The sequence below is a fragment of the Enterococcus columbae DSM 7374 = ATCC 51263 genome, from assembly GCF_000406925.1.
In the GTDB taxonomy this organism is placed as follows: Bacteria; Bacillota; Bacilli; order Lactobacillales; family Enterococcaceae; genus Enterococcus_E; species Enterococcus_E columbae.
Map to the genome: position 1 here is coordinate 1 of NZ_KE136350.1, position 57,671 is coordinate 57,671.

Sequence of the window (57,671 nt, forward strand, 5' to 3'; positions counted from 1 at the left end):
CTTCTCATGCGAAAAGTAATATTATGCGGTATTAGCACCTGTTTCCAAGTGTTATCCCCCGCTGATGGGCAGGTTACCCACGTGTTACTCACCCGTTCGCCACTCACTTTCTTTCGGTGTAGCAAGCTACGGTGAAAGAAAGTGCGTTCGACTTGCATGTATTAGGCACGCCGCCAGCGTTCGTCCTGAGCCAGGATCAAACTCTCATAAAAAAGTTGATACAATCATCTTGATTGTTAAGCTCAAAAAATTGATTTGCTAGCTATTGCTTGCATGTTGTTTTTGCTTCTATATAATAGAAGCGCCTTACACATATTGGTTTGCTTTTTTGTTCAGTTTTCAAAGGCCTACTTTGTTTTGACAACTTCTAAAGTTTAACACTTTAATTAAGATTTGTCAACAAGTTTTTTAAATTATTTTTTGCTGTTTTTCAATTAAACAGCGACCATCTCAATATATCATCTTGAAGTTTTTTTGTCAACAAGTTTTTTTATATTTTTTAGAGATGTTTTTCTGAAAATATTTCATCTTGAAATTCGTTGTTAAATCAACGTTTATCTCAAGGACAAGTAATACTATACCAAGATTTTTTCATTCGGTCAACAAAAAAATTAAACTTTTTTGTAATTTTTTCGTTCTTTTAGAAAATAAGGATATTTTTTTGTTTAATTTAAAAAATGTTCGTTTTTATCAAAGGGTAACCCGTCATCAAGCGCAATTATTCTATGAATGTTCATGAAAGTTGACTAGTTTTTTTGAAAGGAATAAGGATAAACTGACTCGTAAGTCAAAATTATGGGATAATGCTCTATCATAGGATAGTCATCCATAACCTCATCCATAAACTAGATTTACTAAACTATCCACCCTTTCATTGATTAAGAGGAAGGTATCGCTTCATGATCAAAGATAGACACTCTTACGAAACAATTTAATCCCTACCTTCAACGACTAGTACTTCCCAAAATTCGCATTTCCTTATCTCTAGGCAAGTTCATTCACAGCTGGGTTTGATAGTTTCTCTGCCTATCTAAGCCAACTGACTAAAAAAATCTTGATATTTTTTTAAATTCCCTCACCATTTTGATCAATTTTAGCAGTCCGAGTTAGCCTATTTCTTTATAAAAAAGACGTTAAAACCAAGGGGTAACTTGATTTTAACGTCATTAATTTCGTCTTGCTTATTTTTCGATATTTTTTAATGTTGGGAATAATAAGACATCACGGATAGATTGAGAGTCCGTTAATAGCATTACTAGGCGGTCGATACCAATCCCTAGCCCTCCGGTTGGTGGTAGACCATGTTCTAATGCTTCTAGGAAATCTTCATCCACTCCATGTGCTTCATCGTTTCCAGCTGCTCGTTCACGTTCTTGAGCTTCAAAACGTTCTCTTTGATCGATTGGGTCATTTAATTCAGTAAAGGCATTTGCAAATTCCTTACCAACAATAAACAGTTCGAAACGATCCGTAAAGCGAGGATCTTCTGGATTTTTCTTAGCAAGTGGTGAAACAGCCACTGGATGACCATAAACAAAGGTTGGTTGACGCAAAGTATCTTCAACAAAAGTCTCAAAGAATTCGTTGATAATGTGGCCAATTTCCATCGCATCAGTAATTTCAACATTGTGTTCTTTAGCTAATTGACGCGCTTGTTCTAGGCTCATTTCTTGCCAGAAATCTACCCCTGTTTTTTCTTTGACTGCATCGACCATGTGCAGGCGTCTAAATGGTGAAGTTAAATCAATCGCTTCGCCAGCATAACTGATTTCAGTTGTGCCTAACACTTTTTCAGCAGCATTACGAATAATGCCTTCTGTTAAGTCCATAACATCTTGATAGTCGGTATAGGCAGTATAAGCTTCAAGCATAGTAAATTCTGGATTATGAGTCGTATCAATCCCCTCATTACGGAAAACACGAGAAATTTCGTAAACTTTTTCCATTCCCCCAACAATTAGACGTTTTAGATGTAACTCTAAAGCGATACGTAAATATAAATCAGTATCTAAGGCATTGTGATGGGTAATAAACGGACGGGCAGCCGCACCACCAGCTTGGTTATGTAAGACTGGTGTTTCCACTTCAATATAACCATGTCCATCTAAATAACGACGAATTTCGCTAATGATTTGACTACGCTTCATGAAACGGTCAAAGCTTTCACGGTTACTAATTAAATCTAAGTAGCGTTGACGATATCTTTGTTCTACGTTCGTTAAACCATGATATTTATCTGGAAGTGGACGTAACGCTTTGGATAAAATTTCAAAGGTTTCAGCCTTGATTGAAACTTCACCAGTATTGGTCTTCATAATTTGACCAGTCACCCCGTAGAAGTCCCCTAAATCGGCTTGTTTAAATAATTCATATGCTTCTTCGCCAACTTCATCTTTACGAACATAGATTTGGATTTGGCCTTCGCGATCTAATAAATGCGCAAAACCAGCTTTTCCTTTACCTCGTTTGGTCATCATTCGGCCAGCAATGCTTGCCTTTAAATCTAAATCATGTAATTCTTCTTTAGTCTTATCATCATAAGTTTCATGTAATTCTTTTGAGTTATGGGTACGCTCAAAACGTTTACCGAATGGATCAATTCCTTGTTCGATTAGACGTTCCATTTTTTCACGACGAACAAGCATTTGGTCATTCAATTCTTCTTGCACTTGACGTTCTTCAGTCACGAGTTGATCCTCCGTTTCTTTTGTTTCACTCTTTATTAATATTGCCAATGAAAGCCGAAAAAATCAAGCGAAAGTTTCACTAATCGCCTGATTTTCTCATTTTGACTATCGAGTAACTGGATTTGCTTCGGTTTTTTCTAGAAATTCTTCCAATAAACCAACCATCGTTTGTTGGTCTTCAGCCTGATTAATCGCTGCTTTGACCTTAGCTGCTCGTGGAATTCCTTTTAGATAGTAAGCAGCATGTTGACGAAATTCGCGGGCAGCTACCTTTTCCCCTTTAAGGTCAATTAAACGTTGAAAATGAATTTTAGCAATATCAATTTTTTCACGTGGTGTTGGTTCGTCCAATAATTCGCCCGTTTCTAAGTAATGCACGGTTCGTTTAATCATCCATGGATTACCTAAAGCTGCTCGACCAATCATCACGGCATCGCAACCCACTTCATCTAACATTCTTTTAGCATCTTCTGGGGTACGCACATCACCATTGCCCATGAAAGGAATGTCGATATTTTCTTTTACTTGACGCAAAATTTCCCAGTTAGCGTGACCTTCATACATTTGCACACGTGTACGACCATGCATCGCTAGCGCTGCCGCACCACCTGCTTGCGCTGCTTTAGCATTTTCAACCGCAAAAAGATGTTGTTCATCCCAACCAGTGCGCATTTTTACAGTTACCGGTAATTTTACCGCAGAAGATACCGCATCAACCATTTCGTAAACCTTATCTGGATCTAACAACCATTTCGCTCCAGCCTCAGCTTTGATAATTTTATTTACCGGACAGCCCATATTAATATCAATAATCGCCGCTTTGGTATTGGCTTCAACAAATTGAGCCGCTTCAACTAAGCTTTCTTTACCGCCACCAAAAATTTGCACGCTTAATGGATATTCACGCTCATCAATATATAGCATATCTAAAGTCTTTTTATTGCGAAAATGAATGCCTTGGTCACTGATCATTTCACAAACAACTAAGCCAGCGCCCGCTTCTTTAACGGTTACACGAAAGGCAGCATTTGAAATTCCGGCCATTGGTGCAACCACTACACGATTGGCAATTTCAATATCGCCAATTTTCCATGTTTGTCCCATTAATCTTTTTTCCCTTCTATTTCTTGAACTAATTCATGTAAGTCTTGTTCGCTAAAGTGATATTTATTCCCACAAAATGAGCAAACCGTTTCTGCGCCATGATCTTCTTCAATCATTTCATTTAGTTCACTTGTGCCTAAAGTAATTAAAGCCGAGCCAAATTTTTCTTTACTGCAATCGCACTTAAATTGCACAGGCATCGTTTCTAAATAAAAGATGGTTGTGTCATCTAAAATGGTTTCTAAAATCTGTTCCGGGGTCATTCCATCGGCTAACAGACTAGAAACTCGTGGTAAGGATGCTAATTTTTGTTCTAAGCGAGTAATGATTTCATCGCTAGCTCCTGGCATGATTTGAATCATGAAACCACCAGCTGTTTGAATCGTGTCATCAGGGTTAACCAAGACACTCAAGCCTACTGCTGAAGGAACCTGTTCAGAAGAAGCTAAATAATAAGTGAAGTCCTCACCTAATTCCCCTGAGACAATCGGTGTTTGTCCGGTAAAAGGTTCTTTTAAGCCCAAATCTTTAATGACTGTAAATAAGCCTTGCGTCCCCACTGCACCACGCACATCAAGCTTTCCTTGGGCATTTAGTGGTAAGGCTACTTTAGGATTTTGGATATAACCCTTTACTTCACCTTTGGCATTGCTATCGACAATAATCGCGCCTGCTGGTCCATCTCCCATAATTTTTACTGTTAATTTATCTTCACCTTTTAGGGTTGCACCTAAAAGTAATCCACCGACTAACGAACGACCTAAAGCGGCTGAGGCTGTATGCCAAGTTTCGTGTCTTCTTTGCGCTTCAGCTACAGTCTCTGTGGCATTGACTGCATAAGCACGCACGACTCCATCATAAGCCAGCGCTTTTACTAAATAATCCGCCATCATTCTCCTCCTTTAGCTATACTTGCTATCTATTTAGATACCTTAGAATGATACCTAATTCAAGGCAAAATTTCAAATTAAAAGTTTAATTAAAAAAAGGGAGCAGAACAGACCGCCTCTACTCAATCCCAAACTCCGGTGCATATCGCATTACACTAGAAAGTTCAACAGCACCAAGCTTGAGCTTTTTCACCATAAAGTATTCATCAGGAACATCAAAAGGCGACAAAATTCCTAAAATTCTTGCTGGAATAAAGCCAAATAATACGGCTGGACACATGAAACGGCTCACCATTCATTTGAGTGTACTGTAAGTATTGTTATGTTTGCTCTATTGAACCTCAGCACCTACAGATAAGCTTTTCTACCAATAATCGCCTAACGCCTTAACAATCGCCTAAAAACGAGTTATAATTAGGCGAAACGAAATGGAGGTAGGCGAATGAGAATTTTTAATTATGAAAATCTAGCAAGCACTAAATGGGATAGCGAAGTGGTAAACCTCCTCACCCAAATTCATGAACATAAGGGAAAACAAGAACTTTTTCTACAAAGAAAGCCTGCTGTTTTAGATAAATTAGTGGAAATTGCTAAAATTCAAAGTGTAGAGGATTCTAACAAAATTGAAGGTATCGTTACAACATCAGTAAGAATTAAGGAATTGATGAACCAAAAAACAACACCTAAAAATAGGGATGAAGAAGAAATTCTAGGATATAGAGATGTGCTAAATACAATCCACGAAAGCTATGAATACATCCCAATTAATAGCAACTATATTTTACAACTTCATAGAAATCTATTTAAGTATAGTGAGAAAGGTATAGGGGGCCGATATAAGAACACTCAGAATTCAATTGTAGGAAAAGATGCAAATGGTCATACCATCGAAATATTTAAACCTTTATCTCCATATGAGACACCGTCTGCAATAGAGCAAATTTGTAACGAATTAAATAGGGCTCTTGATAGAAAAGAAGTAGATGCACTCCTTCTAATCCCAATTTTTATTCATGATTTCCTATGCATCCACCCTTTCAATGATGGCAATGGAAGAATGAGTCGATTATTAACCACACTCCTTCTTTATAGACAAGGATATTTTATTGGAAAATATATCAGTTTAGAAAGTAAAATAGAAAAAAATAAAGATAGCTATTACGCATCTTTAGAAAAAAGCGGAATTGGTTGGTCTGAAAATAAGGATAACCCTGTACCATTTATCAAATACATCCTTAGAACAATACTAGCTGCTTATATTGACTTTGAAGAAAAAGTAGATTATGTAGATAAAAAAACACCTACGATAACCCTTGTGAGAAATGCCATTGATAGCAAATTAGGGAAATTTACAAAGAGTGATATTATGGAATTAGTACCTAGCGTAGGAAGAGCAACAATTGAAAACATGCTTAAAAAACTCACTGAAGAAGAATACATTGAAAGACATGGTAAGGGAAGAGCAACATTTTATGTAAAAAAACAACAAACGGCTAAAGATAGAAATATTTAAGGCAACAATCAAATTGAAGCTTTTCTAATTTGTGCACTTCAAAAAAGCGACCGATTGCTAGAATCAGTCGCTTTTTTCTTATTCTTCAGTTGTATCATCAGGGGTGATAGTTGGTTGTTCTTCCCCGTTGATTGCTTCTTGCTTTTCTTGTGCTTGTTTTTGCGCATCACGTTCTTCTAAAGCACGCTTCGCTTCTTCGTAACTTTGCGCTTTTTCGCTTGGAAATTCACTTTCATCTTTTTCAGGCATCTTACCTGTTTCAAACAATGACTTAATTGCCTTAGCATCTAAGGTTTCAAATTCTAATAGTTTTTCAGCAATTAGTTTATGTTGTTCACGATGAGATTCAATGATTTCACGCGCTTTTTCATGAGCTTCCATCAAGATACGACGAACCTCTTGGTCAATTTCATAAGCAATTTGTTCAGAATAGGCTTTGGTTTGACCATAGTCACGACCGATGAAGACTTGATGATTGCCTTCGTATTGAACAGGTCCAAGTTTTTCACTCATTCCATATTCAGTAACCATGCTACGCGCTAAAGCGGTGGCTTGCTCAAAGTCGTTGGATGCTCCAGTTGATTGTACGCCGAAAATAATTTCTTCAGCAGTGCGTCCACCTAACAGACCAACAATTTGTTCAAACATATCATCTTTAGTCATTAACATTTGATCTTCTTTCGGTAAGGCAATCATGTAACCACCGGCACGTCCACGTGGGATAATCGTTACTTTATGCACGATACGCGCACGAGATAAGACTAAACCAACGATGGTATGACCGGCTTCATGATAAGCCACCATTTCACGTTCGCGTTTACTAATCACACGATCCTTCTTAGCCGGACCAGCAATCACGCGATCTTCCGCTTCATCGATATCTGAAGCATCAATTTTCTTTTTGTTGCGTCGAGCAGCCACTAAAGCCGCTTCGTTCAACACGTTTTCTAAATCAGCACCGGCAAAACCTGGTGTTTGTTGGGCGATAACCTTCAAATCAACATCATCAGCAAGTGGTTTGTTTCGTGCATGCACGCGAAGAATCGCTTCACGTCCTTTAACATCCGGACGACCAACTAAAATCTGACGGTCAAAACGACCTGGACGTAGTAACGCTGGGTCTAAAACATCAGAACGGTTCGTTGCTGCAATGACGATAACTCCCTCATTACCACTGAATCCATCCATTTCAACAAGCAATTGGTTTAGGGTTTGTTCACGTTCATCGTGTCCGCCACCCATACCAGCGCCACGTTGACGACCGACCGCATCGATTTCATCGATAAAGATAATCGCTGGCGAATTTTTCTTAGCTGTTTCAAACAAGTCACGTACACGACTCGCCCCAACCCCGACGAACATTTCAACAAAGTCCGAACCAGAGATAGAGTAAAATGGTACACCAGCTTCACCAGCTACCGCTTTAGCTAGTAAGGTTTTACCAGTTCCGGGAGGTCCTTCTAATAATACCCCAGCCGGAATCCGGGCACCTAAGGCTGAAAAGCGCCGTGGATCTTTAAGAAATTCAACCACTTCGACTAATTCTTGTTTTTCTTCTTCGGCACCAGCTACATCAGAGAAACGTACACGATTGGCTTTCTTGTCTGCTTCTTTGGCTTTTGATTTCCCAAAGTTCATGACACGACCGCCACCACCGCCGCCACCTTGTTGACCCATAATCATGTAGAAGAAGAAAATCATGATGACGAAAGGTACCATACTGATTAAGAATGATAACCATACACCACTATTTGACTCTTCTTTAATAGTTGTGGCTACTTTGTGTGTGTCTGCTAATGAAGTAATTTCACTTAAAGTTGAATCATTTGGCAAAATAATGGTCGTAAATTTATCAGTTTTAGTTGAAGTTGAACCTAAAACTGACAAGCCACTATTATTGCTTACAGTTTGTTCGTCTTTGTACTCACCGGTGATTTTATAAACCCCATTGGCTGGCTGTACAGAGAACGATTTAATTTTGCCCTCTTCTAGTTGCTCGGTAAACTTAGAATAATCAATTGCAGGTGACTGCGTATTGCCGTTTCCTACAAAGAAGATTAAGATTGCTGCCATAGCTAATAGCACGAGGACATAGTATAAGGTATTTTTAAACATACCATTACCTTTTTTGTTCATGTGGCCCCTCCTTGCCATTTGTCTTTTATTGACCTTTTATATTTTAACATAACTATTGCCAAAATAGGGATTAATTTGATTCATAAATTTCAGGTTTTAATACCCCAACATAAGGTAGGTTTCGATAACGTTCGCAATAATCTAAACCATAGCCAACCACAAATTCGTTTGGTACATCAAAACCGACATAATCTGCTTCAATATCTACCACACGGCCTTCTGGTTTATCTAAAAGCGTTACAATGGTAATTGAGTTTGCTTTGCGGTATTTAAATAAATCAACTAGATAAGCTAAAGTTCGACCACTGTCGATGATATCTTCAACGATTAACATATCGCGACCAGCTACATTCGTATCTAAGTCTTTGACAATTTTCACTTCTCCAGATGAAACAGTAGCGTTACCATAGCTAGATACATCCATAAAATCAATTTCAACATGGCTATCCATTTCACGAATAATGTCGGCCATAAATGGAACGGCCCCTTTTAAAACACCAACTACTAAAGGTGTTTTTCCTTCAAATTTATCCTTTAATTCTTTTCCTAATTCTTCACAACGAGTTTTGATTTGCTCTCGTGTAATCAACACTTTCTCAATATCATTGATTAACATAATTTTCTCCTTCCAAGCCTTTAAGCTAAATATCGATAGACTAGTATGTAACGTATTTTATCAGTTTCTGAGCCAATACTCAAATAAGAATTCACAAAAGGTAGCAAACTATAGATTTCTTTTACCTGATTTTCAACCACCCATGCCGAATTTCTTTGTTCAGAAGAAATTTTTTGGTCAATCAACCACCGAGAAAGGCGTTTGGTTAACTGCTGGTTCAACCTAATGCGATCCCCAGCCTGCCTTTTTCGAATATTTAGACACAAAGTTGAGTCTGCCATAAATTCATGGCGAAATTCTGACCAATTTTTGACTTTTTCGGGAAGATTGATGTTTGCTTGGGTAAATAGACCAATCCATTGCTTGTCATTTAAATAAAAAGCTTGATTGCTTGTTAACTGAAAAGAAACATTCGCTGCTTCCACTAATGTTGGCGTTTCATTATCGCATACCTTTTGTAAGCTTAGCTGTGTCGAACTTTTTACCCAGCGCCAGTTGGCTTCAACATCAATCGACCAATTGCTTTTTCCTTGTGACAATAATTTTTCTAATTGTTCTATGTGGCAATCTTTTAACCGAATGTGTTGGTTTAATCTCAATTGTTGAAAGGTATACTGCCAGAAAAAGTAACGCTCAGCTTCAGTCAACAAAGTCAACGCTTGCCAATCGATGTCCACTCGTTCATCAGTAAAAACAACCATTTTCGCATACCAGTTTTGTTGTTGCTTTAAAAGAATCTCCTCAGCATAACTCAATTGCTTGGAAAAGCGTAAAAAATGGCGACTTGCTTCTGGTTGCTCGCTTTGAATAATCGGTAGCACCGACTGTCTTAGTCGATTGCGTTGATAAAGAGTCGTTTGATTGCTTGCATCTTCAAAATAATGGATTTTTTGACTTTTCGCATAAGTATATAACTGTGCCTTAGCAAACGATAATAAAGGTCGTACGATTGTTAATCGCGCTTGATCAAAGGTTGTTTTTTCACGAATGCCGATAACATTGCCTAAATTACCATGGCGCATGAGTTTCATGAGGATTGTTTCGATTTGATCGTCCCCATGATGCGCCGTTAGTAAGACATCATACGCATTTTTTTGCATTATTTCAGCAAAAAACGCATAACGGAATTGGCGAGCAGCCGCTTCAATCCCTTGAGTAGGGGGATTTTGCCAGCTTTTTTCATAAAAAGGAATCTGCCTAGCCTGACAAAAAGCGCTAAGATAAGCTGCCTCATCATTCGCTTGCACTCTTAATTGATGATTGAGATGAACAACCCCAATTTCTTGTTTGGGAAAACATTTTATTAAAAGATGCAATAAGACCATTGAATCGACGCCACCTGAAATCGCTAATAGCAGACGATCCTTGGCTTGCCACCACCTATTTTTTTGTACAATGTGCATAAATTCTTGTTCTAAACGTACTTTGTGCATAATTTTATCCTTTTGATCATCCACCTATTTTTAAGACAAAAAAGTAGGGGGCATATCCTGGCCATCCCTACTTTTTTGTTATCGACTAGCTACGACGACCGCCACGGCCTCCGCGCTTACCTTCTGTATTTCTTCTCAATGATGCCAAACGATCATCACTATCTTTTAAAAATGAACTCATTAATGCATCGAAGTCTTGCTTAGGTGCACTAGCAGCATGTGATCCTTGATTTTTATTGAAAGGCTTTTTATTAGTTGAACGATGATGCTCACGTTTTTCTTCTTTTGGTCGATCCATCGCTTTACGGATAGATAAACCAATCTTACCATCGTCTCCAACAGCGGTAACCAAAACCGTTACCTCATCCCCAACTTTTAAAACCTCATTAATGTCTTTGATAAAACCGTTAGACACTTCACTAATATGGACTAGCCCAGTTTTACCCTCACCCAAGTCTACAAAAGCACCAAAATTCGTAATTCCTGATACTTTACCTTGTAGTTTCGCTCCAACTTCGATTGACATAAAAAAAATGTTCCTCCTATATATTACCCTTTTATAAATTAATCGTGGTTACCCACGATGGTTGGCTATGGATTGGTTGAATGTTCATTCAGTTGACTATCACTATTTTCAGGAAGTGGATAAATCAACTCACCAGATTTTGAATAAAAGTAACGGCTACGCGCTAATTTTGCCACATAGTCCTCATCTTTTAATAACGCAACTTCTTTTTCTAGCGTCGCTTTTTCTTTTTGTGTTTGCTTTTTCTTTTCTTGTGTTTCTACTTGATAAGCACGCATCAACTGCAATCTTTGATGATCCTTAAACAAGGCAATCCCCGCACTTGTAAAAATAAATACAGCTAAGACTAGCAAGGCAGTCAGACGACGTCGTCTAAAAATAACTTGCTTTTGTTCATAACTATATTTGGCATACTGCTTACGTACATAGGAATTATCTAAAACATGAATATTTTCATCAGATGGTCGCTTCATTACTATCGCTCCTTATCTGTCATCATCTTCGTAATTATACCAATATCCAGAAAACTTGTCTAGCTTATCCATAGCAGATTTTCCCAGAAACAGCAAGAAAAAACAAGGAAAAACACTCTATATATCCAGGTGATTTTCCTTGCCTAAATAAAGACTATTCTTTCAAATCTTCCAAGCGTATTTTCTCTTCTGATAAGATTTCATACATTTGTGTCGCATCTTCTTTTTTCGTTGAATCCTTTAATTCAGTTACCTTTACTTCTAGGCGCTTATTGCCAAATTGAATGCATAAGACATCGCCCACCTTTAAGGTACTGCTTGATTTTGCTAATTTACCATTAATTTGAATCCGACCTTTATCAGCCACTTCTTTGGCGACTGACCGACGTTTAATAATTCTAGATACTTTTAAAAATTTATCTAAACGCATCATTTTCTCCTCTTTTCCTAAATAATTTTAATAAATACTTGCCTCCAGGTAGTAATAGCCATTCGCGCACCGTAAATAACTGTAGCACAACAGCTAACGTACAAAAAATCCCGACTCCTAAAACCACCCCAATCATACTGGCAAGCAATAGAGCCAAGCGACTTTCTGTTATGACAAAAAACTTTTCCACACACAATCGATAGCCATAAACAACTCCTGCCATCGCGCCAATGGATAAGAGAACCTTCCACCAATAGCCATTTTCAAACCAAAAACGATTGACCACTGACTTTTGACTGATAATCAGTAAGAGCAAAACAACCAATAAAGCCAAAATCGTTGCTAAACTAGCCCCTTCAATGGATAAATAGCGGGTTAAACTCAGTGTCAAAATCAACTTTAAAATAAGCCCTACCACTCCCGCTTTAAAGGAAGGTAAATAGCGATTTTGACTTTGATCGACACTTTGATATGCTTGAATGACGGACATCAATGCAATTGAGAAAATAAAAAGCGCCAAAGCAGTCGTCCCTACATTTTCTTTAAATAAGGCTTGATTCATCCAAGGTAATAAAGCCCATAAACCAAAAGTCGCTGCTAAAGAAAAACAGGTCACTAAGCGCAAGAAGATTTTAATCATCCGTTGATAGGCCATTTCTTTAGCTAGAGCCAAATAACGTGTTAAATTCGGTAAAAAACTAGCGCTTAACGCACCAGCTAACACCAAACCTAATTGAACAAGTGGCTGGCCACGATCATAAATTCCTTTTAAATTTTGGGCTGCACTAAGACTATAGCCATGCCATTTTAACGCATTAACAACGACGAAAGCATCAATTAATTGAAATAAGATTAAATAGCCGGTAAATATAGTTAAAATCCCGCCTTCAGTTACTAGACGTTTGAATAATGTCCGTTCACGTCGCATCAATCGAAGCCATTTGCGCCATTGAAAGCAATAAGGTATGACCAATGGTGGAAATAATGCTGTTAATTGCCATTTATTTTGCGCTGTTTTCAAAATGATTAAAGCCAACATCGCTCCTAATAAAGCACCTGTCATTGCCCATTGCGCTGTTTGATAGGTGGTTAAACCTAGTAACTGATAACAATAGGCAGCAAGCAAAATCATCCCTACACGAATGATTTGCTCACCAACCTGGGAATAAGCACTCGGTAGCATCAACAATTGACTTTGATAGCCCCCACGATAAAGCGATAATGCCGGCACAAACAAAAAGGTCAGCGCCGTAATTCTCAAAATAGCTTTCAGCTGAAGATCACCCATCAAGCTAGCCAGCAACGGACTAATGACAAATAGCAATAAGCTAAAGCTAAGCGAGCTATAAAAAATAAATGGATAAATTTTTTGTAATCGTTGCGCCTGCTCCTCTTGATTAGTGGCTTCAGCTAAATACTTAGAGATAAATTGTGGAAAACCGGTCAAAGCTAAGGTCATCGCTATGCCGTAGAGTGGATAAGCTTGTTGATAAACATAAAAGCCTTGATTGCCGACCATATTTTGAAAAGGCACTCGATAGATGGCACTTAAAATCTTGGAAATTAAGGAAGCAACGGTTAGGATAAATGCTCCCTTTAACATGGTTTGCATCGCGAATTTTGCCATAAGCTATCCTTTCTGTTCAGCTAATTCATCAGCTTTAGCCTGAACGTTCGCTTGATATTTAATCTCTTGTAAGGCCTCTACAAAACGATTGATTTCCATCATCCAAACCATTTCTTGTTGATTTTTAGGAATGGTTAGAACGATTTCCATTTGTTCTTTGTGTACCCCTAGCGTAGCTTGTAGCTTAGTCGCACTTAAGGCAGCGAATAACTGCTCAACGGCATATTGCTTGGTTCCCGTCTTGCTCAAGGTAAATTTAATTTTATCTTGGACGCGTCGAATGGTTTCGATTAAGGCTCTTTCAGCATGCATCTTCAATTCGCCGACCATCAATAAATGCGCTACCTCGTCCGGATATTCACCAAAGCGATCCAACAAATCGTCTTGCAGCTCATCTAAATTGGCTTGACTTTCTAACTCACGAATTCGTTTATAAATTTCAATTTTTTGACGTTCATCTTCAATATAACTAGTTGGTAAGTAAGCATCAATGCCTAAATCAATTTCCACCATCGTTTTTTCTAATTGTTGGTTCTTACCTTGCTTACGATTGACCGCTTCAGAGAGCATTTGTGAATACAAATCAAAACCGACTGAGTCAATAAAGCCGTGCTGCTGAGCGCCTAATAAATTTCCTGCTCCTCGAATCGATAAATCACGCATGGCAATTTTAAAACCAGATCCTAATTCGGTAAAGTCTTTAATTGCTTGCAAACGTTTCTCGCTAACTTCTTTTAGCACCTTTTGTTGTTCGTACATGAAATACGCATAAGCCACCCGATTACTTCGGCCTACTCGTCCACGTAGCTGATACAAGGTAGACAAGCCCATGTAATCAGCATTTTCGACAAACAACGTATTGGCATTTGGAATATCTACCCCTGTTTCGATGATAGTTGTCGTAACCAAAATATCATATTGTCCTTCAATAAAATCAAACAGCGTATTTTCTAATTGAATCTCGGTCATTTGCCCATGTGCAAAACCAATGCGAGCATCTGGAATCAAAGCTTGTAGCTCTTCTACCTTACGCTCAATCGTATCTACGCGATTATATAGATAAAAAATTTGGCCACCACGCGCCATTTCTCGTAAAATTGCCTCACGAATGGCACCTGGATTATACTCCATTACATAGGTTTGAATCGGATAGCGATTAGCCGGTGGGGTTTCAATGACTGACAAATCACGCACGCCTAGCATCGACATGTGCAGTGTTCTAGGAATTGGTGTAGCTGTTAAGGTTAAAACATCCACTTGGGTACGTAATTGTTTTAGTCGTTCTTTATGCTTCACACCAAAACGTTGCTCTTCATCGATGATAATCAAGCCTAAATCAGCAAATTCAACATCTTTAGATAATAAGCGATGGGTTCCAACAATAATATCCACTTGCCCTTGTTTTAATTGGGCTAGCGTTTCTGTCTGTTGCTTTTTCGTCCGGAAACGACTCAACAAACCGACATTAACTGGAAAGCCTTCAAAGCGATCCAAAATCGTTTCATAATGCTGTTGGGCTAAAATGGTAGTGGGTACTAAAAAGGCCACCTGTTTATTTTCTTTGATTGCCTTAAAAGCAGCACGTAAAGCGACCTCTGTTTTACCAAAGCCGACATCGCCCACTAATAGTCGATCCATCGGTTTTTCTTTTTCCATATCTTTTTTAATCTCAGCTGCACTTTTTAGCTGATCTTCCGTCTCTGAATAGGCAAAAGCATCCTCAAATTCTTGCTGATACCCATCATCAGGTGCAAACGCATAGCCTTTTTCTGCTTCTCTTTTGGCATATAATTGAATCAAATCGTCAGCGATATCTTCAATTTTGCTAGCGACCTTACGTTTGGTTCTAGCCCATTCACTACCACCCAGCTTATTGATTTTAGGTGTTTTAGATTCTGAGGCTACATACTTTTGAATTAAATTCAACTGTGTAACTGGTATAAATAGCTTATCATCGTTTTGATATAAGATTGAAATATAATCTTGATGGACACCATCTACTTCTAAGGTTTCCATCCCAACATATTTACCAATCCCGTGATTCACATGAACAACATAATCGCCCACTTTTAATTCATTATAGCTTTTTAAGCGTTCCGCATTAGAAATTGTTTGGCGACGTGCGCGTTTTTGGGCTACTTTTTGGAAAATTTCCCGTTCTGTAATGACAACCAAATGATCACTTGGTAATTCAAAGCCCGCTTGTAATTCATAAACGACAATCTGGCTACGTCCAGTAAAAATGCGTTGCAAATCAGTCGCTACCGCATAAATATCATGCTCTTTAAACAACTCAAGCAACTTTTCTTGTTGGGTTTGGCTACTTACTAAGAAAAGAACGGTCTGCTGTTGGCGTTCCCAACGATCAATTTCCGCTTTTAACAAGCCAAATTGTCCAAAGAATTGCTGCATAGGCCGATACTGAATTTGATGAATGGCTTGAAAACGTAAATTGCCCATTCCCTTTTGAAACAGCGAGAAATACGTTGTTTGTAGCGTAGATTTAGTTAACTTTTCATGAATATCCACGGTAAAAGTCTGCTCAGAAAAAATCCGTAGCTCAGCAATTTTTTGTGTCATCCACTCTAGCGCTTCTTGCTCTAGTTGGCGAGATGTTTCCATTACTCTTGAAAAATCATCCACGATTAGCAAGCTATCACTAGAAAAATAATCCAAAATACTTACCGGCTTAGCATATAATAAATCGGCATAATAATGCACAACCTCTGTAGCCTGTTCTTTTTGCCAATGACTAATGAGTTCTTCAAAATAATCCTGTAATAATTGGGCATCCCCTTGGTTTTTAGTGACAGCCAGTCTTTTTTGCAGTAAATCGCTCACCCGCTTTATCCCATGAGCATAATCTTCGCTACTAAAGACATATTCACTAGTCGGCGAGACCACTAATGCTTCTATTTTCTCTTTAGAACGTTGGGTTTCTACATCAAAAAAGCGAATCGAGTCGACCTCATCATCAAAGAATTCAATACGACAAGGATAATCCTGATCTAAAGGATAAATATCTACAATACTCCCACGAATACTAAATTCACCTGGCTTAGTTAGCATTTGCTGACGCTCATACCCCATTTTTTGTAGCTGAGAAGCCAAATCACTCACTTCAAGCGTTGTGCCTAGCTTAACAAATAAGTGGCTAGCCTGCCAGGTTGATAATTGGGGATAGAATTTACGTAGACTGGCCACCGGTAAAATATAGATCCCTTTTTTACCACTACTGATGGCATCAAGCGTTGCTACGCGCTGCATTCGTGCTTCTGGGGAAGAAAAAGCCATTTCTGCTGATAACACTTCATCGACTGGAAAAACATAGACTTCCTCTAAAATATTTCTTAAATCATCTGCTAATTGATTGGCATAATACAAATTAGCAGTCACTACAATTAACGAACGCTGTAACTTTTGAAAAGATTGAGCCAGCATTAACGTTTTGGCCGAACCCGCTAGCCCTAAAAAGAGCTGTCTTTTCAAACCCGCACTAATTTCTTGTTGCCAATTAGCGATTGCTTCGTTTTTTTCAATGAAAGATAATAAACTCACCTAGCGACCTCCTCGATTAATTATAGCGATTCATCGTTTGAACAAAATCATTGGTTTCAATGAATGCTTCACAAGCTAACACACTTCGATCAATTGACGCTTCGATTAGTGGCAAATCGGCTTGATCAAAGCCTGACAATACATGACTGACAACCGTTTGCTTTTCTTTTGGCCGACCAATCCCCACTTTAATGCGATTAAACGTCTGCGTATTCAAATGAGCAATAATACTTTTAATCCCATTATGTCCACCAGCACTTCCTTTTTGACGTAGGCGCAGCTTGCCCAAAGCTAAATCTAAATCATCATAAACAATCACTAGCTCTTCTGGATAAATATTGAAATAAGTCATCAAAGGTCCCACTGCCTTGCCTGATTCATTCATAAAGGTTTGGGGTTTAACTAAAAGAATTTTTTCGCCATTTTCAAAATACTCCGCGACTTCCGATTGAAAAGCATTTTTCTTAAATTTCGCTTGATGGCGGCTAGCTAAATGATCCACTACCATAAAGCCCACATTATGCTTTGTTTTTTCATATTTACTGCCTGGATTTCCTAGGCCAACAATCATTTTCATTAGGTGATTCCTTTCTTCTCTTTTTAGTTCAATCTATTTGAATGGTTGATTTACTTCAACGCAGAAATAACCTAGCACCCATAAGGCGTAGGTTTACTAAAAATATGCGTCTATCATTGCCAGTCTTTTCAAAAGTTGACCAGCTACTGTTTTAACATTGTAGCATAGATTAGAAAAAAATGCGACGATTGCATCAGTACAGGTTGTCGCTCTACTTACTAGACTTACATAATCGGTCTATTTCTCAATAAATCGCTTCTTTTGAAAACAGTAAAGAAAAACAGATTTTACAAATTCTAGCAACTGTATTACTTTCTGTACTGAAAATGATTGTAAATACTAAAAACCACTAGTGATGTGCGAATCGTTTTTTTGTTAATTCCAGCCTAATTTATCAAAATAAGCCTACCGTCACTAAAGAAAAAGCCCTAATATTTTCACATGTTCGTGAATACATTAACTAAAATTAGAGTTTTCTAATAATTTCACAAATTCACATATCGGCAGAAAGCTTGATTTTAAGCAAAAGAAAACCATTCCAAAAAAACAGAGAAAAATACTGTTACATAATTTGCAGAAAAAGGATGACAAATCTTCGTGAAAATGGTAGCATAATAGTCGAAAAGAAAAACCTCGGAAGGATTGGTATGCAGATGTCAAACGAAAAAAAACATCAAAAAGTTATTCTTGTTGGAGACGGTGCTGTAGGTTCTAGTTATGCTTTTGCGTTAGTTACTCAAAACATTGCACAAGAAGTTGGGATTGTAGATATTAATAAAGCAAAAACTGAAGGAGATGCAATCGACTTATCACACGCCTTAGCATTTACTTCACCTAAAAAAATCTACTCAGCAACTTACGAAGATGCACACGATGCAGATATCGTAGTAATTACTGCTGGTGCACCTCAAAAACCAGGTGAAACTCGTTTAGACTTAGTACACAAAAACTTAAAAATCAACCGTGAAGTTGTTACTTCAATCGTTAACTCAGGATTTGACGGTATCTTCTTAATCGCCGCTAACCCAGTTGACATTTTAACTTACTCAACTTGGAAATTCTCAGGTTTCCCTAAAGAACGCGTAATCGGTTCTGGTACTTCATTAGACTCAGCTCGTTTCCGCCAAGCTTTAGCTGAATTAGTTGGTGTAGATGCACGTAACGTTCACGCTTATATCTTAGGTGAACACGGTGACTCAGAATTCCCAGTTTGGTCACACGCTAACGTTGCTGGTTTACAAATCTATGATTGGGTGAAAAGTCATCCTGATATCGATGAAGAAGAAATCATCAACCTATTCTTCAGCGTTCGCGATGCAGCTTACACCATTATCGAAAAGAAAGGGGCAACTTTCTACGGTATCGCTGTAGCCTTAGCACGTATCACTAAAGCAATCTTAGATGACGAAAACGCAGTATTACCATTATCTGTTTACATGAACGGTGAATACGGATTAAACGATATCTTCATTGGTGCACCTGCTGTAATCAATGCTAAAGGTATCAAGCAAGTCATTGAAATCCCATTAACAGATGGTGAAAGTGAACGTATGCACGCTTCTGCTAAACAATTAAAAGAAATCATTGATGAAGCATTTGCTAAATTAGATGCTGAATAATCGCTACGATGACTTTGCGCATGAGGCTTTGTGAAAGCTTCATGCGTTTTTTGTTAACAAACATTGAAAAAAGTTTACAAAGTTAGTGAAATTCTTGAAGTTTTATTAATTCTTAAGCATTTTACCAACTTTTTTTAACTTTTTATGCTATTATAATTGCTATAAACATTTTCTGATAGACAGGAGTAGAAGCATCGATGTCTGAACTTTCAAGCAGAAAAAATAGACACCAAAAAAATCCAAAAACCAAATGGATTATCAGTGGGATTGCAGCAGTTGGTGTAATTGGTTTAGCCGGCTATGCATTGGGAAGTAATTTCTACAGCAAGCATTTTTTGCCTAATACCCAGGTTGAAGCTGTTGAAATAAGCAATATGTCTTTAGAACAAGCCAAGAAAACAATGGCTGATAAAAATAAAAGCCAAACCTTACAGCTCTTATTGGATAATCAGGTGGTTAAGGAAATCAACAAAACTGACTATGGTATGCAAGCGGATTTTAAAGATACGTTGAAAAACACCTTGCAAAAACAAAATCCTTGGAGTTGGGGCACTGCATTATTTAAAGATAACCAAGTAAAAGATAGTACGGTAGCCTATGATGATACCGTTTTAAATCAAAAATTGGCCGAATTAAAAACTGAATTAGAGCAGCTCAATCAAGGGCGAACTGCGACACAGGATGCCCAAATTACTAAGGATGCATCTGGATTTATTATTACCAATGAAGTAGTTGGGAATACCTTCTCAGTTGATGAGGCCTTAAAAGCGATCAAAAAGGATTTAATGAATGGCCAAACCCAAATTAACCTAAATGATTATGTTCACCAACCTAAAGTAAAGGCAAATGATAGTAAGCTACAAGAACAGCTTACTGCCTTAAATAAAATTGCACAAATTACAGCGAACTATGCCATCAACGGGACTACCTTCCAAATTCCTAATGAGTTAATTGCCGATTGGTTAACTTACGAAAATAAACAAGTAACCATCAATCAAGAAAAAGTGCAAGCCTATGTCCAACAATTAGCGGATCAATATAATACTAGTACCAATCCAACCAGCTTTAACAGTACTAGACGTGGCGTCGTTTCTGTCCCAGCCGGAACCTTAAGCTGGAGTATTCAGGTAGCTGATGAAGCAAAGGAATTAGCCAATCAAATTATGCAAGGCCAAAACTTTACTCGCTCACCAATTACCAAGGGGAGCGCTAAGGCAAGCCAACCACTAGTTGGGAATACTTATATTGAAGTTGATTTAACTAACCAACATATGTGGTACTATAAAGATGGTGCCTTAGTATTGGAAACGGATGTAGTAACAGGTAAACCAACTACGCCAACCCCTAAAGGTGTCGACTACGTATGGAAAAAAGAACGTAACGCTACCTTAAAAGGAACCAATGATGATGGTAGTAAATACGAAAGTCCAGTAAGCTATTGGATGCCAATCGACTGGACAGGTGTTGGTATTCATGATTCTGACTGGCAACCAGCTTATGGTGGCAACCTTTGGCAAACACGTGGTTCTCACGGTTGTGTCAATACCCCACCTAGCGTGATGGCGCAACTATATGCAGCAGTTGAAGTCGGAACACCAGTATTAATTTTCTAAAAAAAAAACAGCCAAGCTATCCCTCTGATCTGAGGATAGCTTGGTTATTTTTTAATCTATGCTTTTAGGGTGATTACGCCAATCAGCAACCATTCACTAGCTTTTTTATGAGCTAAGCAATAGAAAAAGTAGCTTTTTTTCTAGGTGACTTCTGTTGTGAAAAGTAAAACACTAGTCTCTTATTGTTTTTACAGCCAATTATTTTCTTGAGCAATCCGCACCGCATCCGTTCGATTTTCAGCATTTAGCTTCTGTAAAATAGTACTTATGTAATTGCGAATCGTGCCATCTGAAAGATATAACTGGTTGGCTATACTTTTATTCGATAAGCCTTGCGCAACTTTCTTTAAAATGGCCTCTTCTTGCATCGTAAGTGGACTATTAGCATTAACAACAATATCCATCAATTCTGGTGAATATTCCTTTTTCCCCGCTAAAACCGTTTGAATCGTCTGCATGAGCTCTTTAATCGAACGATCTTTCAAAACATAGGCATCTACACCAGCTTTTAAGGCCCGTTCAAAATAGCCTGGGCGTTTAAAAGTCGTAATGATAATGACTTTAGTCGATAAACCTTGTTTTTTTACCCATTCCAATACATCTAAGCCTGATTTTTCTGGCATTTCTACGTCTAAAATCGCCACATCGATTGTCTCTTGTAGCAAAAGCTTTTGGGCAACTAAACCATTTTCAGCAGCGAATACGGCGGAAATTTCTGATTGAAACTGCAATAATTGACACAACGCATCTCTTAACATGCTTTGATCTTCTGCAACTAATACACGCATTATTTTTCCTCCAATGGAATCGAGATTCTAAGATGGGTCGGTTGAGCTAACTGAACAAAGGAAAGGGTCCCTTGAATCGTTACTAAGCGATCTTTAATTGAATGTAAGGAAGTATCATCGATAGCACTAAAGCCTCGACCATCATCTTGATAATCTAGAATGAATTGTTTGTTCTCAATCGAAAAGTTTAATTGACAAGTTTTCGCTTGACTATGCTTAATAAGATTAGTCGCCAATTCTCGCAAAATCATGGTTAGCTTGCCTTGCGTAGATTGAGCTAAATGATTGGCTAATTCACCTTGACTAACTAGCAAGCAAACTCCTGAAATTTGTAGCATATTATCCAGAATGACTAATTCCTCAGCTACATTATGCTCTTTTAATGATTGAACAATCGTACGTACCTCTTGCATAGATTGTTTAGAAATTTGCTGGAGCTCCTTGATTTCTTTTTGTGCTTGCTGTAGATTATCTGTCTCAAGTAAAGTCTGCGCTAGTTCAGCCTTAACTGTCATCAAAGCGAAGACATGTCCTAGCGTATCGTGTAGATCTTGCCCAATACGATTGCGTTCATTTTCAGCTAATAATAGATTAATCGAGCGATTCTTTTCCATAATCGCTATTTTCTGTCGCTCTTTTTGCGACTCTTTTCGTCCAAAATAGAGCATTAAGAAATTTGAAAAGAATAAAAAGACCAAAAGCAAAAGGCTGGAGATATCATTCGTAACATGGATTCCATAGCCGATTACCGTCACTAAGGCAATAGTATAGCTAACCAGTTTAAAAGAAGAGCCTTCAGAATCAAAACGATAGACTAACAATATGGTCATATACCAGATAAACCAAAACATGCCTCCATCAAAAATGCTCATCAAAATGATATAGCCTAACGCCAAAAACCAAGCAAGATTTAACCATCGCTTATTGCGACCATATAACAGATATAAATAACATCCTACAAAGCCAATCGTTAAATATAATGTCCAAAAGGGAATAGCTAAGCTCATCGCTCCATATATTGGAAAATAGACAAAGATCAAATTAATATAATACATTGGATGTAGACGAAAAAATTTCTTCAATTAAACTACCTCACGTTTTCGATGAATCAGTAAAACCATTACCGTAGTTATTATGACATAAAACAAAAGTATTAGTAAAGATAATTTGGCTAGAGTTGCTTTTCTTGCAATTTGAATAACAACTTGATTGACTTGATAGGTTGGGGTTATTTTGGCAATCGTTTGTAGCCACTTAGGAAACACCTCAATTGGCCACCAAGCGCCTCCGATAATAGCCAAACCTAAAAAGGTAATATTTGAGACCATCGACATTTTTTGATTGTCGCTAATTTGAGCAATTAATCCCCCAAAGGCTAAATAAACCAGACTACTCAAAAGTAAAAAGCCCCCACTTAACAAGACACTTGTTAACGAAAAACGCACTCCTCTAAGAAAAATTCCTACTAGAAAGGTCACTACAATGGATAATAAGAAATAAATCAGTATCCGAATAAATTTAGCTAGATAATACTGTCCTATCTTTAATGGTGAATGTTCAATATACAGTAAATAATGATTGCTACGATCCTCCTTTAACATCACTGGAAAACTAAATAAAGCAAAGGAAGACATCGAAAAAGCCGTCATTTTGAATAAATATTCCTGAATGATTTGCTGATTGGTAGGTGTATTTGTACCCATTGATGCGGAGATTAATAAAAAAAACATCACCGGTAAGCCAATGGCCATAATAAAAATAGGCCAATTGCGCCAAATTTGAATCCACTCAATTTTTAATAAGGCTTTCATTGTTTTTCCTCCTCGGTCATGGCAAATAAAATATTTAACAATGATTGATTTTGAATTTCTACATCAGTAATCCTACAGCCAGCTTGTTGTAATTGTGGCCAAATCTTTTCTAGCTGGGTGGTTTCAAATTGAACCGTTTCGATCCCCTCTACAATCTGACTAATTGATTCAAGCGAGCGAACAAATGATAAAAAACGAATCGGTAGCGTCACCAACTTATTCATATGCGCATTTCTAATAGCATAAGGAGTGGTATCTTGAATTAATTTTCCTTGGTGCAACAATAAAATACGATCAGCCGTATGCTCAACTTCTTCAATATAGTGACTCGTATAAAAAATCGTTTTCCCCTCATTTTTTAACTTCTGGATAATTTGCCAAAAGCGTTGTCGTGTTGAAGTATCCATCCCAGCAGTGGGTTCGTCCAAAAATAAGAGACTCGGCTTGCCAATTAAGCATAAAACAAAAGCCAATAATCTTTTTTGACCACCCGATAGCTTTTCGGTAAATTGCTGCAGCTGACTAGTAGAAAATTGTAGCAAGCCTTGAATTTCTTCCAGCGTTAGACTGTCTGGATGAATTGTCTGAAAAAAATGAATCAGCTCAATTGCCTTTAGCCCTTTAGGCAAGACATTTTCTTGAAGTAAGACAGCTATTTTACGCTTATTAGCCATGGCTTTTGGGGGTTGACCATTCAGCAGGACACTGCCCGTACTTAGCTGCTATCGCCTAAGATACAAGAAATTAAGGTAGTTTTTCCGGCACCATTAGGACCAATCAAAGCGACACATTCCCCTGCTTTGACTTCAAAGGAAATCGCTTGTAAAATAGTTTTTTCTTTCAGTTGTTTCGATAAATTTGTGACCGTAATCATAGATTTTCCATCCATTTCTTTCAATTAATAGGTTTTGTTATCCACAGTTTAAATGACTAGCTGCTTTTTAGATAGTCACGCTTGTCATAGATGAATATGACAAATGTCATATCTTCATTGATCGTATATTTTCATTCGCTTCAGTCATGAATTCTTTTGCTGAGCTGATTACTTCATGTCCACGTCGCACGCAAATTTTCTCGTAGCTAAGCAAGTCGTTTTACACCCCTGCTCTAATACACATCCCTATTACAAGTAGGAATGGCTTGTAGACAATATCCACAATATTTCTTGCATGGAATCATACTCTCTCTTCGATAAAATTACAATCGTATCTTCAACGTCCTTAGAGGTTACGATAAGTGTTGCTGCATTTTCATTGACCAGCTTCATATAACTTCTTAAATTTTAATGAAAATTTGAATATGTTACTGCTTCTATGGATAATCACCTCTCCTGCCAAAAATGTACATCCTATTGTACAATCAATCAAATAAAACTCCTATTCACTTTTCCACTAACACTTTTTGCTATTTAGCAAAAGCAGTGCCTTTTAAAATATACAAACAGTATTTTACAATTTTACATTTGATATGTTAGTATAAAAGTATAAAGGCAGAATTTTCTGACAATTAAAAAGAAAGGGTGCTCTATATGAAGAAAATCAAATTGTTTGGGTATATGGTTTTGCTATCTCTCTTCTTTGTTGCAGGTTGTAGTAATCAAGCTACAAAAAAAGAGGCCAGCACTAGTAATCATACTACGAATAGCAACATATTGGAATCCTCCTCTACTACAACTGAGCTAGCCAAAGAAATCAATGAAGCTGACGAAGAAATAATAGAAACAATCGACAAAGTGTATTCTTCTTGGGATAGTATACCAAAAGAAATAAACGAAAATAACCAGATTTGGCAATTACAAAGGGCCGTTTTGCTAGAAAATAATTCTATTCAAGCTACCTTTTTCAAAAAGAATCCTATAGAAATTTTCAACGGTAAGCTAACGAAAAGCTATAGTAATTGGAATGATGTAAAAAAAGAGATAACTATCAATGGTAAAAACTGGAGATTAGTTAGTGCCAGATTAGTTGCAGATAAAGTGGAGGCCGACTATACAGAAAAATAACTAATAATCCGCATGTTCAACAATCATTTATGAAAAATGAAGTCAAACATGCGGATTTTTATAGTTGATAGATAACGCTACTATTAAATGATTAAGAAAGAATCTTTTACTTTTCCCTGTGGTAGCTTTGAGGTAATCCTTTAATTTACACCCTTCTTCTAACTAAATTGCTAGGTATGCCAAAACAAAGCTAGCGAGTAAAAACAGCTAAAGTTTGCTGATCCGCTTGCTGATAGTCAATGGTCTGAGTCAGCTTGCCTTGGACCACTCGTCTAGTTTCGCCACTCATCTCTCCACAAGTAATTAAAGTCACAAGCTTACTATTAGGTACCTCATCTAAAACATCCACTCGATTGGGACTGACACGCTCGTTAGCAATAACCTCATAGCAATAAATCTTAGCTAAATCGGTCAAATAAATCTTATCGCCCATTTTCACATGATCTAACGGTGTAAACAATAAGCTCTCATCAAACATTCGATGACTAGCCAAACCATAATTTCCCTCACCCATTACTTGAGTTTCACTTGTTGTACCAGCGCCGTAAAGTAAAACCTCATTGGCTAAACCTTTAAAAATCGGTAATTGAATCTTAACACTAGGTACTGCAACGTAGCCGATAACTGGTAGCTGTTCGTTAGAAAACTGATTTTTAAGAACGGCCTGTGCATCGACCGACTGGACTTGATCAAAATCAAAGGTCGCTTTGGCTTTTTGATTTTGAACGATTTTTTTGCGAGTAACGCGATGTACTTGATAGGTTTGCGTTTTATGCTGCAATAGCATCTTTTGCAAGGGCTGATTAAAAATTAAGACCAAACCGACAACAACTAAAACAATAATGACAATATTGAATAACCATTTTTTCCAGGCTTTTTTCCTCATAACTTTACTCCTATCTTTAAAATCCACCAGCTTATGCTATACTACCATTGTACACTAAAATCTAATTAGATAACAAAAAAATTAACTGGAGACAATTGTATGAAGCAAAAAGGAATCTTATTAGTGAACCTAGGAACCCCAGAAAAAGCTGAAAAGGCAGCAGTCAAAGCTTTTTTAAAAAAATTCTTAGGCGATCGACGAGTCATTAAATTATCCCCTATTTTATGGAAACCTATCTTACATGGGATTATTTTAAATGTCCGTCCTAAAAAATCAGCAGCACTCTATCAACAAATTGCCGATCCCATTCATGGCTTTCCACTATTACGCTATACTAAAGCACAAAAAGAACATCTACAAGCCTTACTCCCTGAAACTAGCGTTGCAATGGGAATGTCTTATAGCCAGCCAAGTATCACCGACAGTCTGGATCAGCTTTTAGCTGCTGGCGTGAATGATTTGACCATCGTACCAATGTATCCACAATATTCAGGAACAACGGTGGGCGCTGTTTTCGATGAAGTCATGCGCTATTTTATCGGCAAAGATCATTTAGTCGATTTACATTTTATTCGCTCTTATCCCAAGCAGCCTAGCTATATTCAATATTTTGTTGACAAAATAAAGGCCCACCTAGCACAAAATAAGGTTGATGCGATCGTTTTCTCTTATCACGGCTTGCCGGTTAACTATGTCAAAGCTGGGGATACTTACCCTGAAGAGTGTAAGCAAACCACCCAAAAGATAATGGAACAACTAGGAGATGTGCCTTATTTTCAAACCTATCAATCAAAATTCGGCCCAGGTGAATGGCTCACTCCAGCAACCGATGCGACATTAAAGCAGTTACCCAAACAAGGCTTCAAAAATATCTTAATTGTTGCACCAGGTTTTGTCGTAGATTGCTTAGAAACCTTAGAAGAATTAGAGCAAGAAAACAAAAATTTCTTTTTACAAGCAGGTGGGCAAAGTTTTACCTATATTCCACCGTTTAACGACGATTTAGCCTTTGCCAAACTAGTTTGTGAGCTGCTAGAATAGTCCATCTATTCAATTAAAAAGGCAATCAAAGCTACTTATCTAGCCGTGATTGCCTTTTTATTATTTCTTCGCTATTTTTTTCACGATGAAAATCAACACCACTGCACACAAAGCACCCGCACCATCTAACATGACATCTTGAAATAACGGCGTGCGTCCACCCGTTAGCATTTGATGAAATTCATCACTGGCTGCATAACCCAAAGCTGCCAGCACACTAAAAGGTGCGGCAATCCACCATTCTTTTACCCTAGCTGATAGTCCTAAAAATAGACTACCTCCTAAAATAAAATAGGTGGTAAAATGAGCGGCTTTGCGAATAAAAAATTCAACAAATGAAAAATAGCCCAAACGCTCAATACTAATCACTTTACCTGCATAAGCAAAGTGAATGTTACTTAGAAACTCTTTGAAGGGTTGATTTTTTAACCAATGAGATAAATTCGATAGCTGGGATTGCTGCTCATATGTCTGAGAGGAGCTGTAAAATAAAATTGCCATCATCATCACCGCGATGGCTAGATAAAAATTGCCATTTTTTCTTGAAGTTTTAAACATATTTTCCCTACTTACTTAATTCATAGATTTTTCGATGATCTTTCATGCCAATTGAGGTAAAGCCATTTTTTTCTAAAACAGCGATACTTGCTAAATTTTTGGGATGAACAAAAGCCACGATTTTTTGAATGGTTAATTGTTCAAAGCAAAATTGAACCATGTGCTGCACACAATTCGTCGCAATCCCCTGGCGCCAATAATTGCGCTGTAGAGTATAACCTATCACCGCTGTTGCTTCTTCACTCGCTAAGGTGAGGTGGAAATTACCAATCACTCGCTGGGTTTGATTATCGACAATCGCATAACGTCCTAATGGCTCAGCTAAATTCCATTTAATCAACGCCACCAAGCTCTCCGCCATACTTTGATGGGCAGGATAATTATATTTCAAGGCCTCCGCATCCGAAGTAAAGGCATGATAATCTGCAAGGTCACTTAAACGAAAGGGGCGTAAATAAACCTTCGCTAACGCAAAATAAGTATTTTGGGCTAAAGTAACCAAATCCTGATCTCTTGTTGGATACATCCTTTTCCCCCCAATAGACACTACCTACTAATCTAGCATAACTATTCATAATTGAATAGTCGACGAAACAAAAAACGACCATTTTTAACCAAAATTTGATTAAAAATGGTTCGCTCTTATTGATAATTCGCGCGTGGGCCACCGACATATTTAGGACGACTATATAAAGCGGTGACATGCGCACCACCTAATTCACGAATACTTGGTCTAATTGGCACCTGCACGTGTTTAATGTGCATACCAATCGAAGTATCGCCCAAATCAATCCCCGCTTTCGCTACGATATGCTCCACTTCCACTGGGTTTTGAAAATATTTAAAAGCAGCTACTGAGCAAGCGCCCCCCGCATGTAATGCTGGCACAACCGCAACCTCTTCTAAATGATATTGCTCCATGACCGTTTGTTCCACTACCAAGGCACGATTTAAATGCTCACAGCCTTGAACTGCTAGATGAATCCCTTTAGGCTGTAAAAGATCAAGCAAGGTGCGAATGACCCATTCCCCTACTTCCTGACTTGAAGCCTTGCCAATCTGACCACCAACAATTTCACTCGTTGAACAACCTAAAACAAAAAGATCCCCTGCTTTTAATTGAGCAATCGTTAAAACCTCATTGGTAATTTGCGTCAATTGCTTCACTAATTCTTCTTTTTCAATCATGCTACACCCTTCTTTCTAATTGTACTCTCCTGTTTTACTAAATGGTTCGCTGATGTAATTTGCGTTTATGAATCATTGGTAAAACGAGTAAAGTCACTGCTGAACCAAAACCGGTTTGAATGACATTCCCTAGAATCGAAGCTAAACCGGCTGGCCAAGTATAAAGAAAACTGGTCGCCAGCATATAACCAATAATCATCCAAAGACTAGCCACCATTAAACTAATCACCTGCTTAAAAGGCAAATTGCGCTGCATCAAATAACCGGCAATAAAACCTTGGATACCATGAATGAGAAAAGAAAAAATCATCCATTGAGGGTAACCGGATAATAAATCAATCAGGCCTCCACTTAGCGCCCCTACACAAAAACCTCCAAATGGCCCAAAAAGACTAGCGCTTAAATAAATACCTACTTCACACAATGTCACTATCCCCTTAGTTGCTGGGACTGGAATAATGACCAGCATCGAAACTGCGACCGTCAAAGCCGTCATCATCGCAATTTTAGAAAGCTGCCTTACATCCATAAAAATTCCTCCTTATTTGGCTACTATACCCGCATGCCAAACATTTCCTGTATCTTCATCTATAGCTATGCCTTGTTCAATCGATTGAAAGACAAATTGCTTCGCATAAGCTACTGCTTGTACCATTGGCTTTTTCATTGCTAATTGACAAGCAAGCGCACTAGCAAAGCTACAGCCTGCCCCATTAATCGTATTTTTTCGTAACTTAGGCTGTTGAAAAATCTTGCGTTCATTTTGATTCACCAACACATCGATGGCCTGCTGTCCTTCTAGTCGACTCCCACCTTTTACAACAACTGACACCTGAAAAGCAGCATACAAAGCTTGCGCTAATTCCAATAAATTGGCTTGATTGCTTTGATGAAGTAATAATTGTGCCTCTGTCAAATTCGGCGTGATTACACTCGCTAAAGGAATCAAGGACTTAAGCTTTGCAATATAATCGTTTTGCGCCTGCTGCTGTGTTTCTTTAAAGGCCAAAACTGGATCTAATACAATCGGGATTTTACCGACAAACTCTCGGCAAAAATCAGTCACCATCGCAATTTGTTCGATATCTGCCAATAAGCCGATTTTAATAAACGATAATTGATCCTGATAGCTATTTTTAATCGTGCTTAATTGCTCTTGAAGTAATGGATTGGCAATATTTCGGATAGCAAAACCGTTTTGCTCATCTTCTACCGCTACGGTACTTAGTGCAGCTAATCCGAAAACTTGATGATTTTCAAAAGTTTTCAGGTCGGTTGTAATCCCACCGCCACCCCAAGAATCTAAGCCACCAATTGTTAAACCAATGATTGTCAAAGTAATCCCCCCTTGAATTTAGATTATACTAAAATCTACTAGGCAAACAACAACCAATTGGCTTATTTTTCGACCAACCAATTTCAATAGTAACATCCGCTCATTTCAATAACTAGTAATTTCTTACTATTCAGCTTATAATAGCTATCACAGACTTACTTTTAAATAGGGACTGCCCTTATATTTATCATTAAGGAGGAATGTTGCATGCGTTATGCAATGAATTGGGACTTAGACAGTATTTTTAGTGGCAAAAGCCAATCAACTAGCCTACGCCAAGAATTAGCTGACCTAGATCAAATGATTCATGATTTTCATCAATCCGTGGAGCAGCTACAAATCAACACCGAACAAGAAGTGGCACAATTACAAAAAATTATTCAACAAGACGAAGCCATTCAAAAAAGCTTTACTGAATGCGCGACCTTTATTGAAGCCTTAGCCTCTGAAAATATTTACGATAATCAAGCAAAATTATTAACCGGAACTTTATATGCGAAATTACCCGCCCTACAATTGGCCCACACGATTTTCAATAAAAAGCTAAGCAGCTATACAGATGAACAGTGGCAAGCTTTAATTCCTACTCACTTTGCTCAAATCGCTTTTCGTTTAGGTGAAATGCGCAAACAAGGGGCAGAATTATTAGACGAGCAATCCGAAAACATCATTAGCACGCTAGCTTTAGATGGCCAAAGCGCTTGGAGTCAGCATTATGATACCATCGTTGCTAGTATTCAAATTCCTTTTAACGATGAATGGCTCTCTGCTGGTCAAGCCTTTAATGTGATGATGTCTAGTGCCGATGCAGCAATCCGTCAAGAATTGTTTGAAAAGTGGGAAAAAGCTTGGCAAGAAAAAGCCGACCTGCTAGCTGATACCCTGAATCATTTAGATGGCTTCCGTTTGAGTAACTATCGCTTGCATCAGGTCACGGATTTTCTAAAAGAGCCGTTAACTTATAACCGCCTAGACCGGCAAACCTTAGATCAAATGTGGGATACCATTACTCAAAATAAACAAAAATTTGCTGATTTTCTTACTCGAAAAGCCCAATTATTCGGCAAAGAAAAAATGGATTGGCAGGATCAAGATGCACCGATTTTATTAGGTGATTTCAAAGAACGTCGCTTCACCTTTGACCAAGCAGCCGATTTCATTATCGAAAATTTCCGCCAATTTTCACCAAAAATGGCTGATTTTGCACAAATGGCCTTTGAAAAAGCTTGGATTGAAGCCCAGGACCGTCCAGGCAAACGACCAGGCGGCTATTGTAGTAGCTTACCAAAATCAAAGGAATCACGCATTTTCATGACTTATGGTGAATCAGTAAATGAAGTAGCGACCTTAGCTCATGAACTAGGTCATGCCTTTCATAGTCATGTCATGTGGGATCTACCTATGTTAAACCAAGATTACGCGATGAATGTTGCTGAAACAGCCAGCACCTTTGCTGAATTAATTGTTGCTGATGCTACCCTTAAAGCAGCAACTAGTGTGGAAGAAAAAATCAATCTCCTAGATGTCAAATTGCAAAATGCGATTGCGATGTTTATGAACATTCATGCTCGTTTTATTTTTGAAACTAACTTTTATACAGCGCGTCAAAAGGGCTTAGTAGCCACTGAGGAAATCACTGAAATGATGCTACAAGCACAAAAAGAAGCTTACAATGATTGCTTAAATAGCTACCATCCGCATTTTTGGGCAGCTAAACTACACTTCTTTATCGATGAAGTACCGTTTTATAATTTCCCATACACCTTTGGCTATTTATTCAGCTTAGGCATCTATGCCAAAGCCAATCAACACGCTACTGGTTTTGAAGATCAATATATTGCCCTACTTCGCGATACTGCTAGCATGACGACTGAAGAATTGGCTAAAAAACATTTAGCCGTGGATCTACATGAACCAACCTTCTGGCAAGCTGGTATTGATATGGTCTTAAAAGATATTGATACCTTCATGGAATTAACTGAACAATATATCTAAGCTTTTGGCAATCTATATTTTTTTGAAGATATAGATTGCTTTTTATTAAAGGAGGTAGCAAAATGGACTATATCACTGAAACACTAGAAACAAAGCGCTTAATCTTACGACCCTTAAGTGTGAACGATGCTACAGAAATGTTTAACAATTGGGCAAGTGATCCACAAGTAACTAAATATCTTACTTGGTCTGCCCATACCAATGAATCTACCACAAAAGATCGACTCGTATTGCGAGAAACAAAATATAAAAATAAAGAAATTCTCGATTGGGGCATTGTCGTCAAAGAAACAAATGAGCTAATTGGGACGATTACTGTAGTTAAAGACCATCCTGAATATCAAACCATGGAAATTGGCTATGTAATTGGTCGCAAGTGGTGGCACCAAGGATATACTACGGAAGCTTTTAGGCAAATTATCCAATATTTATTTGCTACTTATCCTTGGTTAAATCGCATTGAAGCAACTCACGATATTGAAAATCCTAATTCTGGTAAAGTCATGCAAAAATGTGGACTACAATTTGAAGGAATACTTCGACAAAAAGGCAAAAATAGGCGTGGACTCGTTGATATTGCCATATATGCCATTTTACGTGAGGATGGTAAATTTCAAAAATAGTAAAATGCACGGCTGACTTTAATCAGTCAGCCGTGCATTTTGAAAAATAACCCAAAGCTAGCCGTTCTTTTGATTGACTTTTTGTTCCAGATAGCTACGATGCTTTAATCCAAAATAATGCAATTGATCCAAAATTGGTGCGAGCTCTTTGCCGTGTTCAGTCAGCGCATACTCTACTTTGGGTGGGATTGTGGGATAAACCCTTCGCTCAATTAATTCTTCGGCCTCCAATTCACGCAAATTTTTCGTCAACATTTTTTGCGTAATGCCCGGAATAGCCTTTTGTAAGACTGAAAAACGAATGGTTGGATTTTTAAAAATTTGCATTAGGATTTTCAGCTTCCATTTGCCACTTAATACCTCTAAACCATCTTCTATGCGACAAGATTGAATCTCAAAATTTTCAGTATCTGCAATTGTTAGCTCCTTCATATAGCTTATCCGTTAGCCACCTTTCCAATAGTATCTTTTAGGAAACTAAGGCGAAAAAAAGTGCCGTCTTCCCAAAATTACTCATTTCTCTTACTATTAAGTATACAAAATACAAGTGAAAAGAGGAAATAAATATGATTGAATTGGGCATTTCTACTTTTGGCGAAACGACTCCTTTAGAAGCAACTCAACAAGCACCTAGTCACCAAGAAAGAATTCAGCAGCTAGTAAAAGAAATCGAATTAGCTGATCAGGTAGGATTAGATGTTTACGCAATTGGTGAGCATCATCGCGCAGATTTTGCGGTATCTGCACCAGAAATTATTCTAGCTGCCGGCGCGGTGAATACCAAAAATATTCGTCTATCTAGTGCCGTAACCATTCTTTCATCAAGTGATCCTGTTCGTGTGTATCAACAATATGCAACCATCGATGCCCTAGCCAATGGTCGAGCAGAAATTATGGCTGGACGTGGTTCTTTTATCGAATCATTTCCTTTATTTGGTTATCAATTAACGGATTATGATGAATTATTTAACGAAAAACTAGCGATGCTTTTAAAAATCAATGACGCTACCCAATTAAACTGGCAAGGCAATTTCACGCAAAGTGTCGACAATCGACCAGTCTATCCTAGAGCAACGCAAGAAAAACTGCCAATCTGGGTCGCAACAGGTGGCTCGCCTGACTCGACCTTACGTATCGCTAGTCTTGGTTTACCAATTGTTTATGCCATTATCGGTGGCAATCCTTATCATTTTAAACCACTAATTGATTATTATTATCGCGTAGCCAAGCACTATCAGCATGATTTAAGTCAAATGAAAGTCGGTGCCCACTCTTGGGGTTGGATTGCGCCAGATCAAGAGACTGCCATCGAAAGCTACTTTCATCCAACCAAAACCCTAACCGACCAATTAGCTAGTGAACGACCACACTGGCAACCAATGTCTAAAGCCCAATATCTGCAAGCCGTTGGTCCGGAAGGTGCGATGTTAGTCGGTAATCCAGAACACGTCGCCAACAAGATGATTCAGTTAATCGAACAGTTGAAGCTACAGCGTTTCATGCTCCATCTGCCAGTTGGCTCAATGCCACATGATCAAACGCTACAAGCCATTCAGCTATACGGTGAAGAAGTCGCTCCACGTGTGAAACATTATTTTTCTAAGCAACCTTAATGCTCGTAAAACTAAAAGGTAAATAAGCTTGGTTGGGAGAAAAACTTGCTATTCTGCTTATTTCCCCAGCCCAGAGCTTATTTGCTCGTAGCTGTTCAACTTGAAGAACCTCATTAGATAAACCAACTTGAAAAGCAGCCTTAGATAGCCTTGACTATTCGGGTATAAAGAGTAAACTATAGACGAATAATCGTGCAGCCAATTTTGAAAAAGACTCGTGTGATTTGTTTACTTGCATCACTAGCTAACGAATGAAATGTTTAGACATTCCTTATTCTAACGCTACTTAAATAGCAAGCGATGTATTAGAATCCATTCATTCATTGGAGATGAGTAAAGTGAAATTAGACCCAACTAAAAAAACAACTTCAGCTAAGCAAACTTTTATTATTAGTAAATACCTATGCTATCTTCTTGGTATTGTCGCTTTTATCTTCTATCTATGCTATGTCGCACACAAAGGCGAGAGAATAGCAACAAGCTTTGGTATTATTGCCAATCTTTGCGTTATCCTGGCAATAATAGCGATGTATATTTGTGCTTATATTAAGTTTAAGGGGAAATATACAAAATACAGTGGCTTATTTATCTGGCATGCTCGTGATATTGGTTGGGGAGCTAGCTTCAATCCGTATAGCTTAGCTGGTAAAGCACTATGGCTATGTTTGATGGCACCATTTGCTTATTATCTCTATACTTTTCTAGTGAAATGATGCGTAGATAAATACAAGCTCTGTTTGACAAGTCAATCATCCTTAGCATAAAAAGCGGTGCTGATTGACAAGTCAGCAAATAGAAATTTAAGAAAATAAGAATCCGAATGTTCACCTTAATTTTTGATAAAATTATTGATGAACATTCGGATTATTTTATTATTCAATTTTTATACTGGACTTTTAGGTCATCCTCAATCTCTCTCTAATCGCCTTTACGAATCGCCTTTACGCTTTAAAGCGTTTAAGTCGTAAAGCATTTAATAATACTGATACCGAGCTAAAGCTCATGGCAGCACCAGCCAACATTGGATTTAACAATGGACCACCGAAAAGATGTAAAATCCCCATCGCTACCGGAATTCCTAACACATTATAAGCAAATGCCCAGAATAGATTTTCCTTAATATTGCGCATGGTGGCCTTACTTAAACGAAGAGAAGCAACCACCCCTTGTAAATCGCCTCGCATCAAGACAATATCCCCGGCTTCAATGGCGATATCTGTACCGGTACCAATAGCAATCCCCACTTCGGCTTGAACTAAGGCAGGGGCATCATTAATCCCATCACCAACCATTGCGACCTTTTTCCCTTTAGCTTGTAGTTGTTGAATGACTTGCGCTTTTTGATCAGGTAGCACTTGACTGATGACTTGTTGAATACCGGCTTGCTTGGCAATTGCTTTAGCTGTTTGCTCATTATCCCCCGTTAGCATAATTACCTCTAAACCAAGTTTTTGCAACGCTTGGATTGCTTGTGGGCTACTTGCTTTAATTGGATCACTAACGGCTAATACACCAACTAATTGTTGATCAACTGCTACATACATGACTGTATTACCTTGACTAGCTAAACGATTGACAGTAGCCTGATGTGCTTCAGTAGCGATCGAATTGACTTGCATAAATCGTTCATTCCCTAGTAATACTTGGTGATGATCAACAGTTGCTTGGATGCCTTGACCAGTCAAGGTATCGACTGCTTGCGCCTTTCCTAAAACAATTTCAGCCTGACTAGCAGCGTGCAAAATCGCTTGCGCAAGTGGATGTTCAGAACGTTTTTCCACACTAGCAGCTAAATAAAGCATTTCCTCTTTAGACATTGAGGTAAAAGTGACGAGCTCACGCAATTCAGGGTGGCCCTTGGTAATCGTACCCGTCTTATCTAAAACAATGGTATCCACCGCTTGCGCTGTTTCTAAGGCTTCACCGTTTTTAAATAAAATCCCTAATTGTGCCCCTTTACCCGTTCCAACCATAATTGCAGTTGGGGTAGCTAAGCCAAGCGCACAAGGACAAGCGATGACTAACACTGAAATCATAATTGTTAATGCAAAGACTAAACCAGTATGACCAAAAATCAACCAAGCTAAGCCAGCTAAGAGCGCTAAGATCATGACGATTGGTACAAACACAGCGGACACTTGATCGGCTAATTTCGCAATCGGCGCCTTACTCCCTTGCGCTTCTTCAACTAATTGAACGATTTGCGCCAGCGTTGTATCTTCACCGACTTTGGTTGCTGCAAACTGAAAGCTACCTGTTTTATTCAAAGAAGCACCAATTACCGTATCGCCAATCTTTTTGGTGACTGGTAAGCTTTCTCCGGTTAGCATGGATTCATCGACACTGCTTTGACCTTCAATAATTTTCCCATCCACCGGAATCTTTTCACCTGGTTTCACTAAGAGGATGTCCCCAACTTGAACTTGGGCAATATCGACTAATTTTTCCTTTCCATCTTTGATAACTACTGCTTTTTTAGGTGCTAAAGCTAATAATTCCTTAATCGCTTCAGAGGTCTTGCCTTTACTAATAGCTTCAAAAGTTTTTCCCAAAGTAATCAAGGTTAAAATCACAGCAGCGGATTCATAATATAAATGCATGGAAAAAGCGGTATTGCCTTGATAAACAGCTAACGTACCAACTAAACTATAGATAAACGCAGCACTGGTACCCAAAGCAACCAATGAATCCATATTTGGATGACCTTTAAATAATAATTTAAAGCCAACAAGATAAAACTTACGACCAAAATATAACACAGGCAGCGTGAGTAATAACTGTAAGCTTACAAAGATTTTTGGCGCATGCATTGGCGCAATCACTGCTGGTAAGGGTAACCCAATCATCTCACCCATCGACAAATATAATAAAGGGATGGTAAATAGTGCCGAAAACCAAAAACGCTGCCACATCTGCTTAATCTCAGCTAATTTCTCCGCTTTCAAGGCTTCTTTATCCTGATTGACTAACTTTGACGCTTGATAACCTGCTTCCTGAACAGCTTGGATAATCTCATTAGCGGTTAAGGTTTGATGATCATAATCGATACTTAATTGCTCAGTAGCTAAATTCACATTCGCACTAGCTACTCCTGGTAATTTGCGTGTCGCTTGCTCAATTTTGGCAGCACAAGAAGCACAGCTCATGCCTTTAATGGCAAAAATTTCCTGTTTTTCAGGCTTGACCAGCTCAAAGCCAATCCCCTTAACCGCCTCAGCCATTTGATCTAAGGAAGTTGTCTCGGGTTGATAGTCAACGGTTAATCTTTCCGTTGCTAAGTTCACATTCGCTGACTGCACACCGGCTAGTTTGCCGACCGTCCGCTCAACGTTTTGCGCACAAGAGGCACAGTGCATGCCCTTAATGGTATATGTTGCGTGATTCATTAAAATCCCTTCTTTTCTATATTGGTTATGCAGACGAAATGACTGATTGCCTTTCTTTTGGAAAATCGTCTACATTTGTAATCTTTATTATCATCTTACGCAGAAAATGGCTTCTCGTCAAATATTTTCAACCAAATTTTCCAAAAAATGACTAAATAAGATTAGCTGTAGTGATAATCTACGCAAAAAAAACGTTTTCATGATATAATAGAACTAGCAGATATACTATTGGTTCAACGGTTACTTTAAGGTCGATCAATTTTTGATCAAACACGAAAGGTTGTGAACAACGATGATGGGAAGCTATTTTGTTTCTGGTATGATGTTTTTGAATTATCTTTTTGGTCTAGTGCCAGTCATTTTACAAGCTGTGATATGTGTCTTGCTGTATAAGATTTACAAAAAAATGAAATAAACTAAAAAATAGAGCAGTCCTTCTTATGACTAGAAGTCTGCTCTATCGTTTATTTTTTAGAGAGTAAATCGTCGGACCATGCAAAGCCATCAAATTGTTCTCCATCATAATATTTTAGTAATTCCTCATAACTCAAAAGTGAGGAAGTCATTTCCTCTTGCTCTTGTTCATCATAAGTAGTGTATAATTTCTTTTGCTCTTCTAACCATTGATAGTAAATCGTCATCAATGCACCGTTTAATGCCTGCTTAGAGGAAGCACTCGCCTGCATGAAAGGATATTCTTGTATATAAGCCGAGTATACTGGTAGTTGCTGCTCATCTAAGCTAATCGGCAATTCTACTACATGTAAATTCATTTCTTGAAAAGCTTCAAACATTCCTGTTCACCTCAAAGCCATTATACTAAAGACGAAACAAAAGCACTATCAAAAAATAGCTAAGGGGAAGCAATAAGTACTTATCGCTCACCTTTCGCTATTCTAATGAAAGAATATTTTTTCTCAATCTTTTGCTTACTGGTGTCTCAATTGACGGCGACTTTGTCTGGAAAGCGTGGTTGTTTTGTCAGCTTGAATCTGTTGCTGTGTTGGTTGATGAATCAATAATTTTAATGTATAAGGCTCATGGAATAGTCGATTATTCATATAAAAATCGCCCCCACGGATAAATAGTCCCACCGGTTTTAGCGCTTCTTCTGCTGATGAGATTCTGACTCGGCCGATTTCAAACAAACGTTGATAACTGGTCCCGATACGAATGACATACTCTTGCGTACCGATTTTGCTAATATCATAAAATGGAAATAGCGTATCTTTAGGCAAAACATAGCCTTCTTTGGTGGTACGTTTGGTTAAAATGCCTGCATTGAGACATTGCTCAATGGTTTCTTCTAAAAGTAAATGGTGATCGCGTCTAAAATCAATGGCCACTTCCGTAATCGCTAAATCTGACTGGGTTTTGGTTTTCTTCTTCTCATTGGTATCCTGAATATTTAACGCATCCTCAGGCAGATATTTGGCAAATAATTGCGTGATATCAAACTTAGAATTACGATTGAAGAAATAGTATAAAGTATTGAGCACGATAAAATAGACTAAAATTAGAAATACTGCACTGTATAACAAAAATTGACCGTAATGCTGATTTAACCATAAGCCGTAAATAATCCGTAAAATATAAAGAGTTGGGAAAACACTTAGAATCGTATAGGCACGATTTAGATATTTCGGACTAATTTCTAAATAACCTAGAAATTTATGAAAAGAACTAATTAAATCAATTAATAATGTCATCACTCTTCCCCTCCTTATTGATTATTTGTTACTGTACTATCCGTTGTTGACTCAGTAGTAGTCGAACTATCGCTACTTGTTGCTGAGCCTTGATTTGCTTGGTTTGCATCCTCATTTGTTACTTGGCTATCTTTGGTTGTCTGATCAGCACTACTATTCGTCGTATCCTGACCAGTCGTTGCTTTTTTATTATCCGTTTTTGGTGTGGTAGCTTGTTTGGTTGAATCACCAGTTGTTTCACTAGATTGCGTCGTTGTGGTCGTCGCCTCTTTCGTACTATCAGTCGTTTGGGTTTTATTGGTACTATTAACGGTTGACTGCGTGGTGGTAGTGGTTGTTGGTGTTGCATTAACCTGACGATAACTCGATGAATTGATGATTCCTGTCGTCGTCGCAATTAAAACCGCACTCGTTAACACCGCAATCGGCTTTAGAATTGGAGGTACTTTTTTCACTGAACGTTCCCTTCTTTACTTATTTTCCTTCTAGTTATACGCCGATTAACTGATTAAAACAAGTAGACTGCTCTAACTTTAGCAGACTCTTAAAGACCATAATAAAAAATTAACCTTTTGATTCAATTTAAGTCCTAAAAAAGTCAAAAATTCCCCTCAAAATAATGAGTGGGAATCGTTAAAATAATTATTCTTCAATTAATTGTAATTTGGTAAAAGGATAACTGCGAACGGCTTTTTGACTGATTGACGCTAATTGTTGCTGCGTTTTTTTCGAATGCAGATAATATTTACCCTCTTTGGTATGCACAATATACAAATATTGCTCCATGTCTGTTTCACTATAAATATGCTCTTTAGGATCTGATTTAGCTGGCGTATATGGTTGAAAAACGACACTAGGCATAGCTAACACAACAAAAATCACTGGAATCAACATCAAAATACGATATTTTTTCCTAACCTCATCTTCAAAGTAAAAGGAAATCCGCTTTTGTAACAAATTTTCTTTTCTTAAAGTAAACTGACTAGCAGTATTACTCAAATATTTTGGCTTAGAATTAGGAATTTTCCTAGCTACACTGACCAAAGCCTGTAAATAACACAGCTTCTTTTTATCAGAAAAATGCTGGGTTACTTGATGGTCAACACGCAATTCTAAAATGTAATCAAACATTGACCGTAATAGATAGACTCCAGGGAACCACCAATAAACAATCACTAAAAGCTGTACAAAAAATTTAAGATACAAATCTTTATTTTTTATATGTTGCATTTCGTGTAGCAAAATAAACGATAATTCTTCTTGACTATACTCAAGCGTAGGCAAATAAATAGCCGACTGAAAAGGATTCATCACTAAAGGTTCGGCAAATTCAGTTAACTGGTACACACCCTGTAATGAGGAATCAGCCAAAAAAGGAAAATCTTGCTGGTACTTGGTGAGCTGATTAGGTAAAATTCGACTAAATCGAGCAATTTTTCTAAGATTATTCAGCTCTCTTAAAAGGAAATAACTAGCTCCTACCAACCAAATCATTAATAAGATATCCATTAAAGAAATCTGCTGATAAATTTTTTGATGAAAAAAATTATAAATCGGTGGCATTATTTTTTGAGAAAGTAGTGTATAGGTCCAAGGCCACTCAAACGGAATCAATAATCTCCCGATGATTGCAAAACATATAAACAATACATATTCATATCTAAATTTGAAGCCATACCTATTCACATGTAATATAAGCGCTAGTAAGCCAACTAAAACCGATACTGTGACTAATGAAGTAAAAATCGCTGCAAAAGAAATAATCACCCTTACTCCTCCAATTGATTCATACGTTCATTAATCAACTGTGCTAACTGTTTTAATTCCTCTACATTGTCTTCCTTCTTCACAAAGTTAGCAAACAAATGCTGAAAATTTTTCTTAGTAAACTGTTGCGTTACATATTCTTCCTTGGTGATCGTCGGAATATAGTATTGTGCAAAAGTTTTGGCTACTTTTTGAATGGATTCGACTGCTAAACATCCTCGATCACTCAATTTTTTTACAACAACAGGAACCGTATTCTTATTGAGTTTAGGATTGATGTCAAGTATATCTCTCACGCATAAGGGACGATTGGCTTGCCAAAAAACCTCTAGGACTTCCTGTTCTTTTTTGGTAAATTTCATCATTTCATTTTCCTTTCAAATACATTTCGGATATATTTTATTATATATGAATCTAAAGTTCAACTTTCTGATAATAGTTACTAGACATTAACTAATCATTCAATCTAAAAGCAAAAAAGACGAAATATTCCTGTTATTTATCTTTGAAGTCGAATAACAAAAGGCTTGTTTATCAAGAAAAAAACGGTTACAATAAACTTAAGTGATTAACATAAAAAAATATATTCGATTCTAAGGAGGAATGAAACATGAAAAAGCGTCGAAATATCCTTATCGGGTTAGTAGTAATCGTACTAATTATTGTTGGTGGCATCATTTATCAAAAACAACAGCCGAAACAACAAGCTTCCTTTACCTTTAGTGTGAAGGAAAACGAAGGCCTTGAAATAGTTAGCACTGGAGTAAACCCTTCTAGTCAACCCATTCCGATTATCCAAATTGTCAAAGATACTACGCCAGTCACTGTCAAATATCGCTTAGACATCCAAGTAAAGACCGATCGCTATCAACTGACCTTAACGAATTTAGACAGCAAGAGTAAAGAAAAAGTAAATAAACACACCTTAGATCAAAAATTTAAATATTCCGCTTTTGTAACAAGCAAAGCAAAAAATCAATTAGGTTATATCATTCTGACAAATCAAAAAGACGAATTAAAGGAACCACAAAAAGCGACCAAAGGCCAAGTGTGGCTGATTTCTAAAACCATCACCAAATAACTCACAAAGGCTGAATCTTCTTGACTAAATAAAGAAGACTCAGCCTTTTTTCAAGCTTTCTATACTTTGCCCATTCATCTAAAACCATTGCACCTAACAAGCAAAAATAAATATCTACTAACAAACGATTAATACAACCAGATTTTGAGGATTTTTAAATATAGCGATGATAAACACACATACCACCTTATCCCTAATATTGAAATCATAAGCTATTTTGACATAATTAATTTAGAAAGTGATCCTGGCACCATCGGATCTTGTAACCCTGTGCTGACGGTCACTTTCTTTTTTTATATTCTCAGATATAATAGCCAACACGTTTCTAAACGGTTGAAGGATAGAAATGCTCTCAACGTTGAAACGATTCAGCAATCTAAGGCAAAAACAAGCAAATAAAAAAACACCTAGATCATTCTAAGTGCCTCAAGGAATAGGTGGGACGGCCCTTCCCCACCTCTCAGATACCAACGAATTGGTGCGTGTGCGACCGATATTTTTCTACTTCTATTCCTCAATTACATTATACACCGTATTCATTCATTAAACAAATTGCACCCACTCAATAGGTGCAACCTATCTAAACATTGATATGGCAATAATCTTCTGCACCTTTTTTTAAGTTCGTTTCACAAAAAAGCCTAGTTAGTATTGCACCAACTAAGCGAAAAAATAGCTCAAAAACTATTGCATATATTTACCGTATACATCATAATGTACTCATAAGGTTAGTAAAGTTAAAGACGGTTAGCAATTCTCATTTCTGGGGGTGGTGCTTATGAGTGTAAAAACTTGGCAACGCATTCTAAAGAAAGGAATTTGCAAGATGTCTGTTTATGAAGCACTTAGCCTAATGATTGCTTTTGCAACGTTAATCGTGCTAGTGAACAATAATAAAGACAATAAAAAATAGCCGTCTAAACTTTTAGCAGGGTTTACGGCTATTTAGTCAAAAAAATCTATCGCTACCGTCTTCAAACGGTGCTAACCTTCTTCTATTTACAATATATCATGTTTAGAAAAGAGGTGCAAGCGATGCAATCAGAAAACAAGCAAACCATCGCCAACCGTAAGTATAGAGAAAAGAACAGAGAAAAAACCAATCAGCAAGCGTATAAGCGATCAGGCAAACTATTCATTTTAAAATATGCCACTGAGGAAGATTTACAATTATTTGAAAGCTACATCAAAGAAAGACGCGAACAATTAAAGGGCTAGCCTATTTTTCGACTAACCCTTTTTTATATTCCAATATATCTATGCTTAGTAAAATTGAATAATGACTTTTCTGATTGCTTTCCTAGCGGTATCTTCAGAAATAGCTTGTCTTTAGGCTATTGTATATCTTGTATAACCTGTTAACCTATCATCATCAAAATGTTTATGCTGCCTCAAAGCTAGCGACAACTCAAAAATATTGATCAATCACTATTTGTTAGTATACTTACGCCATTCGTCTAAAATTGCTGGCATCTTTGAAAAGCCTAAAGCAAAGGCGCCGATGCCTAGAATACCAAGCAACAAATATAACCAATCCATCTATCTCACCACTTTCTATTATGGGGCAAAAGGTAAGCCAAATTTAAGCAATACAGTGACCAAAAGGACAAATAATAACGGACTTAGACCTAAAATAAATGAACAAATATTCCAAAAGCTACGTTCCTTTTTTTGAAGATAAAGGGCAGCTAAACAAACAACAATGGCCAAAAGACAAACAAACCATGTGCCAAAAGAAGAATCTGTCAAAAACAAGCGTACACTTGGAATCCAAGTCAACGCAGCAACCATTATCCCTAAAATAAATACAACATATTTCTTCATCAAATCACTCCTTTTTAATTACACATTTATTTGTTGAATTTGTAGCACTATTCCTATCATTATTATACATCATATTTATTTATATTGGAAATATTTTTAAAAAACAGAAAAGATTCCTAGCTAATTTTTCATTTAACTACTTTTCTCCCGCAACCACTGCACAAATTTAAAAATTTATGCAATAGTTTTGCGTGAAATTTTGTCATGCGCAATTTTTACACCCACGAAGAAAAAGTCTATCCCCATTTTAAAAAGGATAGACTTTTTTATCTTTGCTATGCAAAACTTTGGGCTTACATCAATCTAGTAAAGCAAATACGACTTCACCTATCAAGGTGAACAGACATTCAACTATCTCCACTACAAAATTCGCCTTATACTTACCCTCCATCGCCGATACACTCCTAATAGTATTGTTACTTAGATTATAGCAAGGCTTTATGAACCGTGCCTAAGTCTTAAGATGGAACTATTGAGTCAATTTCAACACTTTCAAATCCATTGCCAAAAAAAAAGCCCAGGAATCATCCTGGACTTTTTGAGGTTCTATGATATTTAGTGTTGTTACTCAAATTGAGGATAACGCTGAATATCTTTTTTTGTTTGAAACAATAGAAAAAGACATCTGTTTCCTCTATAATTAAGTCGACCAAAACCATTAAGGAGTGAAACATGATGTCTTTCTTACATAATATCAAAAAAACTTGTGCAAGTACAACGAATCTTATCAAAAATATCCTAAATATTAAGGATAAACATATTACTTTTCCTGCTTATGCTTACGCATTTTCTGACGAGAAGGTCCATGGCGTGTTTTCTAAAGTCTTTTCTGGTTTGCTTTCCTACCCTGAAAATCCCCATTGTTGTTCTTCTTGTGGAAAGTCAGGTACGGTTATTAAGCATACGCCTAAAGCTAGTTTGATTCAAATGATTCCTTATCAAAATGTGCCGACCTACCTGCGTTTATACAAGCAACGTTATCGTTGTAAAGCGTGCGGACAAACGTTTTCCGCTACGACAAACATCGTTGATGAACGTTGCTATCTTTCAAATGCATTGAAATTCGCTATCCTACATGATTTGAAGCAAAAATGTGCAATGACGGATATCGCCAAGCGCTATTTTGTCTCGCCTAAATCAGTTGAACGAATCTTAAAGTCTTACTCTTATGAGCTAAATCCTTACCATATGCAACTACCAGAATGCCTGCTCATTGATGAATTCAAAGGAACGAGCGATTGTAACGGGAAAATGTGCTTTATTTTAAGTGATGGACAATCCGGGAAAATCATTGATATTTTAGACGATCGCAGAAATTTCGTAATTAAAGACTTTTTTCTACGTTTTAGTTTGGAAAGTCGAAATCGTGTCAAATATGTGGTCATGGATATGAATGCCGCTTATCCTTATGTCATTAAAGAAGTATTGCCCAATGCATCAATTGTCATTGATCGTTTCCATATTATCCAACAACTCACTCGAGCGTTGAATAAAAAAAGAATTCAAGTGATGAAAGCATTGCGCTATAAAAATCAACGTGCTTACAATAAATTCAAACGCTATTGGAAGTTGCTTTTAATGCCTGAAGATCACTTAAACTTTGAGAAATATGTACAATATCCCTTATTCGATCGAAGATATGTGACACAGACTGAGGTGGTGGATACGTTACTTAGTTTTGATGATGCATTCAGACAGTGTTACCAGATTTATCAAGAGCTACTTGCTTGTTTTCATCAAAAGCAGCTAGACGAATTCTTCCATATTCTTCACACGCTACCTGAAGACTTAGATATAGCCTTTAAAAAATCGCTGAAATATTTAATCAAACATACACACGCTATAAAAAATGCGATACAATCCCCTTACTCCAACGGAAAATTAGAAGGGAAAAACAATTTAATCAAGGTCTTTCAGCGAGTGGCTTTTGGATTTAGAAACTTTAGTAATATGCGAAGAAGAATCTTTTTATACGAAGAAAATTGGCATACAAAACAACCAACTAAAAGAAATTGTGGGGAGAAATCCGCCTAAATCTCTTTCTCAATCAGACTGCTATTGTAACAGGCGAGCTTTCGCTTGTGCAAGGGCTTTGCAAGTGACCGATCTTCGTCTCGGTCACCCTTGCACGCTTAGCTGCCTGTTTGACAAAAAGCATCGATTGAAAAAGAAAATAAAAACAGGAGAGAAAGTCATCGAAAAAATAACTTCCTCTCCCATCGACTTAATTGCCAACAACACTAGTTGACAAAGAACCCTTTTTGAATAGTTCATTGATTTTATAGCAAATCATTATTATTTAAAGCATCCTCAGCAGCTAGTTGTGCTTCAATATCTGAAATACTGTAAACATTTTCGCTAGTTAAAGTAGCTTCTTTTGGTTCCATGTTACGGTAACGAGGCATACCTGTACCAGCTGGAATAATCTTACCGATGATAACATTTTCCTTCAAGCCTAGTAATGGATCTTTCTTACCACGGATAGCCGCATCAGTTAACACACGAGTTGTTTCTTGGAATGAAGCAGCAGATAAGAAGCTGTTTGTTTCCAATGATGCTTTAGTGATACCTAGTAAGACTGGGCGAGAAGTTGCTGGGATACCACCGTTAACGATTGTTTCGTAGTTTTGGTCTTTGAAGTCAGCAATATCCATCAAAGTACCTGGTAAGATATTGGTATCACCTGGATCCATCACACGTACTTTACGTAGCATTTGTCGAACCATTACTTCGATGTGTTTGTCGCCGATTTCTACCCCTTGCATACGGTATACACGTTGTACTTCACGTAATAGGTAAGTTTCAACGGAGATAACGTCGCGAACTTGCAATAATTGTTTAGGATCAATTGAACCTTCTGTTAATGGTTGACCGCGATGGACGATATCGCCTTGAGCCACTTTCATACGTGCAGTAAACGGTACAGTGTAAGTACGAGTATCGGTTTTACCTTTAATCGTTACTTCTTTCGTACGAGTTGAAGCTTCTTCGTTAATCTCGATGACTTCACCAGTTACTTCAGTGATAACGGCTTGCCCTTTAGGATTACGTGCTTCAAAAATTTCTTGGACACGAGGAAGACCTTGAGTGATATCGTCTCCGGCAACCCCACCGGTATGGAAAGTACGCATGGTTAACTGTGTACCTGGTTCACCGATTGATTGCGCAGCGATTGTACCAACTGCTTCCCCTACTTCAACTTCGCTACCAGTAGCCAAGTTACGGCCATAGCAGTGTTTACATACCCCGTGACGAGTGTTACATGTAAAGACTGAACGAATCGTTACTTCTTCGATACCAGCATCCACGATTTGTTTGGCGATATCTTCAGTAATCAATTCATTTGAACCGATAATCACTTCACCAGTATTTGGATTTACCACTGATTTACGAGTATAACGACCAATCATACGTTCTTCAAGTGATTCGATAACTTCATTGCCTTCTTTAATTGCTGTGATTACTAAACCACGGTCAGTACCACAGTCGTCTTCACGAATAATTACATCTTGGGCCACGTCAACCAAACGACGAGTTAAGTAACCTGAGTCGGCGGTCTTCAAGGCTGTATCGGTCATTCCTTTACGAGCCCCGTGAGTGGAGATAAACATTTCCAAGACAGATAATCCTTCACGGAAGTTAGAGATGATTGGTAATTCCATGATTCGACCATTTGGCGCTGCCATCAAACCACGCATTCCGGCAAGCTGGGTAAAGTTAGAGATGTTACCACGCGCTCCAGAATCTGACATCATGAAGATTGGGTTACGTGATTCCAAACCTTCCATCAGTTTTTGTTGGATTTGGTCTTTAGCGGCATTCCATACACCGATAACACGTTCATATCGTTCATCATCAGTAATCAAACCACGACGGAAAGTACGAGTGATGTTGTCCACTTGTTTGTGGGCATTTTCGATAATGTCATGTTTTTCATGTAAAACCATGATATCGGCAATCCCTACGGTAATACCTGCTAAAGTAGAATGTTTGTAACCTAAGTCTTTCATTCTATCTAACATATGAGAAGTTTCAGTAACTTTGAAACGTTTGAAGACTTCAGCGATAATGTTTCCTAAGTCTTTTTTCTTAAATGGTGAAACCAACTCTTGGCTTTCAATCATCGCTTTAATATCGGTACCAGGTTCTACAAAGTATTTATCTGGTGTTTGCACAGTTAAGTTGAAGCCACTTGGTTCGTTTAGATAAGGGAATTCTTGTGGCATGATTGAGTTAAAGATAATCTTACCAACAGTAGTTACCATTAACTTCGCTTTTTGTTCATCAGTAAATGGTTTGTCCCCTAAGGCATTTGGATTTACGGCAATACGAGAATGCAAGTGAACATAACCATTACGCCATGCAGTCACCGCTTCGTCCATATCACGGAAGATCATGCCTTCACCTTCACGACCAGCTTCTTCCATTGTTAGATAGTAGTTACCTAAGACCATATCTTGAGATGGTGTTACGACTGGTTTACCATCTTTAGGGTTCAAGATGTTTTGTGCCGCTAACATCAACATTCTTGCTTCAGCTTGTGCTTCTTCATTTAATGGTACGTGTACCGCCATTTGGTCACCGTCAAAGTCGGCGTTGTAGGCTTCACATACTAATGGGTGCAAACGAATGGCACGACCTTCAACCAAGACTGGTTCAAAGGCTTGGATCCCTAAACGGTGCAAGGTAGGTGCTCGGTTAAGTAAGACTGGGTGTTCTTTGATTACATCTTCTAAAACATCCCATACTTCGTCTTCTTGACGTTCAATCTTACGTTTCGCATTCTTAATGTTTGAAGCTAATTCACGTTTCACTAATTCATGCATTAGGAAAGGCTTGAATAATTCAATCGCCATTTCTTTTGGTAGACCACATTGATACATCTTCAAGAATGGTCCAACAACGATAACGGAACGTCCTGAATAGTCCACACGTTTACCTAATAAGTTTTGACGGAAACGACCTTGTTTCCCTTTTAGCATGTGTGATAGTGATTTCAATGGACGGTTACCAGGACCAGTTACTGGACGGCCACGACGACCATTATCAATCAACGCATCCACAGCTTCTTGTAACATACGTTTTTCGTTTTGTACGATAATATTTGGTGCATTTAAGTCTAATAAGCGTTTTAGACGGTTATTACGGTTAATTACCCGACGATATAAATCGTTCAAGTCAGAGGTTGCAAAACGGCCACCTTCTAATTGAACCATTGGACGTAAATCAGGTGGGATAACCGGAATCACATCCATTACCATCCAGCTCGGTTTGTTGCCAGAAGAACGGAAGGCTTCCAAAATATCCAAGCGACGGATAGCACGTGTACGTTTTTGACCTGACGCACTCTTTAATTCTTCTTTTAATTCTGCGACTTCAGCTTCTAAATCAACGCCATCTAATAGTTGTTTAACAGCTTCAGCACCCATCGCAGCAGTAAATTCTTGACCGTATTGTTCACGTTTTTCACGATATTCACGTTCAGTCAACAATTGTTTTTTCTCTAGGCTAGTATTACCTGGATCAATTACTACATAAGAGGCAAAGTAGATAATTTCTTCTAACGCACGTGGACTCATATCTAAAACTAAGCCCATGCGAGAAGGAATACCTTTGAAATACCAAATATGAGAAACTGGGGCAGCTAATTCGATGTGGCCCATACGTTCACGACGAACTTTAGAACGAGTCACTTCTACACCACAGCGGTCACAAGTAATCCCTTTGTAACGGATACGTTTATATTTTCCACAAGCACATTCCCAGTCTTTCGTTGGACCGAAAATACGTTCGTCAAATAACCCTTCACGTTCAGGTTTTAAGGTACGATAGTTAATGGTTTCTGGTTTTTTTACTTCACCAAAAGACCAGCTTCTGATTTTTTCGGGAGAAGCCAAACCTATTTGCATACTTTCGAATTTATTTACATCGATCAAAAGGGGTTCCCTCCATTTCCTTTTCTCGCTCGATTTAAACAGAGATAGGAAGGGAAAACAAGCAGGCTTACTTGAAGTGTGCTTGTTCCTCCTTCAAACTACTCTAATTACTATTCTTCAAACGCCTCATCATCATCGTCGGCTAACTGGCTAGCTGCTAACGCTTCTTCTTCAGCTAATTGTTGTGCTTCTTGTTGCGCTTTTTGTTTTTCAGCAAACTTAGTTAGCGCATCAACAGTGATTAAATCATCGTCGTCATCCATATCACGAAGTTCAATTTCTTGATCATCGATGTCTAATACACGCATATCTAAACCTAATGATTGTAATTCTTTTACCAATACGCGGAATGATTCAGGAACACCTGGTTTTGGAATTGGTTCTCCTTTAACAATTGCTTCGTATGTTTTCACACGACCAACCACGTCATCAGATTTGTACGTTAAGATTTCTTGTAGGGTATAGGCAGCACCATATGCTTCCAATGCCCAAACTTCCATCTCACCAAAACGTTGTCCACCGAATTGTGCTTTACCACCAAGCGGTTGTTGGGTAACCAATGAGTATGGTCCGATTGAACGCGCATGTAGTTTGTCATCAACCATGTGGGCTAATTTAATCATATACATAACCCCAACAGAGATACGTCCATCGAATGGTTCACCTGTACGGCCATCATAAAGGATGGTTTTCGCATCACGCGCTAAACCAGCTTCACGAACCGTTTCCCATACATCCGCATCACGCGCACCGTCAAATACTGGCGTAGCTACGTGGATACCTAACGCACGCGCAGCCATACCTAAGTGTAACTCTAATACTTGTCCGATGTTCATCCGTGATGGCACCCCTAAAGGATTCAACATGATATCGACTGGTGTTCCATCTGGTAAGAATGGCATGTCTTCTTCCGGCATAATACGGGAAACAACCCCTTTATTACCGTGACGACCGGCCATTTTATCTCCTTCGTGAATCTTACGTTTTTGAACAATGTAGACACGTACTAACATATTCACACCTGGTGATAATTCATCGCCTGCTTCACGTGTAAAGATTTTTACATCGTGGACGATACCGCCACCACCGTGAGGAACACGTAGAGAAGTATCACGAACTTCACGCGCTTTTTCACCAAAGATAGCGTGCAATAGACGTTCTTCTGCAGATAATTCAGTCACTCCCTTAGGTGTAACCTTACCTACTAATAGATCGCCATCTTTAACCTCGGCACCGATACGGATAATACCCATTTCATCAAGGTTCTTCAAGGCATCTTCACCCACGTTTGGAATTTCGCGAGTAATTTCTTCAGGTCCTAATTTCGTATCACGAGCTTCTGATTCGTATTCTTCAATATGCACAGAAGTATATACATCATCTTTAACTAAACGACGGCTCATGATAATCGCATCTTCATAGTTATAACCTTCCCAAGTCATGAAGGCAACTAAAACGTTTTGTCCTAAAGCCATTTCTCCATTTTCCATTGAAGGACCATCAGCTAAAGTATCGCCACGTTCTACTTTTTCACCTAATTGAACTAATGGGCGTTGGTTGTAGCTAGTTCCTGAGTTTGAACGACGGAATTTCGTTACTTGATAAATATCTAAAGTACCATCTTCACGACGTACACGGATTTCACGGGCATCTACATATTCAACAACCCCGTCATGTTTACATAATAAAGCAGCTCCTGAGTCATGGGCTGATTTATATTCCATACCAGTACCTACCCAAGGTGCTTTAGGGTTGATTAGTGGCACAGCTTGACGTTGCATGTTCGCACCCATCAAGGCACGGTTAGAGTCGTCGTTTTCTAAGAAAGGAATACATGCAGTCGCCACCGCAACTACTTGTTTAGGTGATACGTCCATGTAATCTACTTTTTCAACGGCTACTTCTAAGTTTTCACTGGTTGCACGTGCCATAACAACTGGTTCAGCAAAGGTACCATCTTCATTTAATTTACTGTTGGCTTGGGCTACAACATAGTGGTCTTCGATATCGGCAGTTAAGTAGTCGATTTGATCAGTTACTCGACCAGTTTCACGGTCTACCCGACGATAAGGTGTTTCGATAAAACCGTATTTATTTACTTTCGCATAAGAAGCCAAACTATTGATCAGACCAATGTTTGGACCTTCTGGTGTTTCGATTGGACACATACGACCATAGTGAGAGTAGTGTACGTCACGAACTTCATAACCAGCACGGTCACGAGTCAAACCACCAGGCCCTAAGGCAGATAGACGGCGTTTGTGGGCTAACTCACTTAGCGGATTAGTTTGGTCCATGAATTGTGATAATTGAGAAGAACCAAAGAATTCTTTGATGCTTGCCACTACTGGACGAATGTTAATTAATTGTTGTGGCGTTAAGGTTTCAGTGTCTTGAATCGACATTCTTTCACGTACCACACGCTCCATACGAGCTAAACCAATACGGAATTGGTTTTGTAATAATTCACCTACTGAACGAATACGACGGTTTCCTAAGTGGTCGATATCATCTACTTTACCGATTCCTTCCATTAAGTTTAAGAAGTAGCTCATGCTTGCGATAATATCAGCAGGACGAATCGTACGAACGTTCATATCTGGATAGGCATTCCCAATCACATTGATTTCGCGTTCTGGGTCACGTGGAGAGAACACTTTAATCACTTGAACGGTCATTGGATCAGTTACTACCCCATCTTCAGAAGGATAGTACGTCACGCTATTTAGACCATTTTCTAATTGTTCAGCGATACTATCAATCACTTGGTGGGTTAAAACAGTGCCTTTTTCAACTAAAATCTCACCAGTTTCAGGATCAACTAAAGTTTCAGCTAAAGTTAAGTTTAATAAACGTGTCTTTAAGTCTAATTTTTTGTTGACTTTATAACGACCAACTGCTGCTAGATCGTAACGTTTTGGATCGAAGAAACGAGCATTTAAAAGATTTCGTGAGCTGTCAGCTGTTTTTGGTTCGCCTGGACGTAGACGTTCATAAATATCTTTTAAGCCTTCTTCTGTACGAGAATCACTAGCATTTTTGTGTAAATCTTTTTCTACTGTATTGCGTAATGATTCGCTATCACCAAAGATTTCAAAAATAGTGTCATCTGAACCAAAACCTAATGCACGAACTAAAACAGTTAATGGGATTTTACGTGTACGGTCAATACGTACATAAGAAATATCCTTGCTATCTGTTTCCATTTCTAACCATGCACCACGGTTTGGAATCACAGTAGATCCGAAACCTTCTTTACCATTTTTATCTACTTTTCCGTGGAAATAAACACCTGGTGAACGAACTAATTGTGATACGATAACACGTTCTGCCCCGTTAATAATGAATGTTCCTTGCTCAGTCATCAATGGGAAATCGCCAAAGAAAACTTCTTGAGATTTAATTTCACCTGTCTCACGGTTCGTTAAACGCAAGGTCACATGTAAAGGTGCAGAATAGTTTGCATCATGTGCGCGTGCTTCATCTACATTATACTTAGGTGTCTTCAACTCATAATCTACGAATTCTAATGATAAATTACCGTTAAAATCTTCAATCGGTAAAATATCTTCAAACATTTCTCGTAATCCTTCATCTAAAAACCATTGGTAAGAATCTGTTTGAATTTCAATCAAATTCGGTAATTCCAATACTTCACTGATACGTGCGAAACTTCTACGTTCGCGGTGCTTTCCGTATTTTACTACGTGTCCAGCCAAGCTCTTCACCCCTTCAAAAATCTTTCAAAATAGCTACCAATTAATATTACATTTTTGTTACAAAGATTAAAAATTTGCGACAAAGCGTATTTTTTGCGGCTTAAAGGCAAAAAAAAATCAAAAATAGAAAGTGTTCAAAATCCCTGTTCTACTTTTGTTTTCCTTATGCTACAGCCGAAACGGACAATATTTCGTTCCTACTGATAATACTTTTTGATAGTTTTTGCATCTATATATTATAGATAGAAACGATAGAATTGTCAAGTTTTCACTTGATTTTCAGCAAAGTTTTCTAAGTCTTTTCTTTCATGCTAGAACCATTATTTTTATGGTAAAATACAAGCAAATAACATCAACGACAAGGAGGTGCTTTTTTTAATGAACACCAAGCAAAAAATCTTAGCCTATATGCGTGAGCATCAACAAATCATCTCTGGTGAAAAATTAGCCAATGAACTGCAGGTTTCCCGAACAGCAATTTGGAAAGCGATACGTGAATTAGAAAAAAACGGTTATCGTTTTGACCACTTAGCAAACGGCTATCGTTTATTACCTAGCGATATGATTGAACCAGCTTTAATCAGCAATCAATATTTACCGGCGGAGTTGATTTTTTATCAACCATCCACCGCTTCAACTATGCAAGATGCGAAAAAAGCAGCGATTGAACAACATTTAACACAAGGCTTGTTTATTGCTGACGAACAAACCCAAGGGCATGGGCGCTTTGGTCGTAGCTTCTTTTCACCAAGCGGGCAAATCTATATGAGTTTATTACTGTCACCAAATCAAAACTTTCAAGAATTGCCCCAATATACTATTTTGTCAGCAGTCGCAGTAGCTAGCGCCATTGATCAATTAGTAGGGGAACAAACAGCGATTAAATGGGTCAACGATATTTTTATTCGTGAAAAGAAGGTCTGTGGGATTTTAACCGAAGCGATCAGTGATTTTGAAACGCAGCGCATCAGCCATGTCATTATCGGTATTGGGATTAATTTCTTTATCGCACAGGAGCATTTTCCTGAAGAGTTACGTCAAAAAGTGACTGCTTTATTCCACGAACAACCAACGATTACTAGAAATGAACTGATTCGCTTGATTTGGCAAAACTTTTTTGAATTATGTATCGCCTTACCGGATATGCAATATTTGGATTACTACCGACAAAAATCATTTGTGCTCAATCAACAAGTCACCTTCTCGCAAAACGGTGAAAAAATTACCGGTATCGCCCAAGCAATTACCGATAAAGGGGAACTAGTGGTACAGGCAAAAAATCAAGTATTCTCTTTATCCTCCGGCGAAATTAGTTTAGAAAAAATTGAAACACCTAAATAAAATAAAAAGCTGGAATGTCTTCTACGCTCAACGTGTAAAAGGCACTCTAGCTTTTTTTGAAAGTCAATTGATTACTAGTGAACTAACTACTCTGCGATAACTCAATATAAGGGGATAATAGATGATAAAAACATTTGCTTAACTCAGGATTGGCTTGCTCCATTATGTAAAAACAAGGAAAACTATCTTTTAAAAGATTGCCACATATCCTTTCGTAAGGCGTGTTCTTTTTAAAACGACAAAGATCAGCCACCGCCAAATAATAATAGTATCTTTCCACTCGGGCAATCCAAGTTAAAAACTCTTCCCTTTGATGAATCCTTACGGCAGAATTACGCTCTAATTTACTTAACCCTAGCTGATATTGTGCATAGTGATGCTCATTTAAACGAAAGACTTCACAGCCAACTAATTGTTTAAACCAAAAGAAGTTAAGCTTTCTTATTTCAAAACTTTGCTGTTCTAATAAATGATAAAAGCTGGCCAAATAACTTTGATTTTCTTCTTTAGTAGCATGAACTAAGGAGGGGTGTTTATCGTAATTCACCGCATCAAAATAGCAGAAAATAAAGCGAAACCAATTCATCACTAATTCTTCGCCTATCAGCTCAGGATAAGAAGCAAAACGAATACTTAAATGAAACCTCGAAAGCCATTGACTAAGATAGAGCAATTCCTTTCTTAATTTAGAATTACTAATGTATAAATACTCCATTAATTCATGATTCGTATAAGCTTTTTGTTCTAGCAATAAACGAAACAAACGAAAAGTCGTATTGCTTTTTAACAAACGAATCAATAAAAGATAAGTGGATACTTCCTTTTTAGGCAAAAAAATGAGCTGATCATCCACAAACTTACAAAGGCTCCTCTTCTCGCTATCTGTTAATGGGACTTGGCGCATATGATAATAAAAAAGCTGTTTATTCCAACCATATTTTTCGACAATTTCCGCACTACTTAAGCATTTCTTTTCTGATAATTCTAACATCAAAAGATACCACTTCTGTATATTTGGTGTTAACAACTCCTCTAACATTTTACACCAACCCTTTTAAGGATAAATTTCTACCAATAACTGATAGCGCTATCATTATATCATATAATCCCTGCTATATTATTTATTTAAACCAAATTATTACATTAACCAACAAGTAACACTCAAATTTTCTCGTAGCTAAACGAGTCGCTAAACATCCCTGGTATAATCTGTGTTCGACGGGTAGCTCCCTTGCATCTAAGCCAGAATGGTAGGAAAATCTTAGCTGCTCGGAGCTGTTCGATCCGTCTCACATCCTTGAGGTAATCCGTGTTCGACGGGTAGCTCCCTTGCATCTAAGCCAAAATGGTAGGAAAATCTTTAAATATCCCGGATTTTCCTACCATTCTGGACAATCTTAGCTGCTCGGAGCTATTCGACCCGTCTCACATCCTTGGTGTGATTAGACTTGGTGTTTTAAGACCTTTTTGGCGAAATATTTTAAAATTAATGGTGAGACGAGCGTGCTGATTAAGATGGTGATAACCATTGGGGCAAAATATTGTTCTGGAATCAAGCCACCTTGTGAACCGATTTGTAAGACGATTAACGCCATTTCTCCACGTGAAATCATTCCTGCGCCGACCATCCAAGCACTGTTATTAGAAAAACCAGCCATTTTTGAACCTAGATAACCACCGAACAATTTAGAAATTACCGCAATCACGACAAAAGCTAAAATGAATGGGAAGTACGTGACTACACTTGAGAGCTCGACTTCTAAACCAATATTTACAAAGAATACTGGAATAAAAATCGCATAACCAATTGATTCTACATTAATAAAAACTTGTTCTTTAACCTTGGTTTGCCCAACTGCAATCCCTGCAAAGAAAGCACCGATTACAGAGCTTAGACCAACAAAGTCAGCCACATAAGACATACCTAAACAAATCACTAGCGACATAATAATCACTGAGGCTGTCGTATAAATTCTTTCGGATAGGTGCATCAAATATGGCGCAATCCATTTAACCAGTAGATAAATCAACACAAAGTATATACCTTGTTGCAATAAAGTGATGCCAATAGACTGGTCGTTGCCTTGATTACCGCCAAGGAAAGTTAAACTAATACTCAATACTAGAACAATTAAGATATCATCTACTACCGAGGCACCTAAAATGGTCGATCCTTCTTTCGTGTTGACCGCTTGCAGTTCTTTCAATACTTCAACCGAAATACTAACCGAAGTCGCTGCTAATACGACACCCAAAAAGAAGGCT

Annotated in this window: 48 protein-coding genes, 1 rRNA gene and 2 pseudogenes (1 of these 51 running past the window's edge); 14 read left to right on the forward strand and 37 right to left on the reverse strand. The window is 37.9% G+C overall.

The features are described 5' to 3' along the window. From RK02_RS09185 to RK02_RS12385, 5 genes are all read right to left on the reverse strand, one after another. Nucleotides 1-212, reverse strand: a 16S ribosomal RNA gene (locus RK02_RS09185); the annotation flags it as partial. A 969-nt stretch (nt 213-1,181) separates the two neighbouring features. After that, nucleotides 1,182-2,687 carry a lysine--tRNA ligase gene (lysS, locus tag RK02_RS09190; RefSeq protein WP_016183961.1) on the reverse strand — a complete coding sequence of 502 codons (1,506 nt, stop codon included), beginning with the start codon at nt 2,685-2,687 and terminating at the stop codon, nt 1,182-1,184. 105 nt (nt 2,688-2,792) lie between these two features. Next, a complete protein-coding gene (gene dusB, locus RK02_RS09195) occupies nt 2,793-3,791 on the reverse strand; it encodes a tRNA dihydrouridine synthase DusB (RefSeq protein WP_016183962.1) in 999 nt (332 codons plus the stop codon). Further along, on the reverse strand, nt 3,791-4,681 hold the full coding sequence (gene hslO / locus RK02_RS09200) for an Hsp33 family molecular chaperone HslO (protein WP_016183963.1): 891 nt from the start codon (nt 4,679-4,681) through the stop codon (nt 3,791-3,793). The genes dusB and hslO overlap by 1 nt, the downstream gene beginning before the upstream one ends. 118 nt (nt 4,682-4,799) lie before the next feature. Then, nucleotides 4,800-4,961 carry a hypothetical protein gene (locus RK02_RS12385; protein ID WP_016183964.1) on the reverse strand — a complete coding sequence of 54 codons (162 nt, stop codon included), beginning with the start codon at nt 4,959-4,961 and terminating at the stop codon, nt 4,800-4,802. A 162-nt stretch (nt 4,962-5,123) separates the two neighbouring features. Here RK02_RS12385 and RK02_RS09205 point away from each other — a divergent pair, with 162 nt between their 5' ends. Next, nucleotides 5,124-6,194 carry a Fic family protein gene (locus RK02_RS09205; protein WP_016183965.1) on the forward strand — a complete coding sequence of 357 codons (1,071 nt, stop codon included), beginning with the start codon at nt 5,124-5,126 and terminating at the stop codon, nt 6,192-6,194. Between the two features lie 78 nt (nt 6,195-6,272). Here the strand turns inward: RK02_RS09205 and ftsH are convergent, their stop codons facing one another. From ftsH to pth, 9 genes are all read right to left on the reverse strand, one after another. Continuing rightward, the gene (ftsH, locus tag RK02_RS09210; protein ID WP_016183966.1) at nt 6,273-8,330 is read right to left on the reverse strand and encodes an ATP-dependent zinc metalloprotease FtsH; all 2,058 of its coding nucleotides are present in this window, start codon (nt 8,328-8,330) and stop codon (nt 6,273-6,275) included. A 70-nt stretch (nt 8,331-8,400) separates the two neighbouring features. Beyond that, nucleotides 8,401-8,946 (reverse strand): hypoxanthine phosphoribosyltransferase, encoded by a 546-nt coding sequence (gene hpt, locus RK02_RS09215; protein WP_016183967.1) that lies wholly within the window; start codon nt 8,944-8,946, stop codon nt 8,401-8,403. 20 nt (nt 8,947-8,966) lie between these two features. After that, nucleotides 8,967-10,379: a tRNA lysidine(34) synthetase TilS gene (gene tilS / locus RK02_RS09220; RefSeq protein ID WP_016183968.1), complete on the reverse strand. Its 1,413-nt coding sequence runs from the start codon at nt 10,377-10,379 to the stop codon at nt 8,967-8,969. 85 nt (nt 10,380-10,464) lie between these two features. Further along, nucleotides 10,465-10,905, reverse strand: a complete 441-nt coding sequence (locus tag RK02_RS09225; protein WP_016183969.1) for a S1 domain-containing RNA-binding protein — start codon at nt 10,903-10,905, stop codon at nt 10,465-10,467. Between the two features lie 65 nt (nt 10,906-10,970). Further along, nucleotides 10,971-11,378 carry an FtsB family cell division protein gene (locus RK02_RS09230; protein ID WP_016183970.1) on the reverse strand — a complete coding sequence of 136 codons (408 nt, stop codon included), beginning with the start codon at nt 11,376-11,378 and terminating at the stop codon, nt 10,971-10,973. A gap of 154 nt (nt 11,379-11,532) precedes the next feature. Continuing rightward, nucleotides 11,533-11,808 carry an RNA-binding S4 domain-containing protein gene (locus tag RK02_RS09235; protein WP_016183971.1) on the reverse strand — a complete coding sequence of 92 codons (276 nt, stop codon included), beginning with the start codon at nt 11,806-11,808 and terminating at the stop codon, nt 11,533-11,535. Beyond that, a complete protein-coding gene (locus tag RK02_RS09240) occupies nt 11,795-13,435 on the reverse strand; it encodes a putative polysaccharide biosynthesis protein (protein WP_016183972.1) in 1,641 nt (546 codons plus the stop codon). Before RK02_RS09240 ends, RK02_RS09235 begins: the two co-directional genes overlap by 14 nt. 3 nt (nt 13,436-13,438) lie before the next feature. Beyond that, a complete protein-coding gene (mfd, locus tag RK02_RS09245) occupies nt 13,439-16,993 on the reverse strand; it encodes a transcription-repair coupling factor (protein WP_016183973.1) in 3,555 nt (1,184 codons plus the stop codon). A gap of 16 nt (nt 16,994-17,009) precedes the next feature. Next, nucleotides 17,010-17,570, reverse strand: coding sequence for an aminoacyl-tRNA hydrolase (gene pth / locus RK02_RS09250; protein WP_016183974.1), 561 nt, complete (start codon nt 17,568-17,570; stop codon nt 17,010-17,012). Nucleotides 17,571-18,223: 653 nt separating this feature from the next. Between pth and RK02_RS09255 the strand changes: the two genes are divergently transcribed. Beyond that, on the forward strand, nt 18,224-19,189 hold the full coding sequence (locus tag RK02_RS09255) for an L-lactate dehydrogenase (RefSeq protein ID WP_018451686.1): 966 nt from the start codon (nt 18,224-18,226) through the stop codon (nt 19,187-19,189). A gap of 197 nt (nt 19,190-19,386) precedes the next feature. Further along, a complete protein-coding gene (locus RK02_RS09260) occupies nt 19,387-20,802 on the forward strand; it encodes a L,D-transpeptidase family protein (protein WP_016183976.1) in 1,416 nt (471 codons plus the stop codon). A gap of 188 nt (nt 20,803-20,990) precedes the next feature. On the opposite strand, the gene RK02_RS09265 is transcribed toward RK02_RS09260, so the two are convergent. The 5 genes and pseudogenes from RK02_RS09265 to RK02_RS12150 form a co-directional block, all read right to left on the reverse strand. Continuing rightward, on the reverse strand, nt 20,991-21,590 hold the full coding sequence (locus tag RK02_RS09265) for a response regulator transcription factor (RefSeq protein WP_016183977.1): 600 nt from the start codon (nt 21,588-21,590) through the stop codon (nt 20,991-20,993). After that, nucleotides 21,590-22,672, reverse strand: a complete 1,083-nt coding sequence (locus tag RK02_RS09270) for a sensor histidine kinase (RefSeq protein ID WP_016183978.1) — start codon at nt 22,670-22,672, stop codon at nt 21,590-21,592. Before RK02_RS09270 ends, RK02_RS09265 begins: the two co-directional genes overlap by 1 nt. Beyond that, on the reverse strand, nt 22,673-23,401 hold the full coding sequence (locus tag RK02_RS09275; protein ID WP_016183979.1) for an ABC transporter permease: 729 nt from the start codon (nt 23,399-23,401) through the stop codon (nt 22,673-22,675). Then, a pseudogene (locus tag RK02_RS09280) lies at nt 23,398-24,275 on the reverse strand (ABC transporter ATP-binding protein). The gene RK02_RS09275 and the pseudogene RK02_RS09280 overlap by 4 nt, the downstream one beginning before the upstream one ends. A gap of 261 nt (nt 24,276-24,536) precedes the next feature. Then, nucleotides 24,537-24,668: pseudogene (locus RK02_RS12150) on the reverse strand (type II toxin-antitoxin system Phd/YefM family antitoxin); the annotation flags it as partial. 261 nt (nt 24,669-24,929) lie between these two features. On the opposite strand from RK02_RS12150, the gene RK02_RS09285 reads away from it, so the two are divergent. Beyond that, nucleotides 24,930-25,403 carry a hypothetical protein gene (locus RK02_RS09285; RefSeq protein WP_016183982.1) on the forward strand — a complete coding sequence of 158 codons (474 nt, stop codon included), beginning with the start codon at nt 24,930-24,932 and terminating at the stop codon, nt 25,401-25,403. 190 nt (nt 25,404-25,593) lie between these two features. Here RK02_RS09285 and RK02_RS09290 read toward each other — a convergent pair whose 3' ends face one another. After that, nucleotides 25,594-26,289 carry a class A sortase gene (locus RK02_RS09290; RefSeq protein ID WP_016183983.1) on the reverse strand — a complete coding sequence of 232 codons (696 nt, stop codon included), beginning with the start codon at nt 26,287-26,289 and terminating at the stop codon, nt 25,594-25,596. Between the two features lie 99 nt (nt 26,290-26,388). Between RK02_RS09290 and hemH the strand changes: the two genes are divergently transcribed. Then, the gene (gene hemH / locus RK02_RS09295; RefSeq protein WP_016183984.1) at nt 26,389-27,330 is read left to right on the forward strand and encodes a ferrochelatase; all 942 of its coding nucleotides are present in this window, start codon (nt 26,389-26,391) and stop codon (nt 27,328-27,330) included. A 60-nt stretch (nt 27,331-27,390) separates the two neighbouring features. Here hemH and RK02_RS09300 read toward each other — a convergent pair whose 3' ends face one another. The 5 genes from RK02_RS09300 to RK02_RS09320 all read right to left on the reverse strand — a co-directional run bounded on the left by RK02_RS09300 (nt 27,391) and on the right by RK02_RS09320 (nt 30,412). Then, complete coding sequence (locus RK02_RS09300; RefSeq protein WP_016183985.1) at nt 27,391-27,888, reverse strand: VanZ family protein; 498 nt, start codon at nt 27,886-27,888, stop codon at nt 27,391-27,393. Between the two features lie 7 nt (nt 27,889-27,895). Next, the gene (locus RK02_RS09305; protein ID WP_016183986.1) at nt 27,896-28,414 is read right to left on the reverse strand and encodes a GNAT family N-acetyltransferase; all 519 of its coding nucleotides are present in this window, start codon (nt 28,412-28,414) and stop codon (nt 27,896-27,898) included. Between the two features lie 116 nt (nt 28,415-28,530). Continuing rightward, complete coding sequence (locus tag RK02_RS09310) at nt 28,531-29,076, reverse strand: TIGR01440 family protein (protein ID WP_016183987.1); 546 nt, start codon at nt 29,074-29,076, stop codon at nt 28,531-28,533. Between the two features lie 37 nt (nt 29,077-29,113). Further along, a complete protein-coding gene (locus RK02_RS09315; protein ID WP_016183988.1) occupies nt 29,114-29,605 on the reverse strand; it encodes an ECF transporter S component in 492 nt (163 codons plus the stop codon). Nucleotides 29,606-29,617: 12 nt separating this feature from the next. Further along, nucleotides 29,618-30,412 carry a hydroxymethylpyrimidine/phosphomethylpyrimidine kinase gene (locus RK02_RS09320; protein WP_016183989.1) on the reverse strand — a complete coding sequence of 265 codons (795 nt, stop codon included), beginning with the start codon at nt 30,410-30,412 and terminating at the stop codon, nt 29,618-29,620. A 207-nt stretch (nt 30,413-30,619) separates the two neighbouring features. On the opposite strand from RK02_RS09320, the gene RK02_RS09325 reads away from it, so the two are divergent. Both RK02_RS09325 and RK02_RS09330 read left to right on the forward strand, forming a co-directional pair. Further along, nucleotides 30,620-32,407 (forward strand): M3 family oligoendopeptidase, encoded by a 1,788-nt coding sequence (locus RK02_RS09325; RefSeq protein ID WP_016183990.1) that lies wholly within the window; start codon nt 30,620-30,622, stop codon nt 32,405-32,407. A 62-nt stretch (nt 32,408-32,469) separates the two neighbouring features. After that, nucleotides 32,470-33,030, forward strand: coding sequence for a GNAT family N-acetyltransferase (locus tag RK02_RS09330; RefSeq protein ID WP_016183991.1), 561 nt, complete (start codon nt 32,470-32,472; stop codon nt 33,028-33,030). 57 nt (nt 33,031-33,087) lie between these two features. Here the strand turns inward: RK02_RS09330 and RK02_RS09335 are convergent, their stop codons facing one another. Then, on the reverse strand, nt 33,088-33,462 hold the full coding sequence (locus RK02_RS09335; RefSeq protein WP_016183992.1) for a winged helix-turn-helix transcriptional regulator: 375 nt from the start codon (nt 33,460-33,462) through the stop codon (nt 33,088-33,090). 134 nt (nt 33,463-33,596) lie between these two features. On the opposite strand from RK02_RS09335, the gene RK02_RS09340 reads away from it, so the two are divergent. Next, nucleotides 33,597-34,643: an LLM class flavin-dependent oxidoreductase gene (locus RK02_RS09340; protein ID WP_016183993.1), complete on the forward strand. Its 1,047-nt coding sequence runs from the start codon at nt 33,597-33,599 to the stop codon at nt 34,641-34,643. Between the two features lie 329 nt (nt 34,644-34,972). Next, on the forward strand, nt 34,973-35,356 hold the full coding sequence (locus tag RK02_RS09345) for a hypothetical protein (RefSeq protein WP_245555754.1): 384 nt from the start codon (nt 34,973-34,975) through the stop codon (nt 35,354-35,356). A gap of 228 nt (nt 35,357-35,584) precedes the next feature. Here the strand turns inward: RK02_RS09345 and RK02_RS09350 are convergent, their stop codons facing one another. The 6 genes from RK02_RS09350 to RK02_RS09375 form a co-directional block, all read right to left on the reverse strand. Beyond that, a complete protein-coding gene (locus tag RK02_RS09350; RefSeq protein ID WP_016183995.1) occupies nt 35,585-38,029 on the reverse strand; it encodes a heavy metal translocating P-type ATPase in 2,445 nt (814 codons plus the stop codon). Between the two features lie 464 nt (nt 38,030-38,493). Further along, on the reverse strand, nt 38,494-38,823 hold the full coding sequence (locus RK02_RS09355; RefSeq protein WP_016183996.1) for a hypothetical protein: 330 nt from the start codon (nt 38,821-38,823) through the stop codon (nt 38,494-38,496). A gap of 135 nt (nt 38,824-38,958) precedes the next feature. Next, nucleotides 38,959-39,738 carry a DUF6681 family protein gene (locus RK02_RS09360; protein WP_016183997.1) on the reverse strand — a complete coding sequence of 260 codons (780 nt, stop codon included), beginning with the start codon at nt 39,736-39,738 and terminating at the stop codon, nt 38,959-38,961. Between the two features lie 14 nt (nt 39,739-39,752). Beyond that, on the reverse strand, nt 39,753-40,193 hold the full coding sequence (locus RK02_RS09365; RefSeq protein WP_016183998.1) for a hypothetical protein: 441 nt from the start codon (nt 40,191-40,193) through the stop codon (nt 39,753-39,755). A gap of 187 nt (nt 40,194-40,380) precedes the next feature. Beyond that, nucleotides 40,381-41,505, reverse strand: coding sequence for a M56 family metallopeptidase (locus tag RK02_RS09370; protein ID WP_016183999.1), 1,125 nt, complete (start codon nt 41,503-41,505; stop codon nt 40,381-40,383). A gap of 2 nt (nt 41,506-41,507) precedes the next feature. Continuing rightward, nucleotides 41,508-41,870 (reverse strand): BlaI/MecI/CopY family transcriptional regulator, encoded by a 363-nt coding sequence (locus RK02_RS09375; protein WP_245555756.1) that lies wholly within the window; start codon nt 41,868-41,870, stop codon nt 41,508-41,510. Nucleotides 41,871-42,115: 245 nt separating this feature from the next. On the opposite strand from RK02_RS09375, the gene RK02_RS09380 reads away from it, so the two are divergent. From RK02_RS09380 to RK02_RS09385, 3 genes are all read left to right on the forward strand, one after another. After that, the gene (locus tag RK02_RS09380) at nt 42,116-42,586 is read left to right on the forward strand and encodes a hypothetical protein (protein WP_016184001.1); all 471 of its coding nucleotides are present in this window, start codon (nt 42,116-42,118) and stop codon (nt 42,584-42,586) included. A gap of 778 nt (nt 42,587-43,364) precedes the next feature. Further along, nucleotides 43,365-43,499, forward strand: a complete 135-nt coding sequence (locus RK02_RS12475) for a putative holin-like toxin (RefSeq protein WP_018451684.1) — start codon at nt 43,365-43,367, stop codon at nt 43,497-43,499. Between the two features lie 122 nt (nt 43,500-43,621). After that, nucleotides 43,622-43,804, forward strand: a complete 183-nt coding sequence (locus RK02_RS09385) for a hypothetical protein (RefSeq protein ID WP_016184002.1) — start codon at nt 43,622-43,624, stop codon at nt 43,802-43,804. Nucleotides 43,805-44,143: 339 nt separating this feature from the next. Here RK02_RS09385 and RK02_RS09390 read toward each other — a convergent pair whose 3' ends face one another. Further along, the gene (locus RK02_RS09390) at nt 44,144-44,410 is read right to left on the reverse strand and encodes a hypothetical protein (RefSeq protein ID WP_016184003.1); all 267 of its coding nucleotides are present in this window, start codon (nt 44,408-44,410) and stop codon (nt 44,144-44,146) included. A gap of 675 nt (nt 44,411-45,085) precedes the next feature. Here RK02_RS09390 and RK02_RS09395 point away from each other — a divergent pair. Then, nucleotides 45,086-46,444 (forward strand): ISL3 family transposase, encoded by a 1,359-nt coding sequence (locus tag RK02_RS09395; protein ID WP_016182232.1) that lies wholly within the window; start codon nt 45,086-45,088, stop codon nt 46,442-46,444. A 245-nt stretch (nt 46,445-46,689) separates the two neighbouring features. Here RK02_RS09395 and rpoC read toward each other — a convergent pair whose 3' ends face one another. Together rpoC and rpoB are read right to left on the reverse strand one after the other, a co-directional pair. Further along, nucleotides 46,690-50,346 (reverse strand): DNA-directed RNA polymerase subunit beta', encoded by a 3,657-nt coding sequence (gene rpoC / locus RK02_RS09400; RefSeq protein ID WP_016184005.1) that lies wholly within the window; start codon nt 50,344-50,346, stop codon nt 46,690-46,692. Between the two features lie 110 nt (nt 50,347-50,456). Beyond that, nucleotides 50,457-54,065, reverse strand: a complete 3,609-nt coding sequence (rpoB, locus tag RK02_RS09405; RefSeq protein WP_016184006.1) for a DNA-directed RNA polymerase subunit beta — start codon at nt 54,063-54,065, stop codon at nt 50,457-50,459. 378 nt (nt 54,066-54,443) lie between these two features. Between rpoB and RK02_RS09410 the strand changes: the two genes are divergently transcribed. After that, nucleotides 54,444-55,406 (forward strand): biotin--[acetyl-CoA-carboxylase] ligase, encoded by a 963-nt coding sequence (locus RK02_RS09410; RefSeq protein ID WP_016184007.1) that lies wholly within the window; start codon nt 54,444-54,446, stop codon nt 55,404-55,406. 82 nt (nt 55,407-55,488) lie between these two features. On the opposite strand, the gene RK02_RS09415 is transcribed toward RK02_RS09410, so the two are convergent. Next, nucleotides 55,489-56,397, reverse strand: coding sequence for a helix-turn-helix domain-containing protein (locus tag RK02_RS09415; protein ID WP_018451743.1), 909 nt, complete (start codon nt 56,395-56,397; stop codon nt 55,489-55,491). A 451-nt stretch (nt 56,398-56,848) separates the two neighbouring features. Then, nucleotides 56,849-57,671, reverse strand: the 3' portion of a protein-coding gene (locus RK02_RS09420) for a cation:proton antiporter (protein WP_016184009.1). It continues 335 nt past the right edge of the window; the window shows 823 of its 1,158 coding nt (coding positions 336-1,158); its start codon lies beyond the right edge, outside the window; it ends in the stop codon at nt 56,849-56,851.

Coding starts and splice junctions, on each gene's coding strand:
- dusB (WP_016183962.1), bottom strand. CDS start 3,791: ATGGGACAAACATGGAAAATTGGCGATATTGAAATTGCCAATCGTGTA.
- hslO (WP_016183963.1), bottom strand. CDS start 4,681: ATGGCGGATTATTTAGTAAAAGCGCTGGCTTATGATGGAGTCGTGCGT.
- RK02_RS12385 (WP_016183964.1), bottom strand. CDS start 4,961: ATGTGTCCAGCCGTATTATTTGGCTTTATTCCAGCAAGAATTTTAGGA.
- RK02_RS09205 (WP_016183965.1), top strand. CDS start 5,124: ATGAGAATTTTTAATTATGAAAATCTAGCAAGCACTAAATGGGATAGC.
- ftsH (WP_016183966.1), bottom strand. CDS start 8,330: ATGAACAAAAAAGGTAATGGTATGTTTAAAAATACCTTATACTATGTC.
- hpt (WP_016183967.1), bottom strand. CDS start 8,946: ATGTTAATCAATGATATTGAGAAAGTGTTGATTACACGAGAGCAAATC.
- tilS (WP_016183968.1), bottom strand. CDS start 10,379: ATGCACAAAGTACGTTTAGAACAAGAATTTATGCACATTGTACAAAAA.
- RK02_RS09225 (WP_016183969.1), bottom strand. CDS start 10,905: ATGTCAATCGAAGTTGGAGCGAAACTACAAGGTAAAGTATCAGGAATT.
- RK02_RS09230 (WP_016183970.1), bottom strand. CDS start 11,378: ATGAAGCGACCATCTGATGAAAATATTCATGTTTTAGATAATTCCTAT.
- RK02_RS09235 (WP_016183971.1), bottom strand. CDS start 11,808: ATGCGTTTAGATAAATTTTTAAAAGTATCTAGAATTATTAAACGTCGG.
- RK02_RS09240 (WP_016183972.1), bottom strand. CDS start 13,435: ATGGCAAAATTCGCGATGCAAACCATGTTAAAGGGAGCATTTATCCTA.
- pth (WP_016183974.1), bottom strand. CDS start 17,570: ATGAAAATGATTGTTGGCCTAGGAAATCCAGGCAGTAAATATGAAAAA.
- RK02_RS09255 (WP_018451686.1), top strand. CDS start 18,224: ATGTCAAACGAAAAAAAACATCAAAAAGTTATTCTTGTTGGAGACGGT.
- RK02_RS09260 (WP_016183976.1), top strand. CDS start 19,387: ATGTCTGAACTTTCAAGCAGAAAAAATAGACACCAAAAAAATCCAAAA.
- RK02_RS09265 (WP_016183977.1), bottom strand. CDS start 21,590: ATGCGTGTATTAGTTGCAGAAGATCAAAGCATGTTAAGAGATGCGTTG.
- RK02_RS09275 (WP_016183979.1), bottom strand. CDS start 23,401: ATGAAAGCCTTATTAAAAATTGAGTGGATTCAAATTTGGCGCAATTGG.
- RK02_RS09285 (WP_016183982.1), top strand. CDS start 24,930: ATGAAGAAAATCAAATTGTTTGGGTATATGGTTTTGCTATCTCTCTTC.
- RK02_RS09290 (WP_016183983.1), bottom strand. CDS start 26,289: ATGAGGAAAAAAGCCTGGAAAAAATGGTTATTCAATATTGTCATTATT.
- hemH (WP_016183984.1), top strand. CDS start 26,389: ATGAAGCAAAAAGGAATCTTATTAGTGAACCTAGGAACCCCAGAAAAA.
- RK02_RS09300 (WP_016183985.1), bottom strand. CDS start 27,888: ATGTTTAAAACTTCAAGAAAAAATGGCAATTTTTATCTAGCCATCGCG.
- RK02_RS09305 (WP_016183986.1), bottom strand. CDS start 28,414: ATGTATCCAACAAGAGATCAGGATTTGGTTACTTTAGCCCAAAATACT.
- RK02_RS09310 (WP_016183987.1), bottom strand. CDS start 29,076: ATGATTGAAAAAGAAGAATTAGTGAAGCAATTGACGCAAATTACCAAT.
- RK02_RS09315 (WP_016183988.1), bottom strand. CDS start 29,605: ATGGATGTAAGGCAGCTTTCTAAAATTGCGATGATGACGGCTTTGACG.
- RK02_RS09325 (WP_016183990.1), top strand. CDS start 30,620: ATGCGTTATGCAATGAATTGGGACTTAGACAGTATTTTTAGTGGCAAA.
- RK02_RS09330 (WP_016183991.1), top strand. CDS start 32,470: ATGGACTATATCACTGAAACACTAGAAACAAAGCGCTTAATCTTACGA.
- RK02_RS09335 (WP_016183992.1), bottom strand. CDS start 33,462: ATGAAGGAGCTAACAATTGCAGATACTGAAAATTTTGAGATTCAATCT.
- RK02_RS09340 (WP_016183993.1), top strand. CDS start 33,597: ATGATTGAATTGGGCATTTCTACTTTTGGCGAAACGACTCCTTTAGAA.
- RK02_RS09345 (WP_245555754.1), top strand. CDS start 34,973: ATGAGTAAAGTGAAATTAGACCCAACTAAAAAAACAACTTCAGCTAAG.
- RK02_RS09350 (WP_016183995.1), bottom strand. CDS start 38,029: ATGAATCACGCAACATATACCATTAAGGGCATGCACTGTGCCTCTTGT.
- RK02_RS09355 (WP_016183996.1), bottom strand. CDS start 38,823: ATGTTTGAAGCTTTTCAAGAAATGAATTTACATGTAGTAGAATTGCCG.
- RK02_RS09360 (WP_016183997.1), bottom strand. CDS start 39,738: ATGACATTATTAATTGATTTAATTAGTTCTTTTCATAAATTTCTAGGT.
- RK02_RS09375 (WP_245555756.1), bottom strand. CDS start 41,870: ATGATGAAATTTACCAAAAAAGAACAGGAAGTCCTAGAGGTTTTTTGG.
- RK02_RS09380 (WP_016184001.1), top strand. CDS start 42,116: ATGAAAAAGCGTCGAAATATCCTTATCGGGTTAGTAGTAATCGTACTA.
- RK02_RS12475 (WP_018451684.1), top strand. CDS start 43,365: ATGAGTGTAAAAACTTGGCAACGCATTCTAAAGAAAGGAATTTGCAAG.
- RK02_RS09385 (WP_016184002.1), top strand. CDS start 43,622: ATGCAATCAGAAAACAAGCAAACCATCGCCAACCGTAAGTATAGAGAA.
- RK02_RS09390 (WP_016184003.1), bottom strand. CDS start 44,410: ATGAAGAAATATGTTGTATTTATTTTAGGGATAATGGTTGCTGCGTTG.
- RK02_RS09395 (WP_016182232.1), top strand. CDS start 45,086: ATGTCTTTCTTACATAATATCAAAAAAACTTGTGCAAGTACAACGAAT.
- RK02_RS09410 (WP_016184007.1), top strand. CDS start 54,444: ATGAACACCAAGCAAAAAATCTTAGCCTATATGCGTGAGCATCAACAA.
- RK02_RS09415 (WP_018451743.1), bottom strand. CDS start 56,397: ATGTTAGAATTATCAGAAAAGAAATGCTTAAGTAGTGCGGAAATTGTC.